This is a genomic window from Dactylosporangium sp. NPDC005572 (assembly GCF_040605515.1).
Lineage (GTDB): Bacteria > Actinomycetota > Actinomycetes > Mycobacteriales > Micromonosporaceae > Dactylosporangium.
Window position 1 is genome coordinate 1 of the sequence record NZ_JBEXCY010000018.1, and the last position, 57671, is coordinate 57671.

Genomic DNA, 57671 nt, shown 5'->3' on the forward strand with positions numbered 1-57671 from the left:
GGTCCGTCGCTACGACCGCTACGCCACCCACTTCGCCGCGTTCGCCACCATCGCCCGCACCCTCATCTGCTACCGCAAACTCCTCAAACACCCCAAATGAGACACGGTCTAAGGGTCTGCAGAGGAATAACTGCTTTGGTCTTTATTGATGTGTGTGCTGCTGGGTCAGCGGGTATGCCGCGAAGGCTGGTCGCCCGTCGTCGAGACAGCCGGCAATCCCCGCACCGCCCAAGCCTTCGAGCGGCAACTCCCCCACGCAACTCAACGCTGACACACCAGGTCCGGTCGCCGGCCCTGACCGCTACGGCTCGCGGCGGCGCCGGTTCGCCAACCGGGCATATACCTCGCCGACGGCCTCCGCCCCGGCGGCGTCGAGCTCGGCGCGGCGGCGCAGATACCACCACCAGCGCAGCAAGACCACCAAAAGCCCGGCCAGGGAAACAGTGACGGCGAACGAACCGGCAATCCACAGCGCCCGGCCCAGCCAAACCGGCCCTGATGGCACACCAGTCACCTCGAGGACCAGGACCGTCGCCCCTGCCGCTGCCAGCACTACGAACAGCCCGGTCGCGAAATACCACGCCGAGCGCGCCAGCTCAGCGCGGATATGTGCGGTGTGGTCTGGTCGGTACACCCTCCGAGCCATACCGGCAGCATGGCACAACCGCGCCCGGCCTTGCCGCCCACCGACGGCGGACCGCCTGGCCGGCCCGCCACCTCCGGCCACGCCACCCTCGCCGTGAGCTCAAACATCTACACCTCCGTCCTCCTCGAGTTCAACCGCGCAGACGCCGACTCGGTCAGCGAGCTGGTCCCCCAAGCGGCGCGCCGCCCTGTAACGGCACCGCACAGCCACGCCAGACCCGCCGAGCCGGAACGACGGTCCGGATCGCCGCTGCACATGGCGAAACAGGCCCCTCCCAACTGGAGGGGCCAGGTTCGTCGTCAATGCCGACGCCACCATCGCGCTCCCAGCCGCCCAGCTCTACCGACAACGCCCCACCAGTCACGAATCCGCGGCCCCACCAACGATGGCCTCGCAATTGCGCTTCGCACCCATGTGCCAATGGCAGGTGTCGTGCCAATGGCAGGTGTCCACCGTCGCTCAGCTCTCGGCCAGACCATCGCCCGCCCAGTCGACCGTTTGGGCATCGGGCCCGGCGGGTGGAGCGTCGTTCGGTGGAGCGTCGTATGCGTCGAGGAATGCCCGTGCCCATTCCACGTGGATACACGGGAACGGGGCCAGACGAGCCCACGATGCCAGGCATCCCTCGCAGATCCCGTCACGGGCGGTATGAACCGTCACGATCCGCCCCGCCTCAGCGCGCGATCGTGGCGGCCCGTAGTCCTTCACCGGGTGGTGTTCCCATTGAGCGCCCCGGGCGTTTCGCCGGTACTGCCGGCCAAGGGCGGCAGTGGCATGGTCAGGGCGTAGCAGCCCCAACCGCCGCTGGTCACCCGGGCACGAGCCCGGCCGCTGCCACGGGACGCGCCGGTCGTGCCGATCCGGCCGAGCAGGCCGTCACGATCGAGCCAGTTCAGATGCGCTCGTAGTGTGCTCGGCCGAACTTGTGCCGCATCGAGCACCGCGTTCACGGCGGCCGGGTCGAGTTGCACGATCAGCGACCCCGGCCGGCGTGCGAGCCGCACCAGTGCGGACCTGATCAGCGGCGCCGATCCGGTCGGCCGGTACAGGCGCGCTGACTCGCGCCACACGGTGCAGTAGTCGTCCGCGTCGTCGACGACATGGCCGACCGGCAGGTCGAGCACGTCCGCCAGATGGGCATCGCCGACCACGAGCCGCAACCGCCCGGGCCCGCCGCCGTGGTGCACCGACCACGGCCACCGCCGCTGTGCCTCGGCCACCAGGTCCCGCGGTCCGGACCGGTCCAGCCACGCCGGGAACTGCCGCGGCTGCACACCACCACCCCCGACGCCCCCGACGCCCCCGGCACCGGTGCGGGCTGCCGACCCGGCTGGCGACGCCGGCCACGGGGCGCCCCGGTGCAGCACCTGTTGCGTGCAGCGGCGCGCCCGGAAGTACCTGACGATGAAGTCGGTCGCAACGACGGCGTCGAACGGCTTGCACGAGAACACGTTGATGAACGCCCGACCGGTGTGCTCCGCGAAATGGGCCGTGATGCTCGATGTGGTGATGAGCTGCACGAGGGAGTAGCCGGCGGCGGCCGGGTTGTCCAGCGCGAAGCGCTCAACCACCGGATCGCCGTAGGCCTACATCCCGATCGTGTCGACCAACTCTGCCGCGAACCGGCGGATGACCTGCCCGTCACTGATCAACGCCCGGTCGCACCCGTCCAAGTCCAGCACCAGCTCCACACCCCACGCAGCGGCGGCCGACACCGGGTCCGGTGTGTGGGCTCCGGTCGGGTTCAGCGGTCCGGTCACGCTGCCCGCACCCCGTTCACCGTGTGACCCCGCGGCGTCACGTACACCCAGTACGTCTGGGTGTCGGCCCGGACAGCCTCGAACCCGCTGTCCGGGCCGCCGGCGAGCCGGGTCAGCGCCACCTTCACCAGCCGCGCGAGATCGTCGTTGCACCGGCAGAAGTCGAGGCTGATCACCCCGCCGTGGGCGGCTGCCTGCCGGTACATGCGGGTGATCAGTTCCAGGAACGTGGTCGAGTCAGCTTCGTTGGCGATGCAGACAAACCCGCAGTACCACACCTGCCCCGCCGCGTACTGCTCCGGATAGCGTGCCGCGAAGTACGCCGGGCTGACCAGCGGCATCGACTCCAGGACGTTGGTGTACGTCGCCAACCCGACCAGCTGGTCATGATCGTCGAAGACCCGCCACTTCTCCACGTTGCCGTCCTGGCACACGTAGTGGAACTCCGCCCGTGTCATCAGATGCCGCTGCACGGCCCGCGTATTCAGCGCGGCGAACCGCTGCTCATACAACGCCCACGCCGTCTCGGCCTCCTCGCCGCTCAGCAGCCGTTTCACGTCCACCTTCGTCATACCCCTTCGGTCCTCCCCGTTGATGTCGCCTCCTGCACCGGCGTCACGTGCTGTCCTCCCCGATGAATTCCTTGCCCGATCCCTCATCGGTGCTCTCATCAGTGCTCTCGTTGGTTGTCTTGCCGGCGTGCCCGGTGATTGCCTCGGTGATTGCTTCGGTGGGGCCGGCCGTCGCCGCCGTCCGGGAACGTGGCTGCCCGCCCCTGCTGCGCAGCGTGACACCGGCCTCCTTGAGCAGGCGCCGGGCCGCGTGGTAGGGGATCCCGGCCTTCGCAGCGACCATGCGAATCGACACGCTGTCGGCGTACAGCGCCACCACCTCCGCCGCCTCGACGTCGACCCGCGCCGCAGGCTGCCGACCGGAAGGCCGTAACGGCGTCCCCGACTCCACGAGAATCGTGTGCACACGCCGGAACGGCAGCCCCGTCCGAGCACTGATCTTGCGCATCGCCATACCACCCACGTAGCGGGCCACGACATCGCTCGTGAACGCCGCCCGCTGGGCCGGTGACAGCCGCTCCCACACCCGCGCGCCCGCGCGGAACTGCGCAACGTCACCGACCACACCCAGTCCCCCGCCCACAGCCCCGCACACAGCCCCGCCCTGCGGGTCGCTGACCGGGTCGCTGACCGGGTCAGACCGAGGTGTCGACAGCGGCACGGCGGTCAAGGGTGGAGTCGGCATGGTCAGCGCGTAGCAGCCCAGCCCACCACCTGCGGCAGGCCGCAGCCGGCCGAGCATGCCCCCACTGTCAAGCCGCGCCAGCAGCTGCCGCGCCATCCCCGACCGTATCCAGCCACCCGCGAGCACCGCCCCGGTCGTGTCCGCATCCAGCTCGACAATCAACGCACCCGGGCGCCGTCCAGTCCTCGCCAGAACGGCCGCCAGGTCCGCCAACTCGCCGACCGGCCACCGATGCGACACCCACAGGTGCCACACCCGCGCGTACATGTCCGCGTCGAACACCGGATCACCGACCCTGGCCCCGACCGCCGCAGCCACCTCCGGATCCCCATGGACCAGATACGGCCCTGCCGGCCCCGCCCCACCATGAACGACCGTCCACGGCCACCGACGCGCCGCGTCAGCCACCAGGTCCACCGCCGACACCCGATCCAGCCACGCCGGAAACTGCCGCGCCCGCACCCCACCCGCCGAACCGCTCGCGCCGATCACGTCGCGCCCAACTCCCGCGCCCATCGATGCCGCGGTCAACCCCGCGGTCCAGCTCGTCGTCATCGTGTGCACCCGACCTTCGGGGTGTGCAGGTCCGGCGTGTACGTGCTGGTCAGGATCAGCAGATAGATCTCGTTGCTGTCGGTCGGATCTGGCGGGGTTGTCGTGTCTGGGCGCCGGTGTGTCTGGCTGTGGCTGGCCAGGAGCTGCCCTGTCCGCGGGTCGCGGATCAGCGTCTTGGCGACGGTGAACGGCATCGGCGGCGCGTAGGTCCAGTTGACCCCGAACCCGCTCGGGCCGGCACGGTCCGTGAGCTGCGGGTGCACACTGACGCCGGGCTGGCGGGCAGGCATCCGCAGGATGCCCTGGCAGGTGGCCAGTGGCACGAACCGCTGGCTGTAGAACTGGGCTACCTGTCCGAACGCGTCAAGGACGGCTCCGCGTGGCAGTGGTTCGTGCAGGGTCTGTCGCCGTAGGGCATCGGGGTCGCTGGACAGCGGGCCGTCGAAGGGGCCGAGGTCGTCGCCGGTCTGGTCGATGATGAGCTGGCAGCCGTGGGTCTCGTCGAGCTCGACGGCGCGGTGGCTGGCCCGGCCGGTGGGCCACAGCTGGGTGCGTCGGACCGGCAGCGCGGTGCCGTCCGGGGACGCGGCGGGCGGTGCGGCGAATGAGTCCCAGCTGCGCACGCTGATGCACTCGAATTGGGCTCGGGCCGGGTCGGCGGGGGCGTTGGTCGGCGTGTGCACGCTGCGGGCCGCCCGGGCGAGGACCCCGTGACCGGTGCCCAGCCAGCCGCCTCCCCGCGGCGCCGGGGTGATCCGGCTACCGTGGCTGGGCCGCATCACGGCCTGACCGGTCATGGCTGTCGTGGCTGTCATGGCAGCAGCTCCGCGCAGGTGACGGCCCGCACGGCGCCCGTGGGTGCCGGACGCCGCCGGTACCTGGCCCCGACCTGGCGGCGGCAGACGAGGTCGTGCCCACGGCAGGTCTGCTCGAGCACGAGCCTGGCTTCCGCGCGTTCGGCGAACCGCTGTGGTGTATGGGCAGGGGGTAGCGCTGGTATGGCGTCGCGGAAGCGTTGGCGGGCCTCGTCGTGACGGCCGCAGGCGGCCAGCATCGCGGTCAGCCGATACACGTAGAACAGCCCGGCCGGGTCGGCAGTGTCGTGACAGGGCTGCCATGCCTGCCACACGGCGGTCAGGTGGGCGATCGCCTCCGTGCAGCGGCCCGCGGCGTGGGCGGCCAGGTCGGCCAACGCGCCAGCGCGGCAGGCGCCGTCGAGGTCGGTGCTCGACAGTGCGGCGACCACGGTGCTGTGAGAGTCGTAGGCATCAGCGTGCTCACCGCGGACGGTGTGCACCGCGGCGAGCAGCCGCGCCGCCCGCAGCACGATCGGGTGCCGCAAACCGCCGAGCTTCACGGCCGCGTCCTGCGCGTAGCCGCACCACGCCACCGCCGCTAGGGGCGCGTCGTCGCCGCGCAGGTACAGCCGCGTCCACAGCAGCGCCGCCTCGACCAATGCCCAGCTCGCCGGCGCGGTGTACGGATCCTGTGCGGTCAGCACCACTGCCAGCGCTGCGGCGGCTGCCGCATGGTCACCGGCACGCCAGGCGGTCTGCGCCTCGCGCAGGAGGGCAGCGTCATCGCCAACGGGCACGCCGATCATATGGCGGCCACGACGCCGTAGCAGGCGACGTCCTCGTCCGGCGGCGGGTACTGCTCGCCGGGGTCGGGCCGCCATCGCGCGACCGACACCAGCTGCGACCCGGACCGGTCAATCGGCACGGTTCGTTCGGCCATGCCCGGTGCTGGGGCGGGGTCGACGGTATGCAGCCCGGCGACGAAGCCGGCGACCTGTTCACGGGACCACGGCCGGAAACGGACCTCGTTCTCTCTCTGCAGGGCCGGGATCCGGGCCGCGGTGTCGCCGGTCGCGTAGTCCGTGGTGGCGTGGCTGAGCACGAGGTAGCTGCCCGGCGCGAGCGCGGCACGCAGCACAGCGACCGCGCGAGCTGCCTCGTCGTCGTCCAGAAAGTGCAGGACGGCGACCAGGAGCACCCCGACCGGCCGGGACAGGTCGATGGCGTGGTGCAGGCCGGGGTTGTCCAGGATCGCTGCCGGGTCACGCAGATCGGCCTCGACGTAGGCCGTTGCCCCATCCGGGTGGCTGGTGAGCAACGCCCGAGCGTGGGCCATGACGAGCGGATCGTTGTCAACGTAAACAACCCGGCAGCCAGACACGATGCCCTGCGCGACCTCGTGGGTGTTCGGTTCAAGTGGGAGCCCGACACCGAGGTCGAGGAACTGCCGGACGCCGGCGCCCCCGGCGACGTAGGCGACCGAACGGTGCAGAAACCGGCGGTTCTCGACCGCAGCGCACCGCACGTGCGGAAACACGGCGGCGATCGCGTCGCCGGACTCGCGGTCGGCGGCGAAGTGGTCCTTCCCACCCAGCCAGTAGTTATACCGCCTCGCGGGATGCGGAACTGTGGTGTCGATCCGGTAGGCCGTCGTTGCGGGACCGTCGGCCGGTGGGGTCACGCTCGGCATGACGGCATCCCGCTCTCGGCGGCGTGGCTGGCGGTGCGGTGGCTGCGGCGACCTCGGCGGCAGGTCGTTGCGACGGCGTCGTTGGCCGCGCTCGTGGCCTCCGGGGCTATCGGTGTTGCCTCAGCGGTGATCATCGGCAGTGGCTCCATCGTCGACGGGTTGGGCAGGTCGAGCGGGTCGAGCGTCGCGGTGGCAGCGTGGGACATGCTCCGGGTCATGCCGCGTTCTCCGGGCTGGTTCCGGCCGGCCGATGGCAGCGGGTCAGGGTGCCGACGTGCCGGTATCCGGCGCCGTCGCGGATCGCTGCCAGCGAGCAGTCGGTGCCGCCGCACGCTGCGTCCAGCGCCGGCAGGTACGTCGGCGGGCGGTTGAGCAGCAGTCCGGTCCAGGTGGACGGTGATGCCGCCGGCATCACCGCGGCGTCGGCCCGGATCCGGTTGAGCCAGCGTTCCCCGCCGTCATCGGGAAGCGCGGCCGTGCGTGTGGTGGCGCTGGGGTTGATGTAGGTCATTGCTGCTCCAGTGGATGCGGCGGCGGCTGTTGCTGTGGGACAGGGAGATGGCCGTGGGCCGGGCGCCACCACTCGGTTCGTCCACGTCACGGTGAGGGAACTGTTGGTCACCGCTGCGATGCGGACATTGCCCGGCGCGGGCCGGTCCACGGCCCCGGAGGATGTGGCCGTCGCAGCAGCCGCCGGGCGGGTGGCCGCGACGACGGCCTGATGCTCGCTCGGGGGCCGGGCCATCGCGTAAATCACGGCCGCGCTGACGCTGACAACCGACGGGAAACCGACCACGAGTGTCAGGGCAATCCAGGCGCGACGCCGGCGGGTGGGTCGCCGTCGCGCGGCGCCGGCTGGGGCCACCACGGTCCTGGATGTTGTGGCAGCGCCGGTGACCGCCGGGGTGCGGCGCAGCTGCAGCCGCCGGGTGAGCGGATGGCAGCCGCCCAGCACGGCTGTCGCCGCGGGCAGGGCTTCGTCCAGCAGCCGGTATGCGTGGGTGGTGGCGCCGAGGCGCACGTGCAGGGCGGTGACCTCGTCGACGAGGTGCAGCACGTCGTGGCGGGCCAGGCCACCGGAGTCGGCCAGGTCGGACATGGTCGCGGCGCGGCCTGCCAGGGCCTGCGGGTAGCGGCCGTGTTCGGCGTCGAGCAGGGCCAGTCCGGCGGCGGCGAACTGCCGCGCCCACCACAGGTCATCGTCGTCGTCCGGCAGCCGGGTGACCCGCTGGTAGCAGCCTTCCGCCTGGCCGAGCGTGCGGGTGGTGCCGCAGCAGCGCAGCGCGTCGCCGAGCGCGACCAGCATCAGCGTGGTCTGCCGATCCGTCTCACCGCGCCGGACCGTGAGGTCGGCGGCCTGCTCGGCCAGCAGTTCGACGGCCTGGTCGACCTGGCCGAGGTGCAGCAGTGTCAGACCGAGATAGCGGGCGGCTGCATCGGCGATGTCGTGATCGACCGGGGTGACGTCCCAGACTGCTCGACGCAGTGCGTCGAGCTCGACACGGGCGCGGTCGTAGTCAGCGTCGACGAACCAGCGAACCGCGGCGCGCAGGTCGTGGCTGGTCACCGCCGCCCGATGGCGAGCTGCGTTGCGCTGTCCGGTCATCGCGGCCATGCCTCACCGGCCTCACCGCGCAGGTCCCGCACGAGCCAGCGCGGGACAACCGGATCACGTGCCGTCAACAGGCTGGCCAGCAGCGCGCAGCACGCGTCATCGGTGGCGGTGCCGGGCTCAGGGGGCTGCAGCGCGCGGCCGGGGTGCCCGTCGGGGCGGTGCGCAGCCGGGGAGACCGGGAGCGCGTGTTTGCGCTCGCGGTCTCCCCGGCTTGTGCGCCGCGGCAGGGTCGGCTGCCGGGGCGCGCCCGAGCCGATGGCGCTGGCACCGTTGCGCGTCATTGGACGGGCTCGCTGTTCGCCGTGCCCGCCTGCCCCGCCTGCCCGGTCAGCATGGTCGAGCGGTGGCGTCGCGGTGTGGGCCGGGGCTGGCGGTGCACGGGCCACCACGGCAGGCCGTCGGGCAGCGTCCGCTGTGGTTCCGGCGTCCAGCCGCACGAGTGCAGCAGCCGCACCAGCGCGGGGTCGAACGCTGCGGTGTGCACGGCGGCGGCTGCGGCGTCGAGCGTGCGGTGGTAGGTGGTGAGCAGGGCCACGGCACGGCGGGCGGACGCCAGCCCGGTGCCGGCAGCGGCGAGCAGGATCAGCAGCTGGTCGGGCGTGCCGACTGGCACGGTGCTGTGCAGTGCCTCCTCGAGGAGCGCCCACCGGGCGGCGTAGCCGTCGTCGACGACCACCCGCCGGGTCGCCGCGACGCGAGGCAGACGGGCCGGAGTGCTGCTCCAGGCCAGCACGCCGCCACGATCGTCGAGCATCAGCGCCTCGCCGCCGGCATCGACGACACGCTGGATCACCAGCGCCAGGTCGTCGATCAGCGGGTACACAGCCCGATCGGGGGCAAGCCAGCCGGCGACCACCGGGTGCACGGCGAGCACGTCGGTCAGGCTTTCGGCGGCCATCCTCGCCCAGGCCGGGCCGCCCGGCACGACCATGACCGACGCCGGCGCGGCGGTCACCACGCCGCACCGTCCTGGCCGCCGGGGTGCGGCGGGCGCCGCATCCACTGCACTGCCAGGCCGGCCGCGGGCTGGTCCACCCGGTGCGGCTGGTATCCGGTCGCGGTCAGCAGGCGACGCCCGACAGGGTCAATGGCGAGCGCGTGCGCGGTACCGAGCGTCGCGTCGAGGTACTGGTGATGGACGTCGAGGAGCTGCCGGGCGACGCCCTCGCGCTGGGCGTCCGGGTCGGCGCCGACGGCGATCAGGTACGCCGGCGCAGCCGTGGCCTCGGGCAGAACCGCGCTGGGGTAGAGCACGGAGGCGAGGGTGTCGAGTCCGGGTGCGTCGGCGGTGGCGGCGCCCAGCTCCAGCAGCGCCGTGTCGATGGCATCGTCCGCGGTGTCCGGACCGTCTGGCGCACGGTGCGGGTGGTACTGGGGCGGGCCTGACGGCGGCTGCTGCGCGGGCAGCCAGATGGCCGCCCCCGCTCCGGTGGCGTGCAGGTACACCGCCCCGTGCACGCACGCCCAGCCGGCCAGGCCGGCGAAGGCCCGGCGCAGCACCGCGTTGCGGGCGATGCGGTTCCCGGCCAGCAGCACGCGCAGGGGCGTGTCCGCGAACGCCGTAGCCAGGACGTCGGCGACAGCGGTGATGTCAGTGGCATCGGCTGCAGCCGCGCGGCGGACACCGGCCGGCTGCGGGACCTCCGGGGGTGTGCGCGGGTGTGCGCTCGTCATGGCAGGAACTCCCGCCAGGTGCGGGCCCGGCGCAGCGGGTGGTCCGGGGCACCGCCACCGGGCCGAAGGGCGCGGACCAGCTCACGCAGCGGGTCGAAGGCGCCGGCGAGGCGGCTCGGTGGACGGGTGCTGCGGCAGAGCCCGGCGTGGCGCTGATGTGAAGTGGTCAGCCACTCGACACTCAGCCGAGCTGGAACGCGGCCACCAGGGCTCACCGGTGTGCGGTAGGCGCGCCAGGCCTGCACGGTGCGGCGAGCCGCCTCGTCGTACCGGCCGCAGGCGTCGAGCATCGCGGCCAGTTGGAGCACCATCGCGACGCTGTCGAGGTCGGCATCGCCGTACTGTCGCCGCCACTGCCGCCACGTCCGGGTGAGCCCGGCGATGGCGGCCGGGCAGTGTCCGGCGGCATGTTGGGTGATCGCCAGATCCATCCGCGCGGCGAGCACGCCCGGGCTGGCGGGGCCGTCACGGTCGGTGAGCTGCGCGACGATCAGCCGCCGCAGCGTGATCGCCGCGTCATCGAGGCGGTACGCGGCCAGGACCCGGGCCAGGGTCCGGGCAGCGTCGACGGTGCGCTCGTCGTAGACGCCGAACACGTCGGTGCTGGCCTGGTGGGCGTAGCGGGCCCAGCGCAGGCTCTGCCAGTTCCCATGCTCGTGCGCGTGGAGCGTTTCGGCGTAGAGCCGGGCGGCCGCGTTCAGGTCCGGCCGCGGTGGGGCCGTGATGGGGTCAACGCCGAGCAGCGCGGCGCGCAGCAGGGCCACGGCCGGTTGCCGGCGGCCGTGCGCTAGCTGGGCCTGGGCCAGGGTGGTCAGCGACCGGGTGGCGCAGGCTGGTACCTGCTCGGACGCGCGATCCGGTACCGCTGGCGGCTGGCTACTGATCATCGCGGTCCTCCGTCCTGCCGTGGACGCTGCTGTGCTGGTGTCGTCGGCGTTTGCTGTGCGGGGCGGCCTTTCGGCCGCATCTGGACGTTGGCGGCCTGCAGCACCCGGTGGGCGGTGCCGTAGGCGCAGCCCATCTGCCCGGCGACCTGGCGGATCGACAGTCGCTGCTCGACGTAGAGCTGCACCATCTCCCGCTGGATGGCCGGCGCGTCCCACGACCGCCCACCACCGCCGGTCCCGTCAGCGGGTGTGGCCATCGGTGTTGCCCTCGCTGCTGGCGCTGCGGCCGTGGGTGTCGGCGTGGTCCGTCCCGGCCAGGGCCACGCGCCGGTCCCGGCGTGCAGGCTCGGCGAGGTCGTGAACCGCGGATACCGGGCCGTCATCGCAGCCCAGATTCCGCGGCGCCGGTCAGTTGCGCTGCGTCGTCGGCCGGCACACGATCAGCCGCCGCCGTCGCGGTCGGGCCGGACACGCCGAGCAGTGCCTGCAGGTGCTGGCGGGGTCCGTCCTGGTCCAGGTCCCTGGCTGGGGCCGTCATGGCGATGTGTCCGCGGTCGAGCACGATGATCCGGTCGGCGAGCGCGGTGGCGACGGTCAGGTTTTGCTCGGCGACCAGGACAGCGAGGCCGTCGGCAACCAGTCCGCTGAGGGCTTGGGTGAGCTGGGCGATGACGGCGGGGGCGAGTCCTTCGCTGGGCTCGTCGAGGATCAGTAGCCGTGGTTGGGTGAGCAGGGCACGGGCCAGGGCGAGCATCTGCTGTTCGCCGCCGGAGAGACGCTGCGCCGGGTGGGGCAGTCGCGCAGCGAGGGCGGGCAGGAGGTCCAGGACCCGGTCGACGGTCCACGCCTGGGTCCGTGCCTGGCTGGGCGTGTCGGCGCCCCGGTGGGCGGCGAGGGCGCAGACGAGGTGCTCGCGGACGGTGAGGCCGGTGAAGATCCGGCGTCCCTGGGGCACGAGCGCGATCCCCGCCCGCGCAGGGAGGTGTGGTCGGCGGGTGGGGAGTGCTCGGCCGTCCCACTCGAGCCGGGTCGGGGTCTGCACGGGTTGGAGCCCGGCGACGGTGTTGAGCAGCGTGGTCTTGCCGGCGCCGTTGCGGCCGAGGACGGCGACCGCTTCGCCGTCGTGGACGTCGAGGTCGACCTTGTCGAGGACCGGAGCGCCGTGGTAACCGGCGCGCAACTGCCGCACCCGCAGCAGCACCGGACCTGGCGAGGTGCGAGGCGCCAGCCGTTCGGTGCCGTTGGCGTTGGCGGTGGCGTTGGCGGTGGCGGTGGCGGTGGCGGTGGCATTGGGGTGGCCGCCGGGGTTGAGGTAGGCGTCGCGGACGGCGGGGTCGGCGCGGACCTGGTCGGGGGTGCCGGTGGCGAGGTGGTGGCCGTGGTGCAGGACCGTGACGGTCTGGGCGAGGGACCAGATCAGGTCGAGGTGGTGGTCAACCAGCAGGATGGTGGTGTCGGCGCCGAGGTTGGTGAGCAAGGTGGTGAGTTGGCCGATCTGGGCGGGGTCGAGCCCGGCCGAGGGCTCGTCGAGCAGCAGCAGCCGCGGCCGTTGGGCCAGGGCCATCGCCAGCTCGAGTCGCCGCTGCAGCCCGTAGGACAGCTGCCCGGCCGGCGTCCTGTTGTAGTCGGTGAGCCCGACCGCGTCGAGTACCTGCGCCACGCCGTCCGCGTGCTGCGGCCCTGAGATCGGCCCTGGGATGTCGCCCCGGCCGGGCATGGCGGCCAGCGCGAGATTCGCCGCCACCGGGAGCCGCTGGAACACGGCCGGGTGTTGGAAACTGCGGCCTATGCCGTGCCGGGCCCGCAGTCGGGCCGGTAGGCGGGTGACGTCGCGTCCGTCGACGATGATCGTCCCGGTGGTCGGCGTCAGCGTCCCGGCGATCAGGTTGAGCAGGGTGGATTTGCCTGCGCCGTTGGGGCCGATGAGGGCGTGGCGGGCCCCGGCCGGCAGATCCAGGCTGAGCTCGTGCAGGGCGGTGAGTCCACCGAAGCGTCTGCTGACCCCGTCCAGGCGCAGCATGCTCGTCGTCTTTGCCGCGGTCGTGGCCGTCGTCATGGCCGTCGTCATCGCTGTCGGCTCCGTTTCCAGGTGGCCAGTCGGTCGGTGATGGCAGGCTGGTAGGCCACGACCAGGAACGCGAGGCCGAGCAGTGCGGGGGCGTGCCCGCCGGTGGGGGTGCCGAGCAGATCGCGGACGGCGACGACGAGCACGGCGCCGGCCACGGCGCCGCGCATCGTGCCGAGCCCGATCGCGGCGGCCAGCAGTGCCATGGCGGACATGTCCAGGCCGAGGTCGGCCGGGGACAGGTAGCCGTGCGCCGCGACGAGCAGGGCCCCGCCGGCGCCGGCGAGCGCTCCGGCGCAGACGAACCCGGCGAACAGGTGGCGGTTGACGTGGTAGCCGAGCGCGGCGAGCCGGGCCTCGTGGTCGGCGGCGGCGCGCAACGCGAGAACCAGGCGGCTGCGCAGCAGCACCGCGACCACGACCACGAGGATGAGGAAGCAGCCAAGCAGGTACAGGTAGGCGTAGCCGTCGCTGCGCAGCGGTGGGGTGCCCGGCCAGACGGTGACCGGTGGGGTGTGCAGGCCGTCGTCGCCACCAGTCACGGATGACCATTGCGCGGCGATGGTGCGAGTCAGCTCGGCAACGGCGAAGCTGGCCATGAGGAACAGCACGCCGCGAGTACGCAGCAGCAGCGGAGCGGTCACCGCGGCGGCGACCGCCCCCGCAGCGGCGGCGACGGCCAGCTGCACCAGGCCGTTGCTCACACCGCCGACAGTGGCGAGGAGCGCGGCGGTGTAAGCACCGACGCCGAGGTAGGCGGCCTGGCCCAATGACGGCAGCCCGGCGATACCAGTGAGCAGCTGAGTGCTCATCGCCAGGACCGCAAGGACAATCGCGGTGGAGGCGATCGACACGGTGTACGCATCCGCGACGAACGGCAAGGCGAGCGCGGCGAGCATCACGGCTGCACCGAGCAGCAGCTGACGGCTGCGCCAGCGGGGATACCGGTGGACGGGTGCCGCGGCCGGTGTCGTCTGGGGTCGGGTGGTGGTCATGCCGGCTGCACCGCCGTGCGGCTACGCGAGACGAGGACGGTGAGCAGGACCGCGAACAGGGCGAACGGGGCCAGGGTGGGGGCGGCGAGCACCCCGACGGTCTGGACGAGGCCGACCAGCAGCGCGGCAGCGAGGGTGCCGGTGATCGACCCGGCCCCGCCGATACTGCTGGCGCCCCCAATGACGACGACGATGAGAGACAGGACAAGGACGGTGGTGTCCGCGCCGGGGGCGGGCCCGATGAGGGGCGCGGCCAGCACACCACCGGTGACGGCGAGGACGCTGCCCGCGGCCATCGCGGCGGTCTGCACGCGGCGGGTGTTGACCCCGGTCGCTGCGGCCATCCCGGGGTCGGCCACAGTGGCGCGTAGTAGCACCCCGTACCGGCTACGGGCGACGGCCAGGTGCAGGGCGAGCGCAACGGCGGCGGCGACGGCGATGAACAGCAGGCGGTAGACGGGGTAGCCGTGCCGGCCCAGGTCGAGGCTGCCGGCGAGGATGTTCGGTGGGTTGACGGGGACGGGCGCACCACCGAAGACGGTGTAGCCGTCCGCGGCCAGGTAGGCGATGCCGAGCGTGGCGAGGGCCTGGTGCAGGTGGCCGTAGCCGGTCAGCGGCCGCACCGCGGCCGCGAGGGCCGCGCCGCCGCCGACGCCAACGACGACGCCGACGACGAGCGCGACCACCAGCCCGACCAGGCTGCCGTGACTGAACAGGTAGGCCAGGTAGGCCAGGTAGGCCCCGGCGAGGTAAAGGCTGCCGTGGGCGAGGTTGAGGACGTCCATCACGCCGAAGATCAGCGTGAGGCCGGCCGCGACGACGAACAGCGCCAGCCCGAAGGCCAGGCCGTCCAGCGCGGTCACCGCGTACGCCGTCACCGCACACCCCGATATCCACGGGTGTGCAGGGCCACGGCAGGTTGCGTCGATGCGCGCCCCCGCCGTTGCCCCGCACGTGCGGGCAGCAGGGTGGTGGCGGCAGCGTCGCGGTGCACGTCCATCGTGGTCGTCCTCACGCTGAAACTCCTCGAGTTCAGTCCGTGGCAGCAGCGTTGATTACTGCTTGGGGCGGCGGCCGATCGTGGTGAACATCCAGTAGCAGTACGCGAGGGTCTGCGGGTCCTGCATCGCCTCGCGGAACAGCTCCAACTGCTCGACGCTCATCCCCCGGCCCAGCAGCGCGTCGTGCAGCTGGTAGGAGTTGCTGACGTGCAACAAGTTGCCGGCGCCGCCGCCCGCCCACAGCCGGTTGTGCACGGTCGTGTCGACGTCGACCAGCCCGGCGGTGCGCATGGCGAGCGGGGCGCGGCGGGCCCAGCCGACGTCGGCGCCGTTGGCTTCGAGGGTGGCGAGCAGTCCGTCCTGGAAGGCGTTGAACGCGTCGGCGACCTGCGGGCTGGGGGCGTGCACGAGCATGTTGCGGTCGGTGGCGTCCCAGTCCGACACGACCAGCACCCCGCCGGGCTTGAGTGCGGCGACGAGCCGGTCCAGGACGGCGTCGCGTTCGGCGAGGTGTAGCAGCAGCAGGCGGGTGTGGATGAGGTCGAAGGAGCCCGTCGGCAGATCGATGGTGCGCACGTCGCCCTGCTGGATGGTGATGTTGTCGCCGCCGGTGACGTGGCGGGGGTCGAGGTCCAGGGCGGTGACGTGGCCGGTCGGGCCGACCTGCCCGGCCATCCACGCGGTGATGGTGCCCCGGCCGGGGCCGACGTCCAGGCAGCGCCGCCCATCGGTGATGCCGGCGCGCAGCAGCATGTCGGTGCTGTGCTCGTCGAGGATGTCGGCGAGGATCTGCAGCTGGTTGGGGCCTTGCCGATCGGCGTTGTCGAACGTGTATGCCGACGCTTCGTCGACGGGGCCGGTCGTTGTGACCGTCATCGGGGTGACCTCCGAGTTCGATGCCAAAGGGGCTGGGTGGTGGTGGCTATGCGCCGAGGGTGGTGAGGGTTTGCACGACGACGTTGGCCCGGCCGCGGCCGTCGGTGCGGACCTGCCGCAGGTACCAGGGCTGGATCGGTGAGTGCTGCTCGCCGTAGCGCCACTGCCCGCGAGGGCTGTCGACCTGGCCGAGCTTGCCGATCGCCGTGTTGATCGACGCGCTGGTCGGGTTCGGCCCGGCCGCGGCGATGGCCCGGTCCAGCACCAGCGCGGCGTCGTAGGCGGTGACGTTGTACAGGTTGGGAATGGCGTCGTACTTCTGCTGGAACGCCGTCGCGAAGGCTCGGTTGGGTGGATTGTCGAGGTCCGGGGCGTAGTTCAGCGACGAGTAGATCCCGTCCGCCGCGGGCCCTTGCGCGCCAAGGACCGCGCCCTCGACGGTGAACCCGCCCGCGTACAGCGGCAGCCTGCTCTGCAGACCGGCCTGGGCGTACTGCTTCACGAAGTCGATCGCGTTCGTGCCGCCGTAGAACGCGAACACCGCTTTCGCGTCGGCCGGGATGGCGTTGAGGTAGGGCAGGAAGTTCGTCGTGTTCGGGAACGGAGTGAACGTGGGCTTGCCGTCAGGGTTGGCGAGCTTGCCGCCCCCGGCCACGAACGGGTCGACGAACCCGGCGATCTGGCCCCGACCACCGAGATAGTCCGGGCCGATCACATACACCGGACCCTTCACGCTCGTACGGACGTAGTCGGCGATCGCGGCGCCGGCGTCGCGGTTCTGCCAGGACGTATGCCACGTGTACGTCAGGTCCTTGAGATTCTCGGGCCGGCCGCCCGTGGCGACGAATGGGATCTTGGCCTCGGTGGCGGCCGGCTGGACCTCCTGCACCGCGTCGGAGCTGATCGTGCCCACTACCACGGACACCCGGTCCTGCTCGATGAGCTTCTTAGTCCCGGTCCGAGCGGCCTGTTTACCGTCGCCCTCGTCGACGACCGTGGCGACGATGTCGTGCCCGCCCAGCTTGCCGCCGTGGGTGTCCAGATACAGCTGCCAGCCACGCGCGAAGTCGTCCCCGACCGTCTTGTAGACACCCGTCTGCGGCCATATCAGTCCGATGTGGATAGGGCCGCCGCTCGCGGCGGCGTCGCCGCCCAGGCTGGAGCCCGAACAGCCCGCCAGGAGCACCGCGGCGGCCAGGGTGGCCAACGCAGCGGGTAGAGCTCGTCGTCGCTTCACGGGGATGGTCCTCGCTTTCAGTGTTTGCGGTGCATTGGGCCGGTTGAGGCTGGGCGCCCAGCCGGACGACATGGCTCCGAGACGGGTGGTCGGCGCTGGAGGAGCAGGCGGCGTGTGTACGCCGTGGCCCGATGTGATGCCGCTGGCATCACCTCGATGACCGGGTGGCAGCACGGCGGCAGATCTCCGCTCATCCACCGGGCACGCTCCGCCTGCGCCGGGTCAGCGCGTACTCGACCAGCGCGACCAGGGACTGCCGGACGTCACCACGGCTGCGGGCGTCGCAGCTCAGCAATGGCACATGGTCGGGAACCCGCAGCGCACGCCGCACCTCAGCGAGGTCGTAGCGGGACGCGTCGGCGAACACATTGAGCACCACGACGTAGGGCACACCGCGGTGCTCCATGTAGTCCACGGCAGCGAAGCAGTCACCCAGGCGGCGTGTGTCAGCCAGCGCGACCGCGCCGATAGCGCCCTTACACAGCTCGTCCCACATGAACCCGAAGCGGTCCTGCCCCGGCGTGCCGAACAGGTACAGGATCAGCGTCTCGTCGATGCTGATCCGGCCGAAGTCCATCGCCACCGTCGTGGTGGTCTTGTCCGGCACTCCCGAGACGTCGTCGACGCCAACGCCCGCCTCGGTCATGACCTCCTCGGTCCGCAGCGGCGTGATCTCGGAAATCGTGCCCACGAAGGTTGTCTTGCCGACACCGAACCCACCCGCCACGAGAATCTTCACCGACGTGACGGGGGCGGCCGTGACAGTTCGTCCCGAGGAGGCGGCAGCCGAGGGCTGCAGGCCGATTGCGTGAGGGGCCATGATCCGCAGTCATGCCCGGTGGGGCTGGCGCGGGTTCGGAGTGAGAATCCCGCCGACCCGGTCGATCGTCATGGCCATCTCGTAGCTGACCTGACCGAGCTCGCTGTCCTTGCTGGCCAGCACGGTGAGGATCGCCTTGTCGTTGATCGCCATGATGATCAGGAAACCGCCGGCCATCTCCACGACGATCTGTTCCACCGGGGCGGCTTCCATGAACGTGGCCGCACCGCTGGTCAACGAGGCCAGGCCGGACGTGACCGCCGACAGCTGGTCGACGTTCGGCAGGCCAGGACTTGCGGCCCTCGGTAGCCCATCCCCCGAGACGACGAGGGCGTGCGTGATGCCTCTGACCTCGCAGAGTTGCTTGAGCAGGAATCCCACATCGGTGTCTGTCATCGCAGGTCGTCCTTCACGAGATGGTGGTCTGGCGTCGGCCGGCCTGGCCGAGCCCGGCTTGGAACGCGGACATCTGTCGCCGAAGCCTGTTCGGATCCCGTTGAACCGGAATCGGTTCCGCGTCTTCCTCGGACGGTGGCGTAAAGTGCTGGCCGGGTTGACGCACGGGCAGGCCGCCCTCTGTGGTCTGGGCGGTAGCGTCCGTGTCCGCTGCGGCGTTGCGGCGGCCCGGAGCCCCAACCAACACGAGTTCGGCGGTGACGGCGTCCGGATCGGGCCGGGTCTCGGGGTTGAACCATGCACTGCGGGCGGTGGTCAGCTCGTGGAAGATGACCGGCTCGACCGTCGGCCCTGCCGACCCCGCCGGCAGCGGCCATGTAGCCGGAGGCCCCACCGGCAGAGCCGCAGCGACCGCGGCGACCTCGGCTGACGGTGCGTGCACCGGCATCGGCAGGACGGTGAACAGCGCACCAGGGATCGTCATGTCCACGCGGGTCCCACGGTGTGCCGCCGCCCGAAGTTCGATCTTGATCCCGAGCCGCTGGGCGATCATCCCGACAACAGGCAGCCCCATCCGCTCGGCGGTCTGGTGGTCCATCGGCGGGTCCGCGATCCGGCGACGGGCCGTCTCCAGACCGGTCTCGGTCATCCCAACGCCTTGGTCGCGGATCTGAATGTGTAGCTGATCGCCGACCCGACGCGCTTCAACCTCAACCGAAGACTCCGGTGGCGAGAACTGCGTGGCGTTGTCCAGCAGCTCGGCCAGCAGGTGGATCAGCTCGGCCGCGACCTCACCGTCAACCTGGATACCCGCGTCGACGGCCATCGAATTCACCCGGGTGTAGTCGTCGATCTCGCCTTCCGCAGCCCGCAGCAGATCGCGCAGTCCGACCGCCGCCACTCGGGTATGACCGCCTCGCCCTCCGGCCAGGATCCGCAGGTTGAAGATGAGCCGGCGGATGAGCGTGGCGGTGTGGTCGAGCTGGAACAGGCTGGCCAACCGGTCCGGATCGTGTTCATCCTTTTCCAGCTTGTCGAGGCTGGCCATCATCGTGTCGGCGCGCCGCTGCAGCCGCCGTGACAACGCCACGAGGATCGCGCCGACCCCGGCTCGTGTTGCGGCCTGCTCGCCGGCGATCCGCACCGCAGAGCTGGTCACCTTGTTGAACGCGGCGGCGACGCTGGCGACCTCGTCGGCGCCGTCCGCCGAGATCGGCTCGGCCGCAACCGCCAGTAGCCGCTCAACCGTGGCCGGATCAGCGTTGTACACGTCCAGCTCGTGCACCATCTGCGGCAGCCGATTCTCGGCGACGTCGATGGCGTCGTGCTGCAGACGGGCCAGCGAGCGGGTCAGCGATCGCGCCACCACGGCCCCGACCACGACCACGACCAGCAACAGCCCGGCCACCACCCCGAGCGCGGTGAAGACCGCCCGGCGCTCGGCATCGCGCTCAACCGTCACCGTCGTCAGCAGGCCTGCGTCGAGGTCTGCCTCCACCGCGTGCATCAGGTCGATCCGGGCACCCATCGCGGTCGACCAACCCGGCGCATCCGTACCGAGCACCAGCTCCCGGCCCGGCTGGCTTCGGGTGACCAGGCTCTGCAGCCGCTCCGCCTGCAAGACCTCCGAACCGCCGAGCCGGCTGTTCAACAGCCCCGGCCAGTCCGACGGGCCGAGATCGGCGAACGTCTGCAGCGCCTCGGTGATACCCGTGTCCGCGCCCACGATCTCCTGCTGCCCGGCCGGCGTCAGCCGACCAGCCGCCATCGTGCGCACCGCCGCCACCTGCAGCTGGGCAGCCGACTCGATCGCCTCGGACAGCGCCGCCACCGCCCGCAGACCGTTCGCCGTGGCCGGTGACACCCCGACCTGCCCCAGCGCCTGCCGGTAGCTGATCAAGTCCGAGATCATCGAGCGATACCGGAACGCCACCACACTCAACACCGCGTCCGGCGCGGCAACAACCTTCTGCCGCAACCCAACAAGCCCGGCCAGATCCGTCCTGATCCTCCCGACCAGAGGCGCCAAACTGTCGGGCAGCCGCGTGCCGGCCAACCCGCCCTCAAGCTCGACCACCAGCGCGTCCGTAGCCGCGCTCCGGCCCTTATAGTCCGCGGCCGTAGGCCCGCTGCCGGACCCGGCGAAGACCAACGCCGCCGCAGCACGCTCCCGCTGCAACGACGCTGCGAGCCGGGCCGTCACACCACCCACAGCAACAAGCTCACGCGCGCCAGCCGCATCGGCAGCCCGCCCCGCAGCGGCCACCACGTTGAACCCCGTCAACGCCACGATCGTCGCGACCGGCAGCACAAGAATCAGCGCGAGCTTCGTGCGAATACGACGATCCCGCAGCCATCGCCGACGAACGGGCTGCCGATGCCCGGTGGCCTGCCTGATCACAACCGGCCCACGTTCACCGTACTCGTTGCCCCGGCACGAGCGGGCCGGCATGCGTACGGCTCAACAGGCGCTGTGCATCGCCTGGATCGCGTCATCGCAATTGCTCCAAGTTCATCGACTGAGGTTCAGGGAAATGTGATGCTGCACCGGTGTGCGTCTATCCGAGCGGTCCACTGCCTGTGCCAAGGGCCCGTACTGGCCTCCGACAGCACCTCAGCGACCCGTCGGGGCACGCAAGGGTAGGGAGCCTGGCGGCAGGCGGGACTCCGACAACGGCCGTCGTCGTCCCGAATATGCTCACGGAGCAGATCCAGCGCCCTGGCCCGTAGCGTGGCGTCGGACGTCGCGAACTCGGACGCGCTGACGGTGCTGGCCTCGGGCGTGTTGGTCGCCGCGGCCTCGGTGGCGCCGCAGCCCGGCCAGTCGATACGAACGGCAAACCCGCCACTGCCCGCGCCAGCAGGTGGCGAAGAGGACATTCGCAGCGCGTGCGGCAGCACGGCCGCGACGCCGACAAGGACTGACATGCGTTCCCCCAGAATGGTCGTCCAGTGCCGAATCCGCGGCCGAATTCTCGATTGGCATCGAAACGATGCCCGGCTGCGATGACTCAGATCGATGCCCTGGATGTATGCATCATTGACAGCCACTCCGGGATAGGCCATAACTACCCGCGCATGATCACCATGCGACCGATATGCATCCTGCATTCGGTCGCGCCACGGGCGTCCAAGTCGTGCATGGATGGGCAGGCAGGGCAAAGTGCCGTCCTGCGGCACGAGCAGGCGCCGCTCGCAACGGCGGGTTTCGTACTTGTCCAAAAGCCGAAGGTGTCGGCGTGGTTGTCGATCTGGTTACGTTCGTAGGGTGGTCGGGTGCCAACTCGCCGGAGCTTCAGGCCTGCCCGCCCGTCCCGGGGGGCCGCGCCGTCCAGCCGCATCCGCCGCGCATCCGGGGCACCCTGGGCAGCGCGACGGTCAACGAACACGACCTCGAGCCTGATACGTCGTTCGAGGCGCTCGTCTTCGCCGACCTCGATCTCGCCGGCCGACGCGCGGTCGCCGTCGAGTTCGAGGAGTACCAGTTCAGGGCGGCCAGGTTCGCCAGCTCGCAACTCGACCGACTGCGGCTCACCGACTGACGGACCGAGACGTCGGACTCGTCGAATCTGCGTGCTGAGGCTGCAGAGGTCGACCGGGTAGCGTTTGCGACCTCCCGGCCGACCGGCCTGGACTGCACCAACGGCCGGCTGCGCAGTACCGCGCTCCGGGACTGCAAACTGGAGCTCAGCAGCTGGCGGTTCACCCGCTTCGACGCGGTGGCCTTCGACGAGTGCAACCTCACCGGGGCGGACTTCACCAGCGCGGACCTGCGCGGCGCGTCCTTCACCCGCTGCCGGCTCACCGGCGCGCAGTTCAGCAAAGCCGAGATGCAGGGGGCCCGGTTGCGTACCTGCGAGCTCGACGGCATCGGCGGGATCACAAGCTTCAGCGGCGCTGTCGTGCATCGCGACGACCTGATCGAGCTGGCCGATACGCTCGCCGGCGCGCTGGGGATCGTCATCGAGGGCGACGAGTGACGTCGGCGCGAGCGGCACGGCCACGACGGGAAATCGAGGTTGACTGGGCCGCGCGACCAGTAGCCGGCCTCGACCACGCTGGTGTGCGGTTCACCGGCACCGACGCCACCGAAACGGTCCTAACCGAGTCCGTGTTCAGCGAGTGTGTTTTCGTCAACGCCCGCTTCAAATGAGCGCAGCTCGCCGCAGTGCAGTTCGTCGACTGCCGCTTCGCCGGCTGCAACTTCTTCGACGCCACCATCAACGACTGCGTCGTGCAGGACTGTGTGTTCGACCGGTGCTCGTTCAGCGGCGTCGAGGTCACAGGTGGCAAATGGAGTGGCACCCGCCCGGCTGGAGCCGATCTCACCACGGCCGAGTTCCGCGGCGTGCGCATGCAAACGTCGATCTCAGCGCCGTGCGTGGCCCCGACGGCGTGCTCACCAGCGTCGACTTCGCCAACGCCACCCTGGCCAATACGGATTTCCGCCGCGCCGACCTGCGCGGCAGCGTGCTGACCGCGTTCGACCCGCGTGTCGTCGACCTGGGCGACGCGATCATCACCGCCGACCAGGCCGTCGACCTCGCCGAGAGCCTCGGGCTGTCGATCCGAAACTAGGCCCGATGCCGCAGCGGCTCGCCGCCCCGTCGTCCGGCGGGCAACCCAGACGTAGCGGCCCCGACTGACGTACCTAGGCCACGTCCACGGTCAACAACCGGCTGGTGCTGGCCGGTGTCGAATACCGCCATGCCACAGGATGCATATCGATCATGCGTAAGTTGTCATGGCGACCGTGTGACCGTCTGGACATGATTCGGGACAGGTCGCGGCCTGCGCATCTCGTACACCGGCCATGACCGCGCTCCTCCTGCCTGCCGTCGATGACGAGCTAAGGCGGCAGGCAGGACCTCATCGGCATGACGCATACGGCGGAAGACCGTCGGCATAGGCGACATCCTCCCCACATGGCAAGCAGCACACCCGAAACCGCCGGTTCCGCGCCCGCACTCACCCGGCGACGCGCTGCCGCTGCCGAGTCGGCCTCCGCTGCCCGCGCCGACCTCAGCACGCCACGGCCCGGCCGCGTCACCCGTCCAGACGGCAGGTCGCCGTCGGTGATCGACGACCCGCCGCCGCTGCTGGTCCGGTTCGCCAAAAAACTGCGCCAGCGCCGCCGCGAGCACCGGATCACGCTGGCGCAACTGGGCGCCGCAGCGAACGTCAGCTTGTCGCTGGTGCACACGCGCCCGCGATCCTCGCCAGCGCCGCCGACCAGTATCTGTACAACCCGAAGGCACTGGCCAGCCCACACATGATGCTCGGCTTCGAAACCATCCCCGGCGCCGAACGGGACATGATCGCCGCCCTGCACCCAGCCGACCTGACCTGCCGACCCCAAATCGTCAACGACTACGACGACTCCGGCATCGCAGCGGGCCGTGACAGACCGACGTTCCTTCACCGCATGCATGGCGGTACACTCGCCGCATCTTGCGGATTGACGGAGAGTGAGGAACTGTCAGTGCCAGCCATGGATCGTCGTCGTTGCGCACGATGCCGAGCGCCACTCGCCATGGACAATGATGCTGACTACTGCGCGTCATGCGAGCCACTCGTCGCCGCGCTACGCCAGCACCCCCAGGCGGTGCTGCCGCCCGCGTTCTGGAACCATCCGCCAATCCAGGCCGCAGCGCGCAAGCAGCACATGGGGAACCTCGTAGCCGCCTACCGCCGCAATCCGCATCACGGCTCCCCCATCTCGCAAGAGATCGTCGGCGAATGGGCCGGCATGTCGCAGACGCAGGTCAGCCGCATGGAGACCGGGCAGCCGGAACAACACATCGACCGACTGCGGTTCTGGGCGACGCTCCTGCACATCCCGCACGACCTGCTGTGGTTCGAGCTGGCGCCCGGCTCGGCGCCAGCCGTCATCCCCCGGGGAACGGCGAAGGCAGCCGGCCGCGGGCAGCAAATGCCCGAGACGCCCGCCGGAGACGACCGAAGGGTTTTGGGCAGCCAGGAACCCGAGCCGTTTGACGCGACCAGCATCATCGACGATCGCCGTCGGCTTGCCACAGAGTCGAACGTCGATGAATCGGTGCTCGCGTACCTCGATGCCGAGATCCGCGACATCATCGCGACCTACGAGCAGCGGCAACCGCTCGCGCTCGCTCCGTACGTACGCGGCCTTCGCGCCCGTGTACACGAGCTACTGGAGGGTCGTCAGCCACCTCACCATCGCGAGCACCTCTATGTCGCAGCTGCGAAGCTCTCCGGCATACACGGAGTGCTGGCGCTGGATCTCGGAGAGTTCGCGTTGGCTGGCCGATACGGCGCTGAGGCATTCGCCTTCGCCGACGCCGTACACGAACCAGATCTTCAAGCATGGGTGCGAGGTGGCCAAAGCCTGATTGCCTACTACTCAGGGCAATACCACGACGCGCTGGCCTACGCCCGGGACGGATACGCACGCAGTCCCGACGGACCGCAGGCAGTTCGCCTCGCGATCAACGGGCAGGCCCGAGCACTAGCACGACTGGGCCACGCACAGGGCGTCGACGAAGCGGTCGAACGTGGGCTCACAGCACTCGACGACCGCGGCGAACATGATGTGAGTCCGAGCCTTGCGTTGGAACCCTATTGTCAGGCGCGTACGGCCGCCAACGCAGCTACGGCCTACCTGATCCTCGGCCGCCACCAAGAAGCCAGCACGCACGCACGCCTGGCTCTCGAAGCGTTCGATCGCGCCGAGCTGCACGGGCCCCGAGCACTCAGCCGGCTCGACCTCGCAACGGCTGAGCTGCACCGGCCACGCCGCGAACTAGACCTCGAGTTTGCTTGCACGGTCGCTGCCGAGGCACTGACGCTCACAACCGACCATGCCTTCGAGTCCGTCACCCAGCGCGCTAAAGAGTTCCTCACCAACGCCAACCAATGGTCCAACCACACCGCTGTCCAGCACGTGGCAGAGCTGCTCCAGCAACGGACCCAGCGGGCGCTGACCGCCATACCATCAACGCCATGACATCTCCGGAACGAGAGCACTTCGAGCAGCGGTGGCTCGCATACCAGAACTTGCGCTCCCTACGCAATCACTGGTACTGGCGACCGGGCTGGAACGCAAACCGCCAGTTCTACACCTGGCACATCACGTTCGCCGGCCAGGACGAACTCATCGAACTCATTCGCACCGTCCAGCACCACCTCCGCCTCCCCAGCCTCGATCTCGTGCCGCTGGAAGGGCTTCACCTCACGACGCAAGGCATCGGATTCACTGACGAGGTTTCAGACGACGACCTCAAGGCGATCATTGCGGCGGTCACCCGCGAATGCGCGCAACTCGCTCCATTCGACCTCAACCTCGGTCCGGTCGATCCAGACGCCGAGGGCGTTGGATTGCTGATCGAACCCTGGGCGCCGGTCACGGCACTCCGCGCGGCAATCCGAGCCGGCATCGCGACCGTCTGGCCAACCGTGCCCGAGCCAGCGACCGGGTTCAGGCCGCACGTCACCGTTGCCTACAGCGGCTCGGACGCGCCCGTAGCTGACGCGGTCGCCGCGATCAAGCCCTTGCGAAACGTACCACCTGCGAAGGCGCGGATCGCCGCTGTACAGCTGATCGCCCTCCACCGGCCGGGCCGCGCGTACCAGTGGGAGACCATCCACACGGCGCCGCTCGGCACTCCGTAGTACGTATCTCGCGGCACTGCTCACGACGCCCTCGCCGATCTGTGCTGGTCAAGAAGACTCAATCGGGCTGAGATGCGCGCGACGCGGGGCGCACGCTCGCTCGGTCTGGCCCAGGCCGTCCAGAAAGGATCGTGGCACCTACCGACCAGGGTCATGGCCGAACCGGTGCAGCAGGCCAGAGGGCTCGCGATGCTCAACGCTCCCCGGAAGGACGTCGACGACACCCTGAAGTGGACCGGCGAACTCCTCAGCGCCAGCGCCCATGAACAGACGCAGCTGCTCGAACCGAACCGGGTAGACGATGCGGCCTGCTCGCGGCGAGGGTTGTGGCGGCGGCGGCCAGGCGCAGCAGATTGCGGCGGTTCATGTCCCAAGTCTCCCCGACGCCTGCTCGGTTTGCCGAGCCCTGACCTGGCTCGTCCCGCCAGACGACCTCAGTGTGGCCGGGCCGGGTGCAACAGGACGGATCCACAGCAACTCGTCGGGGACGGCCAGAATCGCCGCCCCAGTCGACGAGCCGGCCGATGTCGTCGACTCTGGTGAGGCCACGTTCGATGCGGCTGAGCTGGCTTTGACTGACCCCGAGCCAGCCGGCCGCGGCGTCCTGACGGATCGGCTGGCCGTGGTAGGGGTGGGTGCGGTAGGCGGCGATGAGCGCGCCCATGTCCCGCGCGGCGAGGGCGTCACGGATGCGGTCGGCCTGCCAGAACGTGGCCGGCACCAGAGGTGGCCCGCACGCAAGTTTGCGGGCGCTGACGGCACAGGCGCTGCACCGGCCGGTCTGATTGTCGGCGGCCAGCGCGGTCCTGCACGAGCAGTACCGCGACACCATCCCACTCACCTCCGCCCAGCACGGATCGGATTGGTAACGGTCACTGTACGCGCCGCATGAACATGCATGGCGTGCATATCGAATATGCGCATCGCGACATGCCGCGTCGGGCTCGGTTGTCTCAGGCTAGTCGTCGTCAACGTGAGTGTCGGCCGCCGATGGCGGTACGACCTGAGAGGAGTTGCACATGCACAGCAACGGGATGGGTCCGTCCCTGGCGACGGAGCAGCAGGCGGCGGGCGCAGGCCGGTTCGAGCTCGATGTGCGTCTGGTCGACTCGGGCGAGCTGGACCGGGTGCTGCTGGCCAGCACCGACGACGGCTGCGACACGCAGAAGAACGGCGACTGCTAGCCCGGCGCAACCGGGGTGGCTCGGTCCGGCTCCCTCGACGTTCCGGACGGGCCACCCGCACCATGCACGGGCAATCGTCAACTGGGGGACGAAGGGGGACCTGAATGCGCCAGCGCCGATCGCCGTACCGGCCTGCGGACGCCGCGCTGCTGCGCGCCAGCATCCACGCCCCGGATACCGGCCCTGGGCATCCGTGGCCGGCCCCGGATGAGTGCATCCCCGGGCCGTGGTGCGAGTGGCTGCGCCAGCTGTGGACGGACCCGCAGATCGCCGAAGCGGTGACGCTGGCCAGTCCGGTCCTGGCCGAGCAGGTGCGGGCAGCGGTCGACGGAGGCTGGCTCGACGCGGTGCAGGCGCGACGCGTCGCGGTGTCGCTGGCCCGCTATCTGGTACGGATGCGGGGCCGGGCCACCCCGTTCGGGCTGTTCGCCGGCGTCGCTCGGCTGCCCCTGGCTGACGCCGGCGCGGTGGTGTGGAGCAACCGGCATCGGCTGCGGGTGCGGGCCGACGCTGCCTGGCTGGCAGAGGTCGTGACGCGGCTCGAATCGTGTCCGCGGCTCCTCGCGCGGCTGACGGTCGTCGCGAACAGCTTGGCGGTCATCAGCGGCGGCCGGGTGACCGTGCCCGCCCGCTCGGTGGAGCGGCAGTCCAGCCGGCGAGGTGTCGCGGCGTCGGTGGTCCATAGCGAGCCGGTCCAGACCATCCTGGCCGCCGCTCGCAAACCCGTCGTCGTCGACGACCTCGTCGGCAGCCTGTTCCCGCAGGACGTCTCGGCGGCAGCGGCGATGCTGCGACAGTTGGTTGCCGTAGGGGTACTGGTGACGAATCTGCGGCCCCCGTCGACGACCAGCGACGGCCTGGCCCACGTGCTGCACGAGCTCGACCAGATCGACGCGGCAGCCCTGGCCAAGGTCGCACCGCTCGTGCGCACATTGCGTCGGGCCCACGCCCGGCTGAGCGCGGCGCAGCGGGCCGACTGGCTCGACGGCGCCAGCCGGGCCGCGGCGGCAGAGGTGTTGCGGCGCGTGGCCGACATCCCGCAGCCGCTGATGGTCGACGTCCAGCTCGGAGCGGCGGTGACCCTGCCACGGCGGGTCGCGGCCGAGGCCGCGACAGCGGCCGGTGCCCTGCTGCGGCTGGCCCCGAACCCGCACGGCGACCCCGACTGGCACGTCTACCGACAGTGGTTCCTGGACCGCTACAGCCTCGGCGCTGTCGTGCCGCTCCTGGACCTGATCGACCCGGCCGCCGGGCTCGGCTTCCCCGACCACTTCACCCGACCGGCCGCACCCGCCACTCGCGCCGAGCTGTCGGCCCGCGACGAACTGCTGCTGCAGCTGGCGCAGCAGGCCACGCTGGATGCCGTCACCGAAGTCGTCCTCGACGACACGACACTTGACGCCCTCGCCGGCGACGAAGCGATGCATCCCCGACCCGTGCCGCACCTCGATGTGTGCTTCGACGTGCGGGCCGCGTCGATGGCGGCGGTCCGCGCAGGCACGTTCACGATCGCGGTCACCGGCATCGGCCGGACCGGCCTGGCCGCGGGCGGCCGGTTCCTCGACCTCGTCGATGACGATCTCCGTGAGGCTGCGGCGCACGCTGCGCGGCTGCCGGTCGCGGTCCACGACGCCGTACCGGTGCAGCTGTCGTTCCCGGCGCTGAATGCGCGGACCGGCAACGTCCTGCGGGCCCCGCGTCTGCTGCCCGACCTGCTGTCGGTCGGCGAGCACCATCCCGGCCCCGGCCTCCTCGACGTAAGTGACCTTGCTGTCACTGCCGACCTCGACCGGCTCTACCTGCTGTCGCTGTCGCGGCGGCGGGTGATCGAGCCGGTCCTGGCCAACGCTGCCGCCCGGCACACCATGCCATCGCTGGTCCGCCTGCTGGCCGAGCTGTCCCGAGCCTCAAGCACCCCGGTGTCGCTGATCAACTGGGGCACGGCCGACTGCCTGCCGTTCCGGCCGCGGCTGCGCTACGGCAGGGCCATCCTGTCCCCGGCCCGTTGGCGCATCAACTCGGCTGACCTACCGGGCCCGGCCACAACCAGCGCGGTCTGGAACGCCGGCCTGGACGCGCTCCGAGATCGTCTGCGTCTGCCCTCGTGGATCATGGTCGGTACCGGCGACCAGCGGCTGCGGCTGGACCTGGACGACCCAATGAGCCGTGCGCTGCTCCGCGCCCACATCGACCACGCGAACGGGCCCGTCGTGCTCGCCGAGGCAGCGGCGCCGCAGGAATACGGCTGGCTCAGCGGCCGTGCCCACGAGGTCCTGCTGCCCCTCACCGCAGACACCCCGCTGGCGATGCCACCAGCGGTGCTGCGTAGTCGCGGCCCACTGCGCCCGAACGACCCGGCCGACACCGTCCTGCCGGGCGGACCGGTCCTCACCGCCAACCTCTACGGCCCGCCGGACCAGCTCGACAAGATCCTCACCGGCCACCTGCCGCATTTGCTCGCCAACTGGGAGACACCGCCGAAGTGGTGGTTCATCCGCTACCACGATCCGGCACCGCACCTGCGGCTGCGGCTGCACGGCGACGACTACGGCCAGACCGCCAACCGTGTCGGCGCCTGGGCAGGCGACCTGCACCGGCAACGACGCATCAGCGACCTCAGCCTCACCACCTACCGGCCGGAAACCGGCCGATACGGCCACGGCCCGGCCATGACCGCGGCAGAGGCGTTCTTCGCCGCCGATTCCGCCGCCGCGGTCGCCCAACTCAACACCGGCGCCGGCCTCGATCCGCCGCAGCGGCAGGCGCTGACCGCTGCCAGCCTCGTCGACCTCACCGCCGCCGTACTCGGCGACCGGCACAACGGGCTGCGCTGGCTGATCGAACACCCAGAGCTCGCGAACACGGCCCGTGCACAGGATCGCGTCGCGCTGCGGCACACGCGCCACCTCACCGACCCGGACGCTGGTGATTCGGCCATCGCTGCACTGCCGGGCGGCGCCGCAATCCTGGCTGCCTGGAGTGCCCGCCGCGCGGCCGCCGCTGCATACGCCGCCTGCCTCGACGACACGACGCACCTTGCACCCGCATCGGTGCTCACCGCGCTGCTGCACCTGCACCACGTCCGCGTCCACGGCCTCGCACCCGGCCCGGAAGCACACACCCACCGGCTGGCCCGCGCCGCCGCCCTCGGCATCACCGCACGCACCAGGGAGCCAGCGTGAACCCGTCGTTCATCGACGAGGCGACCCGGGCCGCTGCGGCAGGGGCATCCGCCCGTCTCAGCGAGGCCATCACCGACCCAGCAGCCGGCCAGGACCATGGCATCGAGCTAGCCAGGCGGCGCTGGCACGGCCAGTCGTTGTACCGCGGCGCCGCTGGCAGCGCGATCCTGCACGGCGTCCGCGCGCAGGCCGGCAATGGCAGCACCAGCCGGGTACGGGCATGGCTGACCGAGGCCACCCGGGAAGACGTCAGCGTCGCCTCGACCGCCGGGTTGTGGTTCGGCGCCCCAGCGATCGCTTTCGCCGTCGCGACCGCCGCGCCCGGTCAGTGCCCGCAGACCATGCAGCAGCTCGACGCCGCCATCGCCCGCCTGACCAGTACCCGGCTGGATGCCGCCGAGGCCCGCATCGCAGCCGCCGCCCGGCCGGCGCTGGCCGAGTTCGATCTCGTCCGCGGGTTGACCGGTCTCGGCGCCTACCTGCTGCACCACGACCCACACGGCGACCTCACCCGCGCCGTCCTCACCTACCTGGTGCGACTCACCGACCCGGTCCCTGCCGCAGACAAACCCGGGGTTACGGGGCCGGGCTGGTGGAGCAGTGCGGTCCCATCCGGCGAACCCGCCGCCCGCTACCCGGGCGGCCACGTCGACCTCGGCATCGCCCACGGCATCAGCGGCCCCCTCGCCCTCCTCGCGCTGGCGATGCGCTGCAGCATCACCGTCCCCGACCACGCCGAGGCCATCGACCGGATCTGCCGCTTCATGGACCGCTGGCGGCAAGACACCCCCGCCGGGACTTGGTGGCCCGAACGCATCGGCCTCGCCGAGCTGCACCGCGGCACCCCCCGCGTGCTGGGGCCGGCCCGGCCGTCCTGGTGCTACGGCACGCCAGGCATCGCCCGCGCGCAGCAGCTCGCCGCGATCGCGCTCGGCGACACCACCCGGCAGCGGGCGGCCGAACTGGCCCTCGCCCGATGCCTCCGCGACCCCGGCCAACTCGCGGCCGTTGTGGATGCCCGGCTGTGCCACGGCTGGGCCGGCCTCATCCTCACTGCCTGGTACGCCGCCACCGACGCCGCCACGGACGAGATCGCCAACCGCCTGCCACCGCTGCTCCGGCACCTGACCATGCTGGCCGAATACCTGCCGAGACCGGGCCGGGCTGGGCTTATCGACGGCGACGCTGGCGTCGCGCTTACCCTGCACACCCTCAGCGCCGCAACGGCCACCGCCTGGCCCACCTGCCTGCTCATCACCTGACCCAACGACACGAAAGGCCGAACCTGTGCCCGAACCCTCAACCGGCGGCTGGCGCCAGCTCAACCTCACCTTCGACAGCTGGCAGGCCGCCGAACGCGCCGCCGCCGAACACCTCGGACCGCTGCTCATCAGCGCCGACGACGACGGCATCCTGTCCAACTGGTGGCACATCCGCAAAGGCCCAACCTGGCGGTTCCGGCTGCAAGCAGGCCACGACGCCGACCCCGACCAGCGCATCGAACAGTTGCTCAAGGAGCTCACTGCCGCCGCAGCCAGCGGCGGGCTGCGCGACTGGGCCGAACCGATCTATGAGCCCGAAACGAACCGGTTCGGCGGCGGCCCCGCCATGGCGATCGCGCACGCGCTGTTCCACGCCGACAGCCGCTACCTGCTGCAGCACCTCACCACCGGGATCGACCAGCGCCGGGAGTCCGGTCTGATCCTCGCGGCCCGGCTCCTGACCGGCGCGCGGCAGGACTGGTACGAACAAGGCGACGTGTGGGAGCGTGTCGCCGCCCACCGCATCACCGCAGCCGCCCCGCCCGACCTCACACCGGCAGACCTGGCCGCGGTCCGGCGACTGTTGCTGGCCACCGCGGACACCGACGCCAGCCCGTTGCACGCCGCGCCCGACTGGCCGGCTGCCTTCGAGCGGGCCGGCGCCGGCCTCGGCGACCTCGCCGCCCGCGGCCAGTTGACCCGCGGTCTACGCGCCGTCCTCGCCGACCACATTCTGTTCCTGTGCAATCGGCACGGCATCGCCGCCGCCGACCAGCACACCTTCGCGGTCGCCGCCAGCCGCGTCGTCTTCCAGCATGAACCCCCTGCCGACGAGCCCACCCCCGCGCAGCCCGGCACTACAGTCGCCCCGGCGACCACCGACACCACCACCGACGACCAGGAACTCCGCGACGCCCTCGCCGACCACATCCGCGACCGCGGCACCTTCCGCACCCCCGCAGTCGAGCGGGCGTTCCGCACCGTGCCACGCCACCTGTTCCTGCCCGGCGTGCCACTGCAGACCGCGTATGGCACCCAGCCCGTCGTCACCAAACGCGACAGCGACGGCGCGTCGATCTCCTCGGCGTCCAAACCGAACCTGGTCGCCGCGATGCTCGAACAGCTCGAGGCCCAGCCCGGGCAACGCGTCCTGGAGATCGGTGCAGCGACCGGCATCAACGCCGCCCTGCTCGCCGAACTCGTCGGTCCGGTCGGCACAGTCGTGACCATCGAACTCGACGACGACCTCGCCGCCGGCGCCCGCGCCGCCCTCGACCGGGCAGGCTACCCCCATGTGACCGTCATCTGCGGCGACGGCACCCTCGGCCACCCAGCGGGGGCCCCCTACGAGCGGATCATCGTCACTGCGGAAGCGTTCGACATCACCGAAGCGTGGTGGGACCAGATCGCACCCGGTGGTCGGCTCGTCGCCCCGGTCCGGTTGCACGGCAGCGGCCTGACCCGCTCCCTCGGCTTCGCCCTCGGCGGCGACGGCCACCTCACCAGTACGGATGCGGAGGTCTGCGGGTTCGTCCCGATGCGCGGCGCCACCACCACGCAGGACCGCTACCTCCAGCTCACCGACGGCGTCGTCCTGCGCTACGACATCGCCGACCAGCCCAGCGACGCGGCCCTCGCCCGCGCGCTCGAGCACCCGGCCCACCACGACCGTACTGGCATCTACATCGACGACCACGACCCCGCCCAGCACCTCGACCTGTGGCTGCTCACCCACACCGACCAGCCGTTCGGCCGGCTCTCCGTCACCGCCGACGCCCGCCGTCTCGGCCTGGCCGACCCGGCCCGCCGCTGGGCCGGCGCCAGCCTGTACCACGGCGGCAGCATCGCCTACCTCACCGCACACCCGGTCACCGACACCCGTGACGAACTCGGCGTCACCGCCCACGGCCCCGACGCCCGCACCGTCACCGACGTCCTCACCGGCCTGCTCCGCCAATGGGCCCAGGGCCGGCCAGCCCAGCCAACCGTCACCGCCCGGCGCACCACCCCCACAACCCCAACCGACCGCGGGCCCGGCCGGTTCGCCCGCACACACACGCAGTTCAGCATCACCTGGTGACCCACCGCTGATCCGCCGGCCGCCAGCCCACCGGGACCTGGCGGCCGGCGAGGAGGAGACATCGATGCCCACGCTCGTCCCGCCATTCGTGTCGCTCAGCACGATCGACGAACTCCTCACGCTGCACTTCCCGCTACTGCCGCGCACCCGGCCCACCTGCCGCGCCCTGCAGGACCGCATCGCCCACGTCGAGGATGTGCTACGGCAGGCGCAGCAGCCGGCCACGGACACTCTGCTGCGCGCCGCCGAAGCGCACGACTTCGCCGCGCTGATCGCCAGCGACTGCGGCATGCCCGACCTCGCCCGCGACCTCTGCCTCCGCCAACACGCCGTGATCCACACCGCCACACCGGTCGGCGTCGCCCACGCCAAACTCACCCTGCAACCCTTGATCAACCTCGCGCGGCTGCACATCCGCGCCGGCGACGGCACCGCCGCATACCAGCTGCTGCACGGCCTGTTCCAGGCCGTGCAGTCCCGCGCCTCCACCGTCGTCGACGACGTCCGCTTCGACGGCGCTCACCTCGTCAACGACACCGACCACGCCGAACTCACGCAATGGCTCTGGACGATCCTGCTCGCCGACGGCACCCGCGCCCTGGCCCGCGCCGGCCGCTGGGACGAGGCCACGCAACACGCCGAACAGCACCACGGCATCGGGACCCGGCTCTTCGACGGCCGACAGGTCGCGATCATCGCCGCCCACACCCAAACGGCGCTGGCCATGCTGCACGCCGCCGACACCCCCACCCCGTGGGAACGTGCCATCGCCGCCTGCCTCGCCACCGTCTGCAGCATCCGCCTCCAGCAGGACACCGACGCGGCCGTCTCGGCGATGATCGCCGCCTACCACGCTGCCGCATCCGACACGACCGACCGGGTGTTTCAGACCCGCCTCCCGCTGACCGTCACCGCCTACGCCGCCGGCCACGCCGGCGCAGTGCCGCTCGTCACGCAAGTACTGCGCCTCGCCCAGGACACCGCCGACGCCTACATCACCCGCGACATCCTGGCGGCCGCTCACCTGATCCCGCTCACCGGCAGCAGCATTGACAGCCTCACCGGCATCGTGCGCCGGGCTGGGCTCGGCACCGGCACTGTCCTGCCCCTCCTCCTGGACCGGCTGCTCAACGCGACCGAACATGCGGAACGGCTTATCAGCACAGCTGCCGGGTCCGCCACGTGACGAACCGGATGCCGCACTGCGAGCGACCCGAAGAGGCTTCCGGTGCGGCACGGATACCCGCGCTGGCTGCACCGGCCGCCACCTGCGCGCCCACGATGGACAGGCGCCCTCGACGACACCCGCCCACCGCCAGACAGCGCGGTGCTGCCTGTCCGATCCAGTCGAAGGTTGCGAACGGTCTATCCGTGGGTCTGCGGTTCGCAGGGTAGGTCTGACTAATGGAGCTGGATTTTGTCAGGCCTACCTTGCGGATTCGGCGGATCTTTGTTCTTGATCGGCGGTGTTGTGGTCGAGTTAGGTTAGGCCGGGCAGCACGCCCGGCGTTGTTCGAACTAGCGGTCGATGCGGCCTGCTGAACCCGCGCTGTCGGCTCGCTTGCCGTTCGCGCTGCCCGTTTGGTCCGGCTACCGGCGTCGGTCAGGGGACCCTGCTGGCGGTGCAGACCTGCCAGGTGCTGGCTCTGGTCAACCCGAAACGCCATTGCTCGATGTGGACGGACTCGCCGTTGGTTTCGGGGATCTTCATGACCAGATTCCCGGCTACCGTCGCGGTGTCGTGGTCCGTTGTGGTGGTGAGGTCGGTGACGGTGATGACGACATCGGTGGAGAATCGGTCTTCGAGGTTCTTGACCTGGTCCCGGGTCTGGTCGACGGCGGTCAGGTCGGGCTTGGCGCATTGCAGCCCGCCGGCCCTCGGCTCGTCGTGGGTGTTGAGCTTCGCATCGACGTACTGCTGCACCGTCTGGGCCGGCGTCCGGGTCGTGTCGCTGTCCGGCCTGGAGGACCACGGGTGGAGGGCGACGACCACGACGACGGCCGCGGCCAGGATTGCGGCGACAACGGCCGCCACTACTATGCGTCCGCCCCGGTTCGAACGGGATCGGGGCTCCGCTGGCCGTGAAGCGTCGCGATTACCTGGGTTCCTGCGGTTACCTGGGTGCGCCGGGGTCGGTGGTGCTGAGGCCGGAAGGGGTGGGAATCCGGCCGTAGTGTTCCGGGACGGTGGCGGCGAGCCGGCCGTCGGCGGGACCGGCGGCTGAGGCGCCCCCTTCGACGTGGACCCTGTAGCCGCCGCATCGCCCGTCGCCGTGTCGCCCGGCCCCGGCGCGGTCGGTGAGGCCTGCGGCGGAGTCGGCCCGTTGGGTGTCCGGGTGTGCGGTGGTGCCGGCGTGGGTGGCGTCACCATGTGTGGCGGCGTCGAGGGCGCGGTGTTTGGGGTCCAGAATCGCGCGGGTCCTTGTGGCGCCGTTGTCGGTGCGGCCGGTGTCGCTGCGGTCGGTGTGCGTGGCGTGGTCGGGGGTGCGGCGGGGGCCGGTGGCTGCCACGGGAGTTTGGCGGGTGGTGCCGCGGAGTCGGAGGGCGGGAGGGTGGGAGACGAGGGGCGGGTGTGGCCAGTTAGGAGTGCGCCCTCGGCGACGACAAGTTCCGGCTGGTCCAGGACGGTGGGTGCGACCCGCAGTGCACGGTGCAGGATGGTGGCGGCCAGGGGAACGCGGGAGGAACCGCCGACCAGGAAGACGGCGGCGACCTGGGTCGGGGCGACGCCGGCCGAGCGTAGAACGGTCTCGGTCAGGGCGGCGGTACGGTCCAGGTAGGGGCGGGCCGCGGTGTCGAACTCCTCGCGGGTCAGGTGCAGGCGGCGGTCTACCACCGGGAGGAGGAGATCGCCGGTCGCGTGGCGGGACAGTTGCTCCTTCACCGCCCGGGCGCCCTCCCACAACAGCCGCCTGGCCTGCTGGTCGGCGGGGTTCTGCGGGCGGTCTAGGCGCTGCCACGCGTCTGGAGCGTCGGCGGACAGGGCGCGGGCGTGTGCGACCACGGCCGCGTCCAGGTCCAAGCCGCCGACGTCGGTGAGGCCGTCGGTGCCGAGGATCTCGAAGGCCGGCCCGGCCGGGCGGACCACGGTGACGTCGAAGGTTCCGGCGCCGAGGTCGTAGACGACCAGGCAGCCGGGTGGGGCAGGGCGGGACACGACGGTGTCGAAGTACGCGGCGGCGGCGACCGGCTCGGGGACGAACGAGACGGCGGCCAGGCGGGCCCGTGCGGCCGCGTCGGCGAGGATGCCGAGCCGGGTGCGGCCCCACGCGGCGGGATAGGTGAGTACCACCTCGTCCGGTGGGCGGCCGATAACCCGCGCGGCCTCGCCGGCCACCCTGGCGAGGACTGCGGCGAGCAGGTCGACGACGGCGTGCTCGCGTCCGCCGAGCCAGACCACGCCGTCGTCGATGCGGCGTTTCGGATGGCCCTCGAAGCCGCCGGGGTCGCCGATCGCCGCGCGCTGGGCGTCGGCGCCGACGAGCAGAGCGCCGCCGGGGGCGGCGAAGACTGCCGACGGCAGCAGCGGGGAGGCGTCAAAGATCAGCGGGCGGGTGCGGCCCTCGGGGCCCGTCAGGATGCCAACGGTGTTCGATGTGCCGAAGTCGATCGCGAGCCGCCGCACGCTGCCACCCTAAGCGCGGCTGACCTCGGTCATGTACCGGCCTTCCAGACCGTCGACGATATCCGTCCGGGCGAGCGGCTGCCGCGGCTCGCGGCGGGTCGTGGCGTTGGGATGTGCCTGTCCCTATGGAAGATTGCAAGTGCGCAGTGTGCGCTGACCTCGGAAAGGACAGCGAGTGTCGCGTCCGCTCGAAGATTGCGGATGATCGAGGCGCTGTCCAACGGTGCGCAAAGGTAGGACCGGACACCGGCGGCTCCGATCGTCCGGACCTACCTTGCGGATTCCGGCACCGAATCGGTGTGGCAAGCCGGTCGCGCAGGCGAATGTCCTGGTGTCCGGTCTCCGTAATCGTGGCGGACTGCTGCGTCGCTGAGCTGGAGTGTGCCAAGTTGATTGAGACGGCCAGGGCGGGTCGGGCTTCGAGTTGGGTCGCAGGCTTCTTGAGTTGTGTTCGGTGTCCCAACGATCATGTCATGGGCGAGGCGCCTGAGCTGCGGTTCGACAAGTGTTGTGAGACCGGATTGGCGAGGATTCTCAGTGGAGGTTGCGGATTTAGTGTCGCGTGCGGCTGTGACTTGGTCGTAGCGTTCGCTCGCGCCTGATCCGAATGTGGGGAGCGGCCCGCGTCGTTGGCTGCGGGCGGAGGTCCCTATCTGGCAGGGCCTCCGCCCGCCGTTCTGGCGGTGCCGTTCGGTCGATCAGGCACTGGCCGCGTATTCGGCTGCCCAGATATCGGTGTTTTCGTGCCATTTCGGCGTGAGATCGAAAAGCTCTTCGACACGGTTGGCAACCTGCTCGTCCGGGTTCACCACGACGACCTCAAGCTTGTGGCCGGTCGCTGCGGAGGTGTTGTGCACGAGCATCGACCGGACCATGTGGTCGCCCGGTGGGATCGAGTAGCCGATGAGGAAGATCCGGTCGGCCGTCTTCAACTTCTCGCCTGTCATCTCCCACAGGCCCCGGATGGTGTCGTTGACGAGGAACTGTTTCTTGCCGTAGGTCGGCGGGATGATCAACGCCGACTTCCCGGCAGCATCACCCTTCATCTCGGCCTTCTTCCGGTCCTTCAGAGAGGACTGCCAGAACGGCTTGACGCCGATGTCGCGGATAGGCCCGTCGACTGAATGGGTTCCGGAGTAGTACCAGTTCAGCGACCCGTGAAGCTTGATCAGTTCCGGAAGATCCGTCGGATGGCTCAGCTCGGGGCCGAGCCATGCGCCATCCATCCTCGGGATCGGCGCGGCGTAGATCGCAGAGTGCGCCCAGGCGAGGTCGGATTCGCGCAGCACGCCGCTGCCGTCGACCCACGTTGATCTGTAGTGGTCTTCGTGGGCGGCGGTCACGGCCTTCTCGATCATGGTGTCATAGTTGAACGTGACGATCGTCGACCTGTCGAGCGACCAGCGCCGTGCGAGCGGCAGCAACCACTCGTCGAGCCGCGGCCGACTCTCCTCGATGGCGTCCACCTGCATATCCCGGACGGTGGTGTTGACCGTGTGGACGAAGTCGATGAAGTCCCCGTCCTTATGGCGGTTCTCCGATGCTGTCAGCCACGGCTGGTCCTCAGCCATGAGCGTGAGGATCGCCTCCAGATCGGGGACACCGTTGATCTTGAGCCTGCGATACTCGTCGTGATCCTGCAGGAAGCGCCGCACTGCCTCGTTGTCGCCGAGGTCGCCAGTGACGGGCATGTGGTGGGAGATGGCCTTCGAGAAGCCCGCTCCGATGATGAAGACGTCGTTCATGACGCCCCCCTTCGGTTAGTCTCATTCTGAGAATAACATGCTCTACTTCGACGCCGGCCTGCCGCGTCAGCCATGACGTAGCACACCTGTCGATCGGCTCCAGATTGTGATCATGGACGACGGAGCGGCTTGAACCCCTCGTTCGACAAGTTGCTCGACGAGCTCGAAGCGTTGCCGGACCCGGCCGAGTCCGGGGCGCCGGTGACCTTGCGCGGCAAGACTGGACCGGGGGCAGCATGATGTTCGGTGGCGAACACCGTGGTCAGCAGGACGGTTTCGTGGTAGGTGGCGATTTCGACGCGGTGGCGGCTGGGTCGGTAGGGGTCGGCGGCGGGGTCGTGGCAGAGCTGGTTCAGTCGGTCGGTCCAGCGGCGTTGCAGGGCATGCTGGTCGTCGGCGTGGAACCAGTTCTGGGTGAGCTGCTGGGCCCGTGCGTGGGCGGTGTCGAGCGTCGCGGCGTCGTGTTGGCGCAGAAGCCGTCGGTGCCGTCGGTTGGCGGAACAGAGTTCTGGTAGGGCATGCAGCGGATGCTGTTCGGGGCCGTGCAGCCATCGTTGATGTCGCAGACAGACGGGCTCGTAGCTGGCGGCGCGTTGGATGACGAGTCCGTGGATGCCTTTGCTGGCCATGCAGTACCGGCAGGCGACGCGTGGCGCTCCGCTGCCAGGCCGGCCGAGCGGAGCGACTGCGGCGAGTGGCCGGAGGGCGGGCAGCGCCTGGGTCAGCGTGGTGGGCGGATAGCCGGTGAGCGCGGCAAGTGCGGAGACGGTGTGTGTCGTCCACGTGGTGGCATCGTCGTCGCCGCGCCGGTAGCGGCGACCGGTGCCGAGCAGCTGCGAGACAGAGGCGATCGTGACGTGGTTGGCGTCGGCGAGCCGGTGCAGATAGGAGCCGAGCAGCTCGCGGGTCACGGGTGCCAGACCGATCGGCAACGCCCGGATGTTCACGCGGCCCTGGTCCGGCTGCTCGTTCGGCGTCGGAGTTGCTGCATGGTCCGGTGGTGTTCGGCGGTCTGGTCCAGGTCGACGACGCCAGCCCGGCCTGGTTGATCTTCTCGGTTTGGTTGATGATGGCGTCCAGCGCCGCTTCGCGGACGAGGTGGGAGAGGCTGCCGATCATGCCGCCGGTGCGTTCGTGGAGGTAGCCGCTGAGCCGCAGCAGGGTGCCGCGCCGGTGTGCGTGCAGGCGCAGCGCGTTCTCGAGCGTTGCGACGAGGGCTTGCCAGGCAGCTTGTTCGTCGCTGGTGCTGTAGGGGAACGGATTGGTGCGGATCAGGCTGTAGCGGCTGGCGATCTGCCCGCCGCGGCGGCCGGCGAACAGGCCGTTGCCTTCCAGGTCGACGCCGGCCAGGACAAAGGTGGCAGGGATGCGTTCCGACAGGTACTTGATCTGGTCGGAGGCTTCTGCGCCGACCCGGGTGCCCAGGTCGAGGTTGTGCAGCTCGTCGATGAGGATCAGGTTGGTGCGTAGGGTGCAGAGCAGGTCGCAGACCTTGTTGGTCAGCTCGACCTGGCTGAACCGCGATGGCAGCGGCAGGCCGATGAACCGGGCGAACTCGACGGCCAGCATCTTCGGTGTCGCCGCTGGCGGGACGGTGACATAGGCGACCGGCAGCGACCCGCCCGGCCGGGGCTGGTCACGATGGACGAGCTGCTGGTAGTTCTTGCCAAGCTGGGTGATCGCGGTGGTCTTGCCGGTGCCGGCGGCCCAGAGCCCGCCCTTGACGTCGACGCCGGAGCGTTGCCGCCGATACGGGCCGAGCTCTCGGCAGTCGTAGGTGCGGTAGTCGATCCGGATCCCGTAGTCGTTGATCTTCCGCCATTCCACCGGAAGCAGCTCGACGTAGTCCTCGCCGGTCAGGCAGACCGGCAGATGCCCGGCACGGACGACGAGCATGGCGTAGACGTCGTTGGGTGACAGCGCCCGCCCGGGCAGGAACGGGCTGTGCAGACCTTCGTGCGGCCGGTGCTGCCAGCAGGCGACGACCCATTCGTCGAACAGGTCGGCCAGCTCGCGGATCGTCCAGACCGCTTCGACATCCGCGCCGCGGCGGGTGACGTTCGCGCCGACATAGCCGGCGACGTGCTGACAGAACAGTGTGTTGATCGAGGAGAACGTGCGCTCCACGACGGCCTTGTCGGTCGGGGTCGCCGGCCGGGCCGGCTGGACCGAGACGCCGAGGGTCCGGCAGGCGCTGATGAAGGTGTCGGAGACGAACACCTTGCCGTGGTCGATGACGATCGTGTCCGGCATGATGACCGGCTTCGCGGCGGCGTGTTCCAGCCGGGCGTCAATACTCATCAGCCGCGCGTGCGGGATCAGCGTGGCCGACATCCGAAGCGCCTGCGGCCAACCGGGCCGCATCGGCTCGGGCACCAACATCCGGGCCAGCAGCAGCGCGGCGTCGACCGCCTTCGTCCCGGCCGGGCGCAGGATCGCCGCGCAGATCGTCCGCGTCGCCACGTCGACCGCGATCGTCAGCTCGACCCGGCCGGTCACCCCGTCGTCCAGGATCGCCAACACGTCCAGTGGGGTGGTGTCGATCTGGACCACCTCGCCCGGACGCGCTGCCATCGTGGGCGTGAACGGCGCCTCCGGCCGCCTGGCATGGGACCGGCGGGTCGTCGCCGGCCCGAACGTGTGCTGCCCAGCGGCGAGGGCGTTGACCAGTCGGTAGAAGCTCGCCCGTGCCGGTACCGGCACGACACCGTCGCCATACCGTTCGGCCAGCAGCCGCTGCACTTGGCGCAGCACCCGCGGACGCGTTCCGGTCGACAGCGTCTCCTGCGCGGCCAGCACCTCGACCACCGTGGCGACGAACCGTTCATCTGCCCGTCCCGCCGGCGAGTGCAGCCGGGTGGCCCGTGCGTCGACCAACCCCCACAACCCTTGGTCCCGCCAGCACGCCCGGAGCCGCTGGATCGTGCGTTCCGACGCCGGCGTTCCCACCGCGATCAGCTCGGCGGCCTTCGCCGCAGTGCGCTCGCTCAGGTTGCGCCAGCGCGGGTCGTACTCCGGACGCGGTGCGGTACCCGCGACGCTGTCCGGCGGCAGCCCGGTCTCCACCTCGATCAGGTGCCGCTCCCAAGCCTGCGCCCGCGCTAACACCGGCCCAGGCACGGTGTCCAGCATCCCGAACGGCGGCAACGGCACCGCCGTGGGTTGCGCGCCCAGCAGTTCGAAGTCCTCGGCGGCCACCAGATGCGAGAACAGCACCAGCGAGGTACCGCCGTGAGCGTCCTGCAGCACGTCTGGGTCACCGGCCCCGGCGCACCACAACCCGGCCGACTCATCTCTGACGGCGTGGCGCCCCGGCCGCGCGAGCAGGCACAAGCCTTGGCAATCGACCTCGGCCGGCGCAGCACCCCGACCGAAGGTGGCATCTGCACCTACCAGGTCGTCGTCGACGGCGGCGCCTGCCCCTGGAAGCTGGACTGCGAGCACTGCGACAAGTTCGTGATGACCGGCGCTGACCTGCTGTACTGGCGGCGCAAACGCGAGCAGTGGTGCTCCCTGGCCGAACGCGCCCCCACCGACGAGATGGCCGACTGGCTGCACCAGCAGTTCGAGCCCACCGCCCGCGCCATCGCTGGCCTGGAGCGCGTGCTCGCTGGCCTCGGCCTGCTCGACGACGCCCTCGCGCTAGTCTTGCGACGCCCCCAGGACTACTTCCACCGCCTCTGGACCACCGGGTTCCAAACCGCCACCGTCAGCGTGGAGACCGCCTCATGAGCGTTCCGGAACCGGCAGCGCCGCGCACCGTGGCGGCCAACCAAGCGCGCCGGCAGAGCACCCTCGACAAACTCGAACGCATCGAGACGACGCTGCGGACCATTCGCCGTGAGCGGACTCCGGTCACCTACCCAGCCGTCGCGCGGCGGGCCAGCGTCTCGCGCACCTTCCTCTACCAGAACACCGACGCCAAGACCCTGATGACCGCTGCAATCGCCGCCAGCGGCGACCAGCGCCAACCCAGATAGCGCACGACGCGCAGGTCGAGGCATCATGGCACCAGCGCGCGCTCAACGCCGAGGACGCCCTCAAGACCGCCTACGCCGAAATCGACAACCAGCGCGAGCGAATCGGCATCCTCCTCGGGCAACTCCGCGACCTGCAAGCCGAGTACACCGAAGGCACCGCCCAGCGGCTGGCCGAGGAGAACACCGCGCTCAAGCAGCGCGTACGCCAGCTCACCGACGACAACCGGGGCCTGGAACAGAAAACTGCAGGCCGCCCGATCCAACAACCGCATCCTCGACAAACGCCTCGCCGGCCTGGAAGCCGAACTACTCGACACCCAACTGAACCACCCGACAAACGCCCGTAGGCGCCCCTGAACAGCGCCAGACGCAGTCGCTTCCTGGGCGAGTTGGGTCTTCCCGACGCCCCCGGGCGGGCCGGTCAGGATGACGGCGTTGAGGGCGGGCTCGGCGAACGCGGACGTGATCGCGGCTAACTCGGCAGCGCGCACGGCGAGCGTCCATCAGCCGTCCTCGATAAAAACGCAGAGCGGGTCGTCGCCGGTGTGGATGGCCCGTGGTGTGCTGTCGATCGTGTTGGTGGTCTTGTGTCCCGCGTTCGCGGGTGGGCTGGCTCACGACCCGAAGCCGTGGCAGGCGCCTGCGGATGCGTGGGTTGGTTGCAGCAGCGCCGCGCACGTTCGGTGGGCGGCGCTACGGCAACGGGGATCTCGGTCGGGCAACGGATCTGGCGAGTGTGGTGTGTCAGGTGGAGCGCAGTGCGTCGGTTGGCGACAGCCGTGCGGCCCGCTGGGCGGGGTAGAGTCCGGCGATGGCGCCGATGGTTAGGGCGGCGGCCAGTCCGGCCCAGATTGCGGTGGCCGGTACCAGCGGCCGCCAGCCTTGGTATCCGGCGACGGAGTAGGTGATGAGGACGCCCAGGATGACACCGGTGGTGCCGCCGGCGATGCTGAGCAGTACCGACTCGGTGAGGAACTGGGCCGCGACGTGCCGGCGGGCGGCGCCAATTGCCCTGCGCAGGCCGATCTCTCCGCGGCGTTCGAGGACGGAGATCACCATGACGTTGGCGATGCCGATGGCGCCGACCAGCAGCGCGACCGCGCCTAGGCCGAGGAACAGGCTGGTTGTCGAATCGGCGACGGCGAGCCGGGCGGCGAGCGCGTCGGAGGGGCGGCTGACGCGGACGGTTTCGGGGTGCTGCGGGTTGGTGGCCGCGGCGAGCAGCCCGGCCACGGTTTGGGTCTGTTCGGTGTCGGTCCGCACGTACACCCTGGTCGGGTGGGTGTCGTAGCCGAAGTAGTCCTGCGCCGCGGTGACTCCGATGAGCGCGGACTGGTCGATCTCGGGCGCGAGTTCGACCGGCTGGAGTACGCCGATTACGACGAACCAGCGTCCGCCGACGAAGATGCGCGTGTGCTGGCCGGGTTGGGTAATGCCCAGTTGCTGGGCCGCGTCATGTCCCAGGACGGTGGTGGGATATCGGGCGGTCGCCTCGTTGAAGAACAGGCCTTGTGACATGTGCACGTCGAGGGTGCGCAGCAGGTCGGCGTCGGCGACCCGGGCGGTCAGTCCGCTGGTGCGGTAGACCGGGATCTGGTCGGTGCGGTAGATGTTGACCCCGTCCAGTTCGGCGGTGGCCGCGACCGACCGTACGCCTGCGGTTTGTGCAATGGTGCCCTCCGCGGTCGCCGGCAGGGGTGTCTCTTCGCCGCTGACGGATTGGCCGTTGGCGACGGTGAGCAGGTTTGTGCCGAGCCGGTCGATGCGGGCCAGTAGCTCGGACTGGCTAGAGCGGGTGATGCCGAGCACGGCCACGATCGCGGCGATGCCGATGGCGATGCCGAGCACTGACAGCGCCGCGCGTACGCGTCGGGTGCGTAGCCCGCCGGTGGCGACCGGCAGGAGGTCCACGGCCCGCAACCGTGAGTATTCGGTCACTGGTGGGCCTCTTTGTCGTCGTGTTTGTCGTCGTGGGTGATCAGCCCGTCGCGGATCTCGATCCGGCGGCGGGTGGCGGCCGCGACGCTCGGATCGTGGGTGATGACGGCGATGGTCGTTCCCTCGGCGTTGAGCTGCGCCAGCAGTTGGAGGATCTGCGCGCCGTTGGCGGTGTCGAGGTTGCCGGTGGGTTCGTCGGCCAGCACGATGGCGGGCCGGCCGACGATCGCCCGCGCGATCGCGACGCGCTGGCGCTCGCCGCCGGACAAGTGCAGGGTCCGGTGGTTCGCACGGTGCGACAGCCCGACCCGGTCCAGGGCGTCGCCGGCCGCGGTACGGCGGGCTGCGGCGGTGATCCCCCGGTAGAGCAGTCCGGTGGCGACGTTGTCTGTCGCGCTGAGGTGGTCGAGGAGGAAGAACTGCTGGAACACCACACCGAGGTGGTGGGCGCGCACGCCCGACAGTTGCCGGTCGGACAGCTTCTCGACGGGCTGTCCGGCGATGCGTACCGAGCCGCTGGTCGGGCGGTCCAGACCGGCGGCAAGGTTGAGCAGGGTGGTCTTGCCCGATCCGGATGGCCCGACGATGGCGACCAGTTCTCCTTCGTCGATGCACAGGTCGATGCCGCGGACGGACTCGACCGGTGGTGGGCCGGGGTAGACCTTGCGCGCCTGCTGCAGTTCGAGGACGGCGGTCATGACTGCGGCACCTGGACAGTCATGCCGGCCCGCAATGCGGGTGCTGTGACCTCGACGGTGCCGGCGGTGTCGTCGTACAGCCCCAGTTGCACGTCGACCAGCACGGGCGCACCGTTGTCGCCGATGACACGTACCTGGTAGCCGCCGCCGGTTTTGGCGAGCAGCGCGGTTACCGGGACCATCGTCACGTTGCTGCGTACGGCGGTCGTGATGGAGATCTGGACAGGTGCCTGGTCCAGGCTGCCGCTGCCGTCGGGCAGATGCATCGCGACGGTCACTGGAACGGTCGGCTGTCCGCCGGCGCCGGGTGTGGGCGCCTGCGCGACCTTGCCCACGTTGGTCACGGTGGCGTCGACGGTCTGACCGCCGGGCAGGATCACGCGTACCTGATCGCCTTGTTTGACCAGGTGCTGGCGGTCGGTGGTCAGCCGCGCGGTGACCACCTGGGTGGTGGAGGTCGCCGACAGCACGGGGGTGCCGGGTCCGACGAGCGCGCCTATCGACAGGCTGTTGTCGTGGATGCGCACCGCGGCGGGCAGGAACACGACCTCGCCGAGGTGCAGCGCGCCGATGCGATCGGCTGCGGGCAGCCCGCGGATCTGCTGCCAGCGCCGGATCGCTTGGGCGGTGGCGGAGGAGAAGTGGTTGTCGACCGTGCCCGGATCGAGGCCGAGCGCGGCGAGATTGGCCTCCAGTTGCTGCACATCGTCGCCGTCGCTCATCCCGGACGCGAAGTCGCGGTATGCCGCCGCGGCGCCGTACATGAGCATGACCGGGGTGCCGGAGATGGTGTAGAGGCTGCCCCCGCGCTGGACTGTCGTGCCTTCGGCGGTGGTCCGGGTCAGGATCCCGGTCGGCAGCTGGTTGATGATCGGGTAGTTCCCGTCGTATTCGAGGGTTCCGGCGATCTGCAGCCGCTGGGCGACATCGCCGACGATCACCTGGGCGGTGGTGGTCGACACCGCCGGTGCGGTGGTGGTGGCCGCGGGCGACGCCGGGCGCAGCGTATACCAGCCGGCCGCGCCGGCCACGCCGAGCCCGATCAGGGCTGCCACTGCCACGAGGTTGCGGATTTTCATGATGCGGCGATCCGCCACTCGACCTCGAACGCGATGCACGCGCCGCGCGCGTCGGTGACGCTCTGCGGTATGCCGTCGCCGCCGGAGAACTGCGCGAACCCGGCGTACTTGGTACCGAGCAGGGGGAACGTGCCGTCGGCCTTGGGGTCGGGCCAGTCAGCTACGCCGTGCTCGCGCATGCAGGCGGCGAACTGGCGCATGTGCCCGAGCGTTTCGGCCGACGGCGTCTCGACCTGCTGCGGAATGCTCGCCAGCCGGCGCAGAATGTCCTGGCACGCCGCCCCGGCGACATCGAGGTCGGCTTTGCTGACGTTCGGCCAGCTCAGACCGCCCTGCCAGACCGGGTCGGGAAAGTTGGGCAGGTTGTGCTGTCGGGCACACTGGGAGAACTCTCGCCCGGCCGCCATCGCCTGCGTCTGGAAATCCCCGGCAACGGCGGCAGACGACGACCCAGTCGCAGCGCCGGTCGACGGAGCGCTGTTGGTGCCGGTGCAGCCGGCCAACATGGCCAAGCCCGCCGCAAATGCCAGCAGCAGTGGGGTTCGAGTGGGTTTCATGACGGTAACCGTGCCGCCCGAGGGTGCCATCGCGCGCCCATCCACGGCTGGAACTCGCCCCGCCCGCCCTCTACCCACGGGTGGAGCCGCCGCTACAACCACCGACAGGCGCAGGCCGGGGCGGCCCGGGCCTGTCGGATCACTCTGGCCTGCCGGTGCGCCCACCGCATCACGCCGTGGTGATCTGCTTGTGCTTCCTCGCTGGCCTCGCACCACGGCGCCGGCGCTTGGCCGCAGCTCTGGCGCCCCTTCCGATGGCCGCCCTGGCTCGCGTTCGGCCGGCCCGGCGTGGCGGGGGCCACCGGCACGCCGGGCCGGTGGCCGCGCGGTCTCCGGCGCGATCGTCCCGGCATCGGCCCGGGTCTCGCTGACGTTGCGCCCACGCCGCGGTTGTTGCATGAACGAGACCCCCATCATCTGCATGCGGATGGTTCGCGCCTCGGCGGATTTCTGACTGGGGCACGTCGGCAACCACCGAGCCGCCACCGCGGGGCGAAATCGAGCCCACGTAAGGGGCGGCAGCGTCGCCACCTGACGCGGCGAGCTCATGGGATGTCCTTTCAGGACAAAGCTGCGCAATCCCATGGGGCATCGCCATCCCGCCCCGATGGCACCGCCCCGGCGACCGAGCGCAGCAACAAGACGCAGCTGGCCCGCTGGCGGCGACGCGCGGATCGTTTCGGTCACCGCGAACGGAAAAGCGACCGAACTCCAGCGCATCGACCGGGTGGTCAACCGTCGCCGGAAAGGCGGGCTGCCCGGGATCGCCGTGTCACCGACCTGCGCCACCGATCGCTCGGTGCACATCTACTACGCCGCGTCTCCGAGCGCGCGCGTACAACCAGCTTCGCGCCTACCCAAGGTAGTCGGGTATACGCAAGCGCTGACCTGCCCACCTCGGATCTGCCCGGCTGGCCCGCCTGGTCACTCAGACGGCTGGCCGAGGCCGACAGCGTCGCCGCCACCGCAGTCGACGGCTTCGCCTTTCACCGCCGGGCCACAGGCCCCCGACACGCAGGGCGCTGTTGCTGCACGCCGCCATCGCCGCCGCCCGCCAACAGCACGCCCAGGACCCCGACGTCTACCTTCATGGTGCGGCCAGTGCGGCGGGACCGCTCGGACGTAACGCCAACGAGCCGCGGACCAAGTCCGGGCCAGCCAACGTCACGCTCCACCGCGTACCGGTCGCCATCGCCGCGGCGGTGGTCCTCGACACGACGGGGTCCGGCGGTGCTCGCCGCCGGCCGACGCCGGGCGCAGCGCGAACCAGCCAGCCACGCCGAGCCCGATCAGGGCGGCCACCGGCACGAGGTTACGGATTTTTCATGATGCGGCGACTTGTGGAATGGTCGCCAGCCGGCGCAGAGCGTCTGGGCATGCATCTTTGACGGCCTGGGCGTCGGCTGGGGACACGCCCGGAAAGGTTACCCCGTTCTGCCAGACCGGGTCGGGGAAGTTGGGCAGATTGTGCTGGCGGGCGCACTGGGTGAGCCCCCGCCCGGCCGCCATCGCCTGCGTCTGGATATCCCCGGCAGCGGTGGCAGACGACGACCCGGTAGGGGCAGCGGTCGCACTGGTCGCAGCGCCGGTCGACGGAGAGGTGTTGGTGCTCGTGCAGCCGGCCAGCATGGCCAAGCCCGCCGCGAGTGCCAGTAGCAGTGGGGTTCGAGTGGGTTTCATGACGGCAACCGTGCCGCCCGAGGGTGCCACCGCGCGCCCATCCACGGCTCGAACTCGCCCGCCCGCCCTCTACCCACGGGTGGAGCCGCCGCTACAACCACCGACAGGCGCGGGCCGGGCGCCGCCCCGTCTAGCATCGTGACGTGCAGCTACGCGACTTCCGCCGCCGCCCGATCGTCCGCGACGTCGGGCTCGGGCTGCTGCTGCTTGCCACCAGCGCGCTGACGCCGGGACTCGTCCCGGACTCGTTGATGCAGCAGAAGGTGATCACCGTTCTGGGTTCCGAGGCGGTCTGGAACCGTCTGCTGGTGCTGTGGTGGCTGGGTATCGCGGCATCGGTCGCCGCGCTGGCGATCTCCCGCCGCCGGCCGCTGGCCGCGTTCGCACTGGCCGGGGCGGCTGCTGTCGTGCACCGGATCAACCCCGGTCTGCCGGTGCCCCCCACTGACCTCGCCGCGGTGATCTGCCTGTACCACCTCGCCAGCCTCGCACCACAGCGCCGCACCGCGACGGCGGCGCTGGCAGCAGCCTTGGCGATCCTTCCGATAGCGGCCCTGGCCGCGCTCGCCGCCCCCGGATGGTGGACGGTCACCGACACCGACACCGACAACGCGGCCGCGCCGACCTGGGACTCGGGGACGCTCGCGTCAGCCGTCACCGGCGCGGTCGTACCAGCACTCCTGCTCGGCATCGCGTACGCGGCTGGCGACAACACCCGCACCCGCCACCTGCACCACACCGCGCTGCAGCAACGTGCCGCCGACCTGCAACGCGAACGCGACGCCCGCGACGCCCTGGCGGTCGCCGCCGAACGCGCCCGAATCAGCCGCGAACTGCACGACATCCTCGCCCACGGCCTATCGGTCATGGTCATCCAAACCCAAGGCGCCGCCGCGGCCCTGCACCGCCAGCCCGAACGCGCGGCTCAAGCGCTGGCCAGCACCATCGACACCGGCCGGGCCTGCCTGGCCGAAATGCGCCGGCTACTCGGCGCTGTCCGCGGCCAACCAGACGCCGCCGCCCCGCTGGCACCATCGCCGGGCATCGGCGCGCTTGCAGCCCTCGTCGACCAGACCCGCACCGCCGGAACCCCGGTCAGCCTGCACGTGCAAGGCAACGCCCGCCCGGTACCCTCCGGCGTCGACCTCGCCGCCTACCGCATCGTCCAGGAAAGCCTGACCAACACCCGCAAGCACGCCGGCGCCGGCGCATCGGCCCGGGTCCAGCTGTCGTTCCGCCCCGACCACCTCGAGATCGAGATCGCCGACGACGGACCAGGCTGCCCGCCACCCGAACCGGCGCACGACACCTTCGGGACTGCAGGCAACGGCCTGCGCGGCATCGCCGAGCGCGTATCGGCGCTCGGTGGCACCGTCGAGTTCACCGGCCCGCCCGGCGGCGGGTTTAGCGTACGCGCCCAGCTGCCCATCGGCGAAACCGCATGATCCGCGTCCTGCTCGTCGACGACCAGGCCCTAGTACGCACCGGATTCCGCCTGATCCTCGACCAGACAACCGACATCGCCGTCATCGGCGAAGCGGCATCGGGTACCGAAGCGCTCAACCTGGCCTGGACCACCCACCCGGACGTCGTGCTGATGGACGTGCGCATGCCCGGCATGGACGGCATCGAGGCGACCCGCCGCCTGCTCGACTCCGGCCACAGCCAACCACCGAAGATCATCATCCTGACGACGTTCGACCTCGACGAATACGTCTTCGCCGGCCTCCAAGCCGGCGCCAGCGGCTTCCTCCTCAAAGACGCCCTCGCCGGCGATCTCCTCACGGCCGTGCGCACCGTCGCCGCCGGCCAAGCAGTCGCGGCACCATCAGTCACCCGCCGCCTCATCGAACACTTCGTCACCTCCCGGACCCCGCAACGCGACGAATCCCGCCTATCAGCGTTGAGCGTCCGCGAACGCGAAGTCCTCACCCTCATCGCACGAGGGCTGACCAACGCCGAGATCGCCGAACGCCTCGTACTGTCCGAAGGCACCGTGAAAACCCACATCAACCACATCCTGAGCAAGCTCGCCGTACGCGACCGTGTCCAGGCGGTCATCCTCGCCTACCAGACCGGCCTGGTCGACACCGACCAGTAGCCGGTACCTCCACACAGCAACCCGGCGGGTGCGAAACGGTCCAGGACGGGTACGCCAGCAAATGGGGCGCAGGCCGGTCGTGCTCCAGCGCAGTGCGAGCGGCGCGCAGCAACGCGACGGACATGTTCACGACGTGTTTGCCCAGCTCAGTGGCGCTGCTCACACCGACTGTGGTCGGTAAGATCGAGCTTGACCAGGTCAGAAGGGTAGTCCTCCGAGAGCACGGCGGTCTCGGCGACGACGCGGTCGCGCCCGGGTTCATCGGCATCTCCGCCCGGTACCTGCTCAACGCCGGCTATCACCTCATCGTCGACGGCATCCTGCGCACCCGCAGCTACGGCACCGTGTTGCGGCAGCTGATCGCCGAACATCCAGGCCCGAGCCACGTCTACTACCTCGACGCCAGTCTCGAGGAGACCATCCGCCGCCACTGAGGCCGAACCGAGCCGATCCCGGTCAGCGCCGAAGAGATGCGTGGCTGGTATGTGGCGCTCGATACGCTGGGTGCGTCCGGTGAGCACGTCATCCCTGAGACTTCGACGTTTGAGCAGACCGTTGCCACGATCCTCGATACCAGCCGCCTGGCCGGCATGGCGCCGGCGACGCCGTGCCCGACCCGGTGCGCCCGCTGCGCGCAGAAGCGGACCGACGACCGCAACGCCATGCCGGCCACAGCCGGGCGCCACGATGGACCGGCATGCGAGGAGGCGGGGTGAGCGCGGTGCCGGGGACCACCGTGCGGGTCTATCCGATCGGAGCGACCGGATGCTGATCACACCGCTGTGCGTGGATCTCATCGATGCGGTCGCGGACGTGATGCGCTTCGGCGAGCCGTATGTCACGGTCCGCGGCCCATCTGACTACTTGCTCTACAGCCGCTTGTTCGCCTCGACCTGCCCGGTTGCCATCGACGACGGCGCGGTGATCGGTGCGGTGATCGCGATGCGCAGCCAGGACGAGCCGGACGACGTGCACGTGCAGGACGTCGCCATCCACCCAGCCCACCGCCGCCGCGGCGTGGCCGGCGCACTCATCAGCTCGGTGGCCATGCAGGCGCGCGTGTGGGGCTGTCACCGGCTGTGGCTCACCTGCGCTCCGGGCAACACCACAGCCATCGCGACCTGGCAGCGGCTTGGCTTCCGCAACCTCCCCGGGAGCTACACCATCGACGGGATCCAGGTGATCGCGGACTGCAAGGGTCCGGGCCGGTGCCACCCCGTCTTCCAGCTCGACCTGCCCGCCGCCGGACCGGTAGCTCAGCCCGGCACCGCGGCTGGAGCCGACACGTGACGACAGCCGGTGGCGATCGGCAGGCACTACGGGATCTGACGGGCGACGCAACCCCCGCGTCTGCCGGGAACCAACTCCAGCAACACCTGGAGGGACCGGACACTGCGTGACATGTGACCAGCCACCACATCATGCCACGGCCACCCGGCCCCCGCGCAGCCCCGCCCAACGCGCACGTGCCATCACGAAGCGGTATCTGCAACGTTGCGGCTACCCGTCACGGCTTGTAGGTCTCGTAGCTCACCACAGCGGAAGTCGAATACGAGGCTGTCGAGCGCGGATTGGTGCGCAGCCTCAGCGCAGACCATCGAACAGCCGGACGCACGCCGACGTTGGTCGTATCGCTGTCGGAGTCGACGTAAAGCCCGTCTACTCTAGGTCGCAGCCCGATCCCTCGGTGAACGAGTTCATCGGTCAGCCGGGACGGTGCCGTGAATCTCGCCGGGCAGCTCATGCTTACGGTGGCCGATCACCCGCGTAAGAGCGCGCCGAGCGCGTCGAGCCTGGTGTGGACGCCGCTGATCGTGGCATCGAGGTGGTGGTGGCCTCGGGCGAGCAGTGCGCGGGCGTAGAGGGAACCGCTGAACACCTCGATCGGGATGTCCTGGTAGATGCCGTCGATCGGGGACGTCGTCGTAGCGGACGAAAAATAGCTGTGGCCGTCACTGGAGATCGGGGTCCAGATGGCCAGAATACGGCGAAGATTCGCCATGGATCCGGTCCAGTCGGCCGGCTGTCGTACCGGCAGCGCGATCTTGTTGGTGTCGGTCCACTTCTCGAGACGCAGGTGCTTCTTCTGGAGCAGGTTCCATTGCTCCAGCGCGTAGCTGGCGGCGTCATCGCCGATGGTGCGGTAGTGCCAGCCGCCGGTGCTACGTGAGCTAGAGGTCCAGTGTTTGCACTCCACGGCCGTCAGCGCGGCATCGTCGAGGACGAGCCACCCATCCAGGAAGCGCACTTTAGGTTTGTACATGCCCGCGAACGCGAACGCGTTGTTGTCCCGGGCGGGCCTACCAGGCAACCGCCGAACCGTTGAACCTGCGGCGTGCAGCGCATCAGCGAGCAGGTCGAGCAGGAGTGATTCGCCGACGAGGCTGCTGAGCGCGCCGACCACCGCGCCTTCGCCTGGTTCGGTGAAACGGGTGTCGAATCGGGCGATAAGCGCCCGGAGGTCGTAGGCCACCACGCCCGCGGAGTACTCGTTCAGGTCCGGAATGGCGTCTCCCTCGCGGACACGTTCGGGCATCACGCCTCCTTTGCGCTAGTGGCCAGGCGGGCCGTACCGTGCTCGATCGCGGTGACCATGATCCGGCCAGGGCCGCGCACGGTGGCGGCCTGCCCGTCCGCGTCGACGTCCAGCGACCATCCGTGCCCGGCGTCGGAGTGGTGCGGGCGCCGGGCACGGAGCTCGCCGACCATCAGGGTGCCGAGCTTGCGGACCGGGTTGGCCTGCGCCTTGTGCCAGGTAACCGGGCTGGGCTGGCCGACGAGCCACTGCCATTCCCCGGCGGGGGCGAGGCCGAAAACGACCTTGCTGTTGGCGTTCGGGTCGCGGCGCCAGCCCCGGACATCGAATACGCCGACGATGATGCCGTTGGCCACGGCCAGGATCTGGTCGGCGTAGCCATTGAGGGTGCTGTCCGCGATCGCCCACCACTTCTCGGTACAGGAGGGCACGTCGCGTGCCCGATCGTCGAGCCTTCCCCGCAGGCTGGTCGTGATGTTCAACGCGAGCACAGACGCGCCTTCCCTTTCACTCGCTGCCCGTCACATTCATGGACGACGCTATCATCTTCTTATCTAAGAAGTCACCCAAGAAACATGCGTATCTTGGAGTGTCTTGCATCAGTGTCAGCGTCGGCCGCGTGGTGCGGCGCCGGCCCAGGTGCACCTGGGCCGGCGCGAAAAGCGGCCTCTTCCGATCGTGGGAGGGGCCGCTTTTCGGTGTCCGCACGGACCGTCGACATGCGGATCGGAGGGTCGGATCGCCAGGGCAGCTCCTCGAAACCGCATCTGCCGATCCGACGAAGAACCGTTGACATGGCCAGCGCGCGGCTCGATCACTCGCCGGCTTCCGAGAAGCGTCTGTCCTCCGGACACCGTCGGACAACGTCACCTCCGGTCGGACGTGGGCACACTCAATCGCTCCGACACAGACGAGCACCCACCGAGCGCCTCAGATCCACAGTAGACGGTCGGCGTCAGTGTTTTTGCTGCTCAGCAGCCGTCTAGACCGGCAAAGATGGCGCATTCCTGAGGATTAAAGTCCGCAGCTCTGCCATTGAGCTAGCAGCCCGCGCCAACAGGATACCTCGTCCGCCCACCTCGGCTCGCGTCCGTTTCCGCCCTGGCACGCATTGCCCTGGTCCAGGCGCTGCGGGTCCACGTCGTGGAACATCGCAGTGTCCCGTCAGCGCAAAATCCGGGTGGGTCCGCGCTGGTCCGTCTACGGTCCTGAACATCCGAGCACCCACCGAGCACCCACGGCGATCACCGTCCCGCGTATCGGCTGTTCGTGTACCGACTACGTCCACGCTGCCCTACATGCAGGGCGGACCTAGCGGACGTCGCTCGCCGCGACTGGGCTGGACCCGGCGGAGGTGATCCGGACGTGGCAGCGGTGAATCGATGTTCAGACGTGGATGGCCATCGACGGACGTCTGGCCGTGGACGTCGAGGAGGTCTAGACCATTCAGCGGCGTGTTCAGGTGTAGGGCTCGAAAAGTGGTTACGCCGGTTGGCCAACAGTTCTGCAGATGCTCGACGTCGACATGGCCGACACGATGGAGGCTATGAGCGCTTCGTTGGTCTACCTGCTGCTTCGCCAGGTCCTGCAGATGTTGACCCAGTTCGCCCGCGACAGCGGAGCCAAGGACGTCGAACTCCTCGTGCTGCGCTGCCAGGTGGCGGTACTCCGCCGCCCCGCTTGCGCCATCGCCGATGCCTGGGCTGCTGACGACCAGTTGCACCCGTCCGCTCGAAGCAATCAAGCGCCTGACTGAGTGAGGCCGTTGCCCGGGCCAAGCGCCCGTCCCGATGGGCGAGCCCGCCTCCGCGCACGACCCGACCAGCCAGGCGTTCGCGCCAGAACGCCTTATCCCCATCCAGCACGCACAGCCGGTTGCCAGCAGCGTCGCCGTCCCGCGCACGCACGCTCGTGGCGCGGAACGGACATCCTGGAGCCAGCGGATCAACCCCACCGGCCCGCGGCAACGCCAGGTAGCGCGGCAGCCAGCGGAAGCGATGTTGGCCTCGCAGCGGCGGCGTATGCTGCAAATGCTGGCTGAGTATCCGTACGTCACCATCCACGAGATCCGCGACGCCACGGGTGTCTCGATGCCCACGATCCATCGCGATCTGCACGCCCTCGCCGCGTCGGGCGCGCTGCTGCGTATCCGCGGCGGGGCGGCCAGAGCGCCGGGCCGTCACGTCGACGCACTGCTGTCCACCTGCCAGAGCACCTGCCTGACCTGCCTGTTCACCTGCCTGTCCAAGGCCCAACGGGCACTGTAGGAGGGCAACGCCGCAGCGCTGGAAGCGATCCTCACGCAGGCGTTGCACTGGTGCCGGCACGTTCGCTCCCACGGACACGACCAGCGCCGAGCGCACCGGGCGAGTGTGACTGCACGCATCGGCCCCGCCGCCGCGGACATCAGCTCTGACCCGTGGATCGTCCCAGACGAGCAGGTGCCCAAGCCGACGGTGTCATCTGCCAACCGCTCACCATGCCCGCACACCTCCGCGAACGCATCCGACCGGCCATCGGACGGACCGAAGGTTCCAACGATGTGATCGCGCGGCCGTGGTGGCACTGGACGAACGGGAATGGGGACCGCCGGGCGCGTCGCACGACGACGCATGGCATCCTACGTCTCGACTCCCGCCTTACCGGCCGGGTACGGCAACTGCGCGGCTGGGGCCCCTGCGCACGAGCGACTCAACCTGTTCGCTCGGCGGCGGTGGTGGCTCCGGACGGTCGACGCGACCAACGACGACGTGCCCGACGCCTTCGCGGTAGCAGGCGCACCGAACGCCGTCGCCCGGTGCTTCGCGCACGCGTCGGCGACGTCGTCGCCCGGCCGTCCCCATCCACGCCCTGCCCAGCCAGTCGCAAGCTGGTCCGATCGTCGCCACCGGCCTTCGAGCCAGCTGTACGACGAGGCGCTGCAGGAGACCTGGGAGTACTGCACGGTGATACCGGGGTAGATCGCGACGAGAGCAATAGTGCCGTCCAGGTTCGTCAGCGCGGCACCTCGACGGTTGACGCCGGGCGCCAGCGCGTCCTATCTTATTGACGCTTAGATTCTAAGTGACTATTAGATTGGACGCGGGATGCGCAAGGCGGTCTTGATCACTGGCTGTTCGACCGGCATCGGGCGGGCCACCGCGCTGGCCTTCGCGCGCGCCGGACTCCCGACCTACGCGAGTGCCCGACGCCTTGAGACCATCGAGGATCTCGCCGCGGCCGGGTGCCGACTCCTGCAGCTGGATGTGACGGACGAGGTCTCGATGGCGCGGGCGGTCGCGACGGTGGAAGCCGAATGGGGCTCGGTCGGAGCGTTGATCAACAACGCGGGCTACGCCGAGTCCGCGCCGTTGGAGGAGGTGACGATGGCGGCGATCCAGCGGCAGTTCGACACCAATGTCTTCGGGCTGCTGCGACTCTGCCAGCTCGTGCTGCCCCGGATGCGCGAGCTCGGCACCGGCACGATCGTCAACGTCGGATCTATCGGCGGCCTGATCACCGCTCCGGCCGCGGGCGCTTACCCCATGACCAAGTACGCGTTGGAGGCGCTCAGCGACGCGCTGCGGATCGAGGTGCGCGGCTTCGGCATCCATGTGGTGCTGCTCGAGCCGGACGGGGTGCGCACCCAGTTTCCGGTCACGGCGGCCGCAACAACACCGCGGGCCGTGCCCGGGCCGTACGACAGGCTGAAGGACAGTCACAGCAAGGTACTGGCGAGCAGCTACCGCGATGGCGCCCGAGGCCTGCTGTCGCCCGAAGCGGTGGCGGACGTGGCGGTGAGGGCTGTGACCTCCACACGGCCCAGGGCCCGCTACCGGATCGGCCTGCAGGCCCGGTTCGCGCCGGCGCTGCGGCGGTTGGCGGGGGACCGGGGCTGGGACTCGCTCATGGCGCGTATGTTCCCTGCATGACCGGACGGGAACGATCCGCGGCCGCGCGGCGCCACTATCACCACGGCGACCTGCGCGCCGCACTGATCGACGCCGCCGTCGAACTCATCGCGGAAAGAGGCATCCGCGGATTCTCCGTCGCCGAAGCCAGCCGACGGCTCGGCGTGAGCTCCGCCGCCCCGTACAGTCACTTCGCCGGCCGGGACGACCTCC

General features: G+C 70.2%; 55 protein-coding genes and 2 pseudogenes (1 of these 57 running past the window's edge). 23 read left to right on the forward strand and 34 right to left on the reverse strand.

Translation table 11 applies throughout. The annotated features are described in order from the left end of the window. Nucleotides 1–301: 301 nt before the first annotated feature. The 22 genes from ABZS66_RS12115 to ABZS66_RS12220 all read right to left on the reverse strand — a co-directional run bounded on the left by ABZS66_RS12115 (nt 302) and on the right by ABZS66_RS12220 (nt 20672). On the reverse strand, nt 302–634 hold the full coding sequence (locus ABZS66_RS12115; RefSeq protein WP_354757142.1) for a hypothetical protein: 333 nt from the start codon (nt 632–634) through the stop codon (nt 302–304). A 716-nt stretch (nt 635–1350) separates the two neighbouring features. Further along, the gene (locus ABZS66_RS12120; RefSeq protein ID WP_354757143.1) at nt 1351–2217 is read right to left on the reverse strand and encodes an S-adenosylmethionine decarboxylase; all 867 of its coding nucleotides are present in this window, start codon (nt 2215–2217) and stop codon (nt 1351–1353) included. Between the two features lie 15 nt (nt 2218–2232). After that, entirely contained in the window at nt 2233–2406 is a 174-nt protein-coding gene (locus ABZS66_RS12125) for a hypothetical protein (protein ID WP_354757144.1), read from the reverse strand. Continuing rightward, nucleotides 2403–2963, reverse strand: coding sequence for a hypothetical protein (locus tag ABZS66_RS12130; protein WP_354757145.1), 561 nt, complete (start codon nt 2961–2963; stop codon nt 2403–2405). The genes ABZS66_RS12125 and ABZS66_RS12130 overlap by 4 nt, the downstream gene beginning before the upstream one ends. A 58-nt stretch (nt 2964–3021) precedes the next feature. Next, nucleotides 3022–4218 (reverse strand): hypothetical protein, encoded by a 1197-nt coding sequence (locus ABZS66_RS12135; protein WP_354757146.1) that lies wholly within the window; start codon nt 4216–4218, stop codon nt 3022–3024. After that, entirely contained in the window at nt 4215–5033 is an 819-nt protein-coding gene (locus ABZS66_RS12140) for a hypothetical protein (protein WP_354757147.1), read from the reverse strand. The genes ABZS66_RS12135 and ABZS66_RS12140 overlap by 4 nt, the downstream gene beginning before the upstream one ends. After that, entirely contained in the window at nt 5030–5812 is a 783-nt protein-coding gene (locus ABZS66_RS12145; protein ID WP_354757148.1) for a hypothetical protein, read from the reverse strand. The genes ABZS66_RS12140 and ABZS66_RS12145 overlap by 4 nt, the downstream gene beginning before the upstream one ends. Nucleotides 5813–5817: 5 nt before the next feature. Beyond that, nucleotides 5818–6705, reverse strand: coding sequence for an SAM-dependent methyltransferase (locus ABZS66_RS12150; protein WP_354757149.1), 888 nt, complete (start codon nt 6703–6705; stop codon nt 5818–5820). Then, nucleotides 6693–6911, reverse strand: coding sequence for a hypothetical protein (locus ABZS66_RS12155; protein ID WP_354757150.1), 219 nt, complete (start codon nt 6909–6911; stop codon nt 6693–6695). Before ABZS66_RS12155 ends, ABZS66_RS12150 begins: the two co-directional genes overlap by 13 nt. Nucleotides 6912–6919: 8 nt before the next feature. After that, nucleotides 6920–8311, reverse strand: coding sequence for a hypothetical protein (locus tag ABZS66_RS12160; protein WP_354757151.1), 1392 nt, complete (start codon nt 8309–8311; stop codon nt 6920–6922). Between the two features lie 286 nt (nt 8312–8597). Next, nucleotides 8598–9275 (reverse strand): hypothetical protein, encoded by a 678-nt coding sequence (locus ABZS66_RS12165; RefSeq protein WP_354757152.1) that lies wholly within the window; start codon nt 9273–9275, stop codon nt 8598–8600. Beyond that, entirely contained in the window at nt 9272–9994 is a 723-nt protein-coding gene (locus ABZS66_RS12170) for a hypothetical protein (RefSeq protein ID WP_354757153.1), read from the reverse strand. Before ABZS66_RS12170 ends, ABZS66_RS12165 begins: the two co-directional genes overlap by 4 nt. Further along, nucleotides 9991–10881 (reverse strand): hypothetical protein, encoded by an 891-nt coding sequence (locus ABZS66_RS12175; RefSeq protein WP_354757154.1) that lies wholly within the window; start codon nt 10879–10881, stop codon nt 9991–9993. Before ABZS66_RS12175 ends, ABZS66_RS12170 begins: the two co-directional genes overlap by 4 nt. Continuing rightward, a complete protein-coding gene (locus tag ABZS66_RS12180; protein WP_354757155.1) occupies nt 10878–11138 on the reverse strand; it encodes a helix-turn-helix domain-containing protein in 261 nt (86 codons plus the stop codon). Before ABZS66_RS12180 ends, ABZS66_RS12175 begins: the two co-directional genes overlap by 4 nt. Nucleotides 11139–11260: 122 nt before the next feature. Continuing rightward, on the reverse strand, nt 11261–12949 hold the full coding sequence (locus ABZS66_RS12185; RefSeq protein WP_354757156.1) for an ATP-binding cassette domain-containing protein: 1689 nt from the start codon (nt 12947–12949) through the stop codon (nt 11261–11263). Next, nucleotides 12946–13941, reverse strand: a complete 996-nt coding sequence (locus ABZS66_RS12190; protein ID WP_354757157.1) for a branched-chain amino acid ABC transporter permease — start codon at nt 13939–13941, stop codon at nt 12946–12948. Before ABZS66_RS12190 ends, ABZS66_RS12185 begins: the two co-directional genes overlap by 4 nt. Then, on the reverse strand, nt 13938–14819 hold the full coding sequence (locus ABZS66_RS12195; RefSeq protein ID WP_354757158.1) for a branched-chain amino acid ABC transporter permease: 882 nt from the start codon (nt 14817–14819) through the stop codon (nt 13938–13940). Before ABZS66_RS12195 ends, ABZS66_RS12190 begins: the two co-directional genes overlap by 4 nt. 177 nt (nt 14820–14996) lie before the next feature. Beyond that, nucleotides 14997–15818: a methyltransferase domain-containing protein gene (locus ABZS66_RS12200; protein ID WP_354757159.1), complete on the reverse strand. Its 822-nt coding sequence runs from the start codon at nt 15816–15818 to the stop codon at nt 14997–14999. A gap of 46 nt (nt 15819–15864) precedes the next feature. Next, nucleotides 15865–17055, reverse strand: coding sequence for an ABC transporter substrate-binding protein (locus ABZS66_RS12205; protein ID WP_354757160.1), 1191 nt, complete (start codon nt 17053–17055; stop codon nt 15865–15867). Between the two features lie 190 nt (nt 17056–17245). Further along, the gene (locus tag ABZS66_RS12210) at nt 17246–17875 is read right to left on the reverse strand and encodes an ATP/GTP-binding protein (protein WP_354757161.1); all 630 of its coding nucleotides are present in this window, start codon (nt 17873–17875) and stop codon (nt 17246–17248) included. A gap of 9 nt (nt 17876–17884) precedes the next feature. Further along, nucleotides 17885–18271 carry a roadblock/LC7 domain-containing protein gene (locus ABZS66_RS12215; RefSeq protein WP_354757162.1) on the reverse strand — a complete coding sequence of 129 codons (387 nt, stop codon included), beginning with the start codon at nt 18269–18271 and terminating at the stop codon, nt 17885–17887. A gap of 13 nt (nt 18272–18284) precedes the next feature. After that, complete coding sequence (locus ABZS66_RS12220) at nt 18285–20672, reverse strand: nitrate- and nitrite sensing domain-containing protein (RefSeq protein ID WP_354757163.1); 2388 nt, start codon at nt 20670–20672, stop codon at nt 18285–18287. Between the two features lie 838 nt (nt 20673–21510). Here ABZS66_RS12220 and ABZS66_RS12225 point away from each other — a divergent pair. The 7 genes and pseudogenes from ABZS66_RS12225 (at nt 21511) to ABZS66_RS12255 (ending at nt 25921) form a co-directional block, all read left to right on the forward strand. Continuing rightward, complete coding sequence (locus ABZS66_RS12225; RefSeq protein ID WP_354757164.1) at nt 21511–21813, forward strand: hypothetical protein; 303 nt, start codon at nt 21511–21513, stop codon at nt 21811–21813. 108 nt (nt 21814–21921) lie between these two features. Next, nucleotides 21922–22251 (forward strand): pentapeptide repeat-containing protein, encoded by a 330-nt coding sequence (locus ABZS66_RS12230; protein WP_354757222.1) that lies wholly within the window; start codon nt 21922–21924, stop codon nt 22249–22251. A gap of 188 nt (nt 22252–22439) precedes the next feature. Then, nucleotides 22440–22583 (forward strand): annotated as a pseudogene (locus ABZS66_RS12235) (pentapeptide repeat-containing protein); the annotation flags it as partial. A gap of 65 nt (nt 22584–22648) precedes the next feature. After that, complete coding sequence (locus ABZS66_RS12240; RefSeq protein WP_354757165.1) at nt 22649–22849, forward strand: pentapeptide repeat-containing protein; 201 nt, start codon at nt 22649–22651, stop codon at nt 22847–22849. Between the two features lie 347 nt (nt 22850–23196). Then, a complete protein-coding gene (locus ABZS66_RS12245) occupies nt 23197–23547 on the forward strand; it encodes a hypothetical protein (protein WP_354757166.1) in 351 nt (116 codons plus the stop codon). Further along, nucleotides 23544–25256: a hypothetical protein gene (locus ABZS66_RS12250; RefSeq protein ID WP_354757167.1), complete on the forward strand. Its 1713-nt coding sequence runs from the start codon at nt 23544–23546 to the stop codon at nt 25254–25256. The genes ABZS66_RS12245 and ABZS66_RS12250 overlap by 4 nt, the downstream gene beginning before the upstream one ends. Continuing rightward, nucleotides 25253–25921, forward strand: coding sequence for a 2'-5' RNA ligase family protein (locus ABZS66_RS12255; protein ID WP_354757168.1), 669 nt, complete (start codon nt 25253–25255; stop codon nt 25919–25921). The genes ABZS66_RS12250 and ABZS66_RS12255 overlap by 4 nt, the downstream gene beginning before the upstream one ends. A 247-nt stretch (nt 25922–26168) precedes the next feature. Here the strand turns inward: ABZS66_RS12255 and ABZS66_RS12260 are convergent, their stop codons facing one another. Continuing rightward, nucleotides 26169–26753: a hypothetical protein gene (locus ABZS66_RS12260; RefSeq protein ID WP_354757169.1), complete on the reverse strand. Its 585-nt coding sequence runs from the start codon at nt 26751–26753 to the stop codon at nt 26169–26171. A gap of 187 nt (nt 26754–26940) precedes the next feature. Here ABZS66_RS12260 and ABZS66_RS12265 point away from each other — a divergent pair, with 187 nt between their 5' ends. The 5 genes from ABZS66_RS12265 (at nt 26941) to ABZS66_RS12285 (ending at nt 34815) form a co-directional block, all read left to right on the forward strand. Then, nucleotides 26941–27105, forward strand: a complete 165-nt coding sequence (locus ABZS66_RS12265; RefSeq protein ID WP_354757170.1) for an FxLD family lanthipeptide — start codon at nt 26941–26943, stop codon at nt 27103–27105. A gap of 104 nt (nt 27106–27209) precedes the next feature. Further along, the gene (locus ABZS66_RS12270; RefSeq protein ID WP_354757171.1) at nt 27210–30287 is read left to right on the forward strand and encodes a lantibiotic dehydratase; all 3078 of its coding nucleotides are present in this window, start codon (nt 27210–27212) and stop codon (nt 30285–30287) included. Beyond that, nucleotides 30284–31549, forward strand: coding sequence for a lanthionine synthetase C family protein (locus ABZS66_RS12275; RefSeq protein ID WP_354757172.1), 1266 nt, complete (start codon nt 30284–30286; stop codon nt 31547–31549). Before ABZS66_RS12270 ends, ABZS66_RS12275 begins: the two co-directional genes overlap by 4 nt. A gap of 25 nt (nt 31550–31574) precedes the next feature. Further along, on the forward strand, nt 31575–33629 hold the full coding sequence (fxlM, locus tag ABZS66_RS12280) for a methyltransferase, FxLD system (RefSeq protein ID WP_354757173.1): 2055 nt from the start codon (nt 31575–31577) through the stop codon (nt 33627–33629). 64 nt (nt 33630–33693) lie between these two features. After that, nucleotides 33694–34815: a hypothetical protein gene (locus ABZS66_RS12285; RefSeq protein WP_354757174.1), complete on the forward strand. Its 1122-nt coding sequence runs from the start codon at nt 33694–33696 to the stop codon at nt 34813–34815. Nucleotides 34816–35232: 417 nt separating this feature from the next. On the opposite strand, the gene ABZS66_RS12290 is transcribed toward ABZS66_RS12285, so the two are convergent. The 4 genes and pseudogenes from ABZS66_RS12290 to ABZS66_RS12305 all read right to left on the reverse strand — a co-directional run. Next, on the reverse strand, nt 35233–37254 hold the full coding sequence (locus ABZS66_RS12290; protein ID WP_354757175.1) for an Hsp70 family protein: 2022 nt from the start codon (nt 37252–37254) through the stop codon (nt 35233–35235). Nucleotides 37255–37952: 698 nt separating this feature from the next. Next, on the reverse strand, nt 37953–38999 hold the full coding sequence (locus ABZS66_RS12295) for a hypothetical protein (RefSeq protein ID WP_354757176.1): 1047 nt from the start codon (nt 38997–38999) through the stop codon (nt 37953–37955). Between the two features lie 110 nt (nt 39000–39109). Continuing rightward, a complete protein-coding gene (locus tag ABZS66_RS12300) occupies nt 39110–39946 on the reverse strand; it encodes a TniQ family protein (protein WP_354757223.1) in 837 nt (278 codons plus the stop codon). A gap of 325 nt (nt 39947–40271) precedes the next feature. Beyond that, nucleotides 40272–42131 (reverse strand): annotated as a pseudogene (locus ABZS66_RS12305) (AAA family ATPase); the annotation flags it as partial. Between the two features lie 99 nt (nt 42132–42230). Between ABZS66_RS12305 and ABZS66_RS12310 the strand changes: the two are divergent. Further along, nucleotides 42231–42731, forward strand: coding sequence for a hypothetical protein (locus tag ABZS66_RS12310; RefSeq protein WP_354757177.1), 501 nt, complete (start codon nt 42231–42233; stop codon nt 42729–42731). Beyond that, complete coding sequence (locus tag ABZS66_RS12315) at nt 42728–42979, forward strand: DUF6262 family protein (RefSeq protein ID WP_354757178.1); 252 nt, start codon at nt 42728–42730, stop codon at nt 42977–42979. The genes ABZS66_RS12310 and ABZS66_RS12315 overlap by 4 nt, the downstream gene beginning before the upstream one ends. Before the next feature lie 23 nt (nt 42980–43002). Here the strand turns inward: ABZS66_RS12315 and ABZS66_RS12320 are convergent, their stop codons facing one another. The 5 genes from ABZS66_RS12320 to ABZS66_RS12340 form a co-directional block, all read right to left on the reverse strand. Then, nucleotides 43003–43470 carry a hypothetical protein gene (locus ABZS66_RS12320; RefSeq protein WP_354757179.1) on the reverse strand — a complete coding sequence of 156 codons (468 nt, stop codon included), beginning with the start codon at nt 43468–43470 and terminating at the stop codon, nt 43003–43005. 253 nt (nt 43471–43723) lie between these two features. Next, on the reverse strand, nt 43724–44917 hold the full coding sequence (locus ABZS66_RS12325) for an ABC transporter permease (RefSeq protein ID WP_354757180.1): 1194 nt from the start codon (nt 44915–44917) through the stop codon (nt 43724–43726). Beyond that, nucleotides 44914–45615, reverse strand: a complete 702-nt coding sequence (locus tag ABZS66_RS12330; protein WP_354757181.1) for an ABC transporter ATP-binding protein — start codon at nt 45613–45615, stop codon at nt 44914–44916. The genes ABZS66_RS12325 and ABZS66_RS12330 overlap by 4 nt, the downstream gene beginning before the upstream one ends. Further along, nucleotides 45612–46712, reverse strand: a complete 1101-nt coding sequence (locus ABZS66_RS12335; RefSeq protein WP_354757182.1) for a peptidoglycan-binding protein — start codon at nt 46710–46712, stop codon at nt 45612–45614. The genes ABZS66_RS12330 and ABZS66_RS12335 overlap by 4 nt, the downstream gene beginning before the upstream one ends. Continuing rightward, entirely contained in the window at nt 46691–47251 is a 561-nt protein-coding gene (locus tag ABZS66_RS12340; protein ID WP_354757183.1) for a hypothetical protein, read from the reverse strand. Before ABZS66_RS12340 ends, ABZS66_RS12335 begins: the two co-directional genes overlap by 22 nt. A gap of 1823 nt (nt 47252–49074) precedes the next feature. On the opposite strand from ABZS66_RS12340, the gene ABZS66_RS12345 reads away from it, so the two are divergent. From ABZS66_RS12345 to ABZS66_RS12365, 5 genes are all read left to right on the forward strand, one after another. After that, a complete protein-coding gene (locus ABZS66_RS12345; RefSeq protein ID WP_354757184.1) occupies nt 49075–50376 on the forward strand; it encodes a sensor histidine kinase in 1302 nt (433 codons plus the stop codon). Then, a complete protein-coding gene (locus ABZS66_RS12350) occupies nt 50373–51032 on the forward strand; it encodes a response regulator transcription factor (protein WP_354757185.1) in 660 nt (219 codons plus the stop codon). Before ABZS66_RS12345 ends, ABZS66_RS12350 begins: the two co-directional genes overlap by 4 nt. A 170-nt stretch (nt 51033–51202) precedes the next feature. Beyond that, complete coding sequence (locus tag ABZS66_RS12355; RefSeq protein ID WP_354757186.1) at nt 51203–51466, forward strand: hypothetical protein; 264 nt, start codon at nt 51203–51205, stop codon at nt 51464–51466. Between the two features lie 36 nt (nt 51467–51502). Next, complete coding sequence (locus ABZS66_RS12360; RefSeq protein ID WP_354757187.1) at nt 51503–51748, forward strand: hypothetical protein; 246 nt, start codon at nt 51503–51505, stop codon at nt 51746–51748. A 49-nt stretch (nt 51749–51797) separates the two neighbouring features. Continuing rightward, a complete protein-coding gene (locus ABZS66_RS12365) occupies nt 51798–52322 on the forward strand; it encodes a GNAT family N-acetyltransferase (protein ID WP_354757188.1) in 525 nt (174 codons plus the stop codon). A 469-nt stretch (nt 52323–52791) separates the two neighbouring features. Here ABZS66_RS12365 and ABZS66_RS12370 read toward each other — a convergent pair whose 3' ends face one another. Together ABZS66_RS12370 and ABZS66_RS12375 are read right to left on the reverse strand one after the other, a co-directional pair. After that, a complete protein-coding gene (locus ABZS66_RS12370; protein ID WP_354757189.1) occupies nt 52792–53568 on the reverse strand; it encodes a hypothetical protein in 777 nt (258 codons plus the stop codon). Further along, nucleotides 53568–54059, reverse strand: a complete 492-nt coding sequence (locus ABZS66_RS12375) for a hypothetical protein (protein WP_354757190.1) — start codon at nt 54057–54059, stop codon at nt 53568–53570. The genes ABZS66_RS12370 and ABZS66_RS12375 overlap by 1 nt, the downstream gene beginning before the upstream one ends. Before the next feature lie 1019 nt (nt 54060–55078). On the opposite strand from ABZS66_RS12375, the gene ABZS66_RS12380 reads away from it, so the two are divergent. From ABZS66_RS12380 to ABZS66_RS12395, 4 genes are all read left to right on the forward strand, one after another. After that, nucleotides 55079–55324, forward strand: a complete 246-nt coding sequence (locus ABZS66_RS12380; protein WP_354757191.1) for a hypothetical protein — start codon at nt 55079–55081, stop codon at nt 55322–55324. A 34-nt stretch (nt 55325–55358) separates the two neighbouring features. Beyond that, nucleotides 55359–55835 (forward strand): DeoR family transcriptional regulator, encoded by a 477-nt coding sequence (locus tag ABZS66_RS12385; protein ID WP_354757192.1) that lies wholly within the window; start codon nt 55359–55361, stop codon nt 55833–55835. 819 nt (nt 55836–56654) lie between these two features. Then, entirely contained in the window at nt 56655–57479 is an 825-nt protein-coding gene (locus ABZS66_RS12390) for an SDR family NAD(P)-dependent oxidoreductase (protein ID WP_354757193.1), read from the forward strand. After that, a protein-coding gene (locus ABZS66_RS12395) for a TetR/AcrR family transcriptional regulator (protein WP_354757194.1) crosses the window boundary here: on the forward strand, nt 57476–57671 show its start. Its footprint extends 428 nt past the window's final position; only the first 196 of its 624 coding nucleotides appear in the window; its start codon is at nt 57476–57478; the stop codon falls past the right edge of the window. The genes ABZS66_RS12390 and ABZS66_RS12395 overlap by 4 nt, the downstream gene beginning before the upstream one ends.

Bases quoted from the DNA above. Each gene is read 5' to 3' on its own strand.
- ABZS66_RS12135 (WP_354757146.1), bottom strand. From the start codon at position 4,218: ATGACGACGAGCTGGACCGCGGGGTTGACCGCGGCATCGATGGGCGCG.
- ABZS66_RS12140 (WP_354757147.1), bottom strand. From the start codon at position 5,033: ATGACAGCCACGACAGCCATGACCGGTCAGGCCGTGATGCGGCCCAGC.
- ABZS66_RS12150 (WP_354757149.1), bottom strand. From the start codon at position 6,705: ATGCCGAGCGTGACCCCACCGGCCGACGGTCCCGCAACGACGGCCTAC.
- ABZS66_RS12155 (WP_354757150.1), bottom strand. From the start codon at position 6,911: ATGTCCCACGCTGCCACCGCGACGCTCGACCCGCTCGACCTGCCCAAC.
- ABZS66_RS12160 (WP_354757151.1), bottom strand. From the start codon at position 8,311: ATGACCGGACAGCGCAACGCAGCTCGCCATCGGGCGGCGGTGACCAGC.
- ABZS66_RS12170 (WP_354757153.1), bottom strand. From the start codon at position 9,994: ATGACGAGCGCACACCCGCGCACACCCCCGGAGGTCCCGCAGCCGGCC.
- ABZS66_RS12175 (WP_354757154.1), bottom strand. From the start codon at position 10,881: ATGATCAGTAGCCAGCCGCCAGCGGTACCGGATCGCGCGTCCGAGCAG.
- ABZS66_RS12180 (WP_354757155.1), bottom strand. From the start codon at position 11,138: ATGGCCACACCCGCTGACGGGACCGGCGGTGGTGGGCGGTCGTGGGAC.
- ABZS66_RS12185 (WP_354757156.1), bottom strand. From the start codon at position 12,949: ATGACGACGGCCATGACGACGGCCACGACCGCGGCAAAGACGACGAGC.
- ABZS66_RS12190 (WP_354757157.1), bottom strand. From the start codon at position 13,941: ATGACCACCACCCGACCCCAGACGACACCGGCCGCGGCACCCGTCCAC.
- ABZS66_RS12200 (WP_354757159.1), bottom strand. From the start codon at position 15,818: ATGACGGTCACAACGACCGGCCCCGTCGACGAAGCGTCGGCATACACG.
- ABZS66_RS12210 (WP_354757161.1), bottom strand. From the start codon at position 17,875: ATGGCCCCTCACGCAATCGGCCTGCAGCCCTCGGCTGCCGCCTCCTCG.
- ABZS66_RS12215 (WP_354757162.1), bottom strand. From the start codon at position 18,271: ATGACAGACACCGATGTGGGATTCCTGCTCAAGCAACTCTGCGAGGTC.
- ABZS66_RS12245 (WP_354757166.1), top strand. From the start codon at position 23,197: ATGGCAAGCAGCACACCCGAAACCGCCGGTTCCGCGCCCGCACTCACC.
- ABZS66_RS12250 (WP_354757167.1), top strand. From the start codon at position 23,544: ATGATGCTCGGCTTCGAAACCATCCCCGGCGCCGAACGGGACATGATC.
- ABZS66_RS12255 (WP_354757168.1), top strand. From the start codon at position 25,253: ATGACATCTCCGGAACGAGAGCACTTCGAGCAGCGGTGGCTCGCATAC.
- ABZS66_RS12260 (WP_354757169.1), bottom strand. From the start codon at position 26,753: ATGGTGTCGCGGTACTGCTCGTGCAGGACCGCGCTGGCCGCCGACAAT.
- ABZS66_RS12265 (WP_354757170.1), top strand. From the start codon at position 26,941: ATGCACAGCAACGGGATGGGTCCGTCCCTGGCGACGGAGCAGCAGGCG.
- ABZS66_RS12270 (WP_354757171.1), top strand. From the start codon at position 27,210: ATGCGCCAGCGCCGATCGCCGTACCGGCCTGCGGACGCCGCGCTGCTG.
- ABZS66_RS12285 (WP_354757174.1), top strand. From the start codon at position 33,694: ATGCCCACGCTCGTCCCGCCATTCGTGTCGCTCAGCACGATCGACGAA.
- ABZS66_RS12295 (WP_354757176.1), bottom strand. From the start codon at position 38,999: ATGAACGACGTCTTCATCATCGGAGCGGGCTTCTCGAAGGCCATCTCC.
- ABZS66_RS12315 (WP_354757178.1), top strand. From the start codon at position 42,728: ATGAGCGTTCCGGAACCGGCAGCGCCGCGCACCGTGGCGGCCAACCAA.
- ABZS66_RS12330 (WP_354757181.1), bottom strand. From the start codon at position 45,615: ATGACCGCCGTCCTCGAACTGCAGCAGGCGCGCAAGGTCTACCCCGGC.
- ABZS66_RS12340 (WP_354757183.1), bottom strand. From the start codon at position 47,251: ATGAAACCCACTCGAACCCCACTGCTGCTGGCATTTGCGGCGGGCTTG.
- ABZS66_RS12350 (WP_354757185.1), top strand. From the start codon at position 50,373: ATGATCCGCGTCCTGCTCGTCGACGACCAGGCCCTAGTACGCACCGGA.
- ABZS66_RS12360 (WP_354757187.1), top strand. From the start codon at position 51,503: ATGCGTGGCTGGTATGTGGCGCTCGATACGCTGGGTGCGTCCGGTGAG.
- ABZS66_RS12365 (WP_354757188.1), top strand. From the start codon at position 51,798: ATGCTGATCACACCGCTGTGCGTGGATCTCATCGATGCGGTCGCGGAC.
- ABZS66_RS12370 (WP_354757189.1), bottom strand. From the start codon at position 53,568: ATGCCCGAACGTGTCCGCGAGGGAGACGCCATTCCGGACCTGAACGAG.
- ABZS66_RS12380 (WP_354757191.1), top strand. From the start codon at position 55,079: ATGCTCGACGTCGACATGGCCGACACGATGGAGGCTATGAGCGCTTCG.
- ABZS66_RS12385 (WP_354757192.1), top strand. From the start codon at position 55,359: ATGGGCGAGCCCGCCTCCGCGCACGACCCGACCAGCCAGGCGTTCGCG.
- ABZS66_RS12390 (WP_354757193.1), top strand. From the start codon at position 56,655: ATGCGCAAGGCGGTCTTGATCACTGGCTGTTCGACCGGCATCGGGCGG.